General features: G+C 71.0%; 50 protein-coding genes and 1 pseudogene (1 of these 51 running past the window's edge). 27 read left to right on the top strand and 24 right to left on the bottom strand.

What is annotated here, in order from left to right:
* Window positions 1-125: 125 nt before the first annotated feature.
* The gene (locus ACIRR9_RS35600) at window positions 126-533 is read right to left on the bottom strand and encodes a hypothetical protein (protein WP_403760629.1); all 408 of its coding nucleotides are present in this window, start codon (window positions 531-533) and stop codon (window positions 126-128) included.
* Between the two features lie 161 nt (window positions 534-694).
* Complete coding sequence (locus tag ACIRR9_RS35605) at window positions 695-1,477, bottom strand: hypothetical protein (RefSeq protein ID WP_384561779.1); 783 nt, start codon at window positions 1,475-1,477, stop codon at window positions 695-697.
* A 541-nt stretch (window positions 1,478-2,018) separates the two neighbouring features.
* Here ACIRR9_RS35605 and ACIRR9_RS35610 point away from each other — a divergent pair.
* On the top strand, window positions 2,019-2,693 hold the full coding sequence (locus ACIRR9_RS35610; RefSeq protein ID WP_403760631.1) for a transglycosylase family protein: 675 nt from the start codon (window positions 2,019-2,021) through the stop codon (window positions 2,691-2,693).
* A gap of 435 nt (window positions 2,694-3,128) precedes the next feature.
* Complete coding sequence (locus ACIRR9_RS35615) at window positions 3,129-3,344, top strand: I78 family peptidase inhibitor (RefSeq protein ID WP_123978244.1); 216 nt, start codon at window positions 3,129-3,131, stop codon at window positions 3,342-3,344.
* A 107-nt stretch (window positions 3,345-3,451) separates the two neighbouring features.
* Here the strand turns inward: ACIRR9_RS35615 and ACIRR9_RS35620 are convergent, their stop codons facing one another.
* Both ACIRR9_RS35620 and ACIRR9_RS35625 read right to left on the bottom strand, forming a co-directional pair.
* The gene (locus ACIRR9_RS35620; RefSeq protein WP_123978245.1) at window positions 3,452-4,486 is read right to left on the bottom strand and encodes a phosphatase PAP2 family protein; all 1,035 of its coding nucleotides are present in this window, start codon (window positions 4,484-4,486) and stop codon (window positions 3,452-3,454) included.
* A 238-nt stretch (window positions 4,487-4,724) separates the two neighbouring features.
* Entirely contained in the window at window positions 4,725-5,984 is a 1,260-nt protein-coding gene (locus tag ACIRR9_RS35625) for a mannosyltransferase family protein (protein ID WP_403760635.1), read from the bottom strand.
* A 260-nt stretch (window positions 5,985-6,244) separates the two neighbouring features.
* On the opposite strand from ACIRR9_RS35625, the gene ACIRR9_RS35630 reads away from it, so the two are divergent.
* Both ACIRR9_RS35630 and ACIRR9_RS35635 read left to right on the top strand, forming a co-directional pair.
* Entirely contained in the window at window positions 6,245-7,852 is a 1,608-nt protein-coding gene (locus ACIRR9_RS35630) for an MFS transporter (protein ID WP_403760638.1), read from the top strand.
* Between the two features lie 680 nt (window positions 7,853-8,532).
* The gene (locus ACIRR9_RS35635; protein WP_403760641.1) at window positions 8,533-9,726 is read left to right on the top strand and encodes an acyl-CoA dehydrogenase family protein; all 1,194 of its coding nucleotides are present in this window, start codon (window positions 8,533-8,535) and stop codon (window positions 9,724-9,726) included.
* 37 nt (window positions 9,727-9,763) lie between these two features.
* On the opposite strand, the gene ACIRR9_RS35640 is transcribed toward ACIRR9_RS35635, so the two are convergent.
* Complete coding sequence (locus tag ACIRR9_RS35640) at window positions 9,764-10,207, bottom strand: cell division protein SepF (RefSeq protein WP_365342332.1); 444 nt, start codon at window positions 10,205-10,207, stop codon at window positions 9,764-9,766.
* A gap of 315 nt (window positions 10,208-10,522) precedes the next feature.
* On the opposite strand from ACIRR9_RS35640, the pseudogene ACIRR9_RS35645 reads away from it, so the two are divergent.
* The 13 genes and pseudogenes from ACIRR9_RS35645 (at window position 10,523) to ACIRR9_RS35705 (ending at window position 27,762) form a co-directional block, all read left to right on the top strand.
* Window positions 10,523-11,616: pseudogene (locus ACIRR9_RS35645) on the top strand (DUF5685 family protein).
* A gap of 244 nt (window positions 11,617-11,860) precedes the next feature.
* Window positions 11,861-14,173 carry a nitrate- and nitrite sensing domain-containing protein gene (locus ACIRR9_RS35650; RefSeq protein WP_403760645.1) on the top strand — a complete coding sequence of 771 codons (2,313 nt, stop codon included), beginning with the start codon at window positions 11,861-11,863 and terminating at the stop codon, window positions 14,171-14,173.
* Window positions 14,170-14,598 carry a roadblock/LC7 domain-containing protein gene (locus ACIRR9_RS35655; protein WP_352363571.1) on the top strand — a complete coding sequence of 143 codons (429 nt, stop codon included), beginning with the start codon at window positions 14,170-14,172 and terminating at the stop codon, window positions 14,596-14,598. Before ACIRR9_RS35650 ends, ACIRR9_RS35655 begins: the two co-directional genes overlap by 4 nt.
* Window positions 14,595-14,948 carry a DUF742 domain-containing protein gene (locus ACIRR9_RS35660; protein ID WP_403760649.1) on the top strand — a complete coding sequence of 118 codons (354 nt, stop codon included), beginning with the start codon at window positions 14,595-14,597 and terminating at the stop codon, window positions 14,946-14,948. Before ACIRR9_RS35655 ends, ACIRR9_RS35660 begins: the two co-directional genes overlap by 4 nt.
* The gene (locus tag ACIRR9_RS35665; RefSeq protein WP_403760652.1) at window positions 14,932-15,531 is read left to right on the top strand and encodes a GTP-binding protein; all 600 of its coding nucleotides are present in this window, start codon (window positions 14,932-14,934) and stop codon (window positions 15,529-15,531) included. Before ACIRR9_RS35660 ends, ACIRR9_RS35665 begins: the two co-directional genes overlap by 17 nt.
* Window positions 15,532-16,129: 598 nt before the next feature.
* A complete protein-coding gene (locus ACIRR9_RS35670) occupies window positions 16,130-17,887 on the top strand; it encodes an FAD/NAD(P)-binding protein (protein ID WP_403760655.1) in 1,758 nt (585 codons plus the stop codon).
* 87 nt (window positions 17,888-17,974) lie between these two features.
* Complete coding sequence (locus ACIRR9_RS35675; protein WP_403760658.1) at window positions 17,975-18,817, top strand: FMNH2-dependent monooxygenase; 843 nt, start codon at window positions 17,975-17,977, stop codon at window positions 18,815-18,817.
* Between the two features lie 94 nt (window positions 18,818-18,911).
* Window positions 18,912-19,688: a DUF1684 domain-containing protein gene (locus ACIRR9_RS35680; RefSeq protein WP_403760660.1), complete on the top strand. Its 777-nt coding sequence runs from the start codon at window positions 18,912-18,914 to the stop codon at window positions 19,686-19,688.
* Between the two features lie 229 nt (window positions 19,689-19,917).
* A complete protein-coding gene (locus ACIRR9_RS35685) occupies window positions 19,918-20,817 on the top strand; it encodes a S1 family peptidase (protein ID WP_384561823.1) in 900 nt (299 codons plus the stop codon).
* A gap of 122 nt (window positions 20,818-20,939) precedes the next feature.
* Window positions 20,940-21,767: a slipin family protein gene (locus ACIRR9_RS35690; protein WP_123982185.1), complete on the top strand. Its 828-nt coding sequence runs from the start codon at window positions 20,940-20,942 to the stop codon at window positions 21,765-21,767.
* A gap of 232 nt (window positions 21,768-21,999) precedes the next feature.
* Window positions 22,000-23,079 carry a S1 family peptidase gene (locus ACIRR9_RS35695; protein WP_403760663.1) on the top strand — a complete coding sequence of 360 codons (1,080 nt, stop codon included), beginning with the start codon at window positions 22,000-22,002 and terminating at the stop codon, window positions 23,077-23,079.
* A 259-nt stretch (window positions 23,080-23,338) separates the two neighbouring features.
* The gene (locus ACIRR9_RS35700; protein ID WP_403760666.1) at window positions 23,339-26,791 is read left to right on the top strand and encodes a DNA polymerase III subunit alpha; all 3,453 of its coding nucleotides are present in this window, start codon (window positions 23,339-23,341) and stop codon (window positions 26,789-26,791) included.
* The gene (locus tag ACIRR9_RS35705) at window positions 26,788-27,762 is read left to right on the top strand and encodes a DNA polymerase thumb domain-containing protein (RefSeq protein ID WP_403760669.1); all 975 of its coding nucleotides are present in this window, start codon (window positions 26,788-26,790) and stop codon (window positions 27,760-27,762) included. Before ACIRR9_RS35700 ends, ACIRR9_RS35705 begins: the two co-directional genes overlap by 4 nt.
* 17 nt (window positions 27,763-27,779) lie before the next feature.
* Here ACIRR9_RS35705 and ACIRR9_RS35710 read toward each other — a convergent pair whose 3' ends face one another.
* Window positions 27,780-28,154 carry a cupin domain-containing protein gene (locus ACIRR9_RS35710; protein ID WP_403760673.1) on the bottom strand — a complete coding sequence of 125 codons (375 nt, stop codon included), beginning with the start codon at window positions 28,152-28,154 and terminating at the stop codon, window positions 27,780-27,782.
* 95 nt (window positions 28,155-28,249) lie between these two features.
* Here ACIRR9_RS35710 and ACIRR9_RS35715 point away from each other — a divergent pair, with 95 nt between their 5' ends.
* From ACIRR9_RS35715 to ACIRR9_RS35725, 3 genes are all read left to right on the top strand, one after another.
* The gene (locus tag ACIRR9_RS35715; RefSeq protein WP_403760675.1) at window positions 28,250-28,696 is read left to right on the top strand and encodes a MarR family winged helix-turn-helix transcriptional regulator; all 447 of its coding nucleotides are present in this window, start codon (window positions 28,250-28,252) and stop codon (window positions 28,694-28,696) included.
* 173 nt (window positions 28,697-28,869) lie between these two features.
* Window positions 28,870-29,730, top strand: a complete 861-nt coding sequence (locus ACIRR9_RS35720; protein ID WP_403760678.1) for an esterase/lipase family protein — start codon at window positions 28,870-28,872, stop codon at window positions 29,728-29,730.
* A 200-nt stretch (window positions 29,731-29,930) separates the two neighbouring features.
* Window positions 29,931-30,380, top strand: a complete 450-nt coding sequence (locus ACIRR9_RS35725; RefSeq protein ID WP_403760681.1) for a GNAT family N-acetyltransferase — start codon at window positions 29,931-29,933, stop codon at window positions 30,378-30,380.
* Window positions 30,381-30,404: 24 nt separating this feature from the next.
* Here the strand turns inward: ACIRR9_RS35725 and ACIRR9_RS35730 are convergent, their stop codons facing one another.
* A complete protein-coding gene (locus tag ACIRR9_RS35730; RefSeq protein ID WP_403760683.1) occupies window positions 30,405-30,539 on the bottom strand; it encodes a hypothetical protein in 135 nt (44 codons plus the stop codon).
* 140 nt (window positions 30,540-30,679) lie between these two features.
* On the opposite strand from ACIRR9_RS35730, the gene ACIRR9_RS35735 reads away from it, so the two are divergent.
* On the top strand, window positions 30,680-31,294 hold the full coding sequence (locus ACIRR9_RS35735; RefSeq protein ID WP_403760686.1) for a class I SAM-dependent methyltransferase: 615 nt from the start codon (window positions 30,680-30,682) through the stop codon (window positions 31,292-31,294).
* 8 nt (window positions 31,295-31,302) lie between these two features.
* Here the strand turns inward: ACIRR9_RS35735 and ACIRR9_RS35740 are convergent, their stop codons facing one another.
* Window positions 31,303-31,806 carry a DUF402 domain-containing protein gene (locus ACIRR9_RS35740; RefSeq protein ID WP_384561851.1) on the bottom strand — a complete coding sequence of 168 codons (504 nt, stop codon included), beginning with the start codon at window positions 31,804-31,806 and terminating at the stop codon, window positions 31,303-31,305.
* Entirely contained in the window at window positions 31,787-32,716 is a 930-nt protein-coding gene (locus ACIRR9_RS35745) for a GNAT family N-acetyltransferase (protein WP_403760689.1), read from the bottom strand. Before ACIRR9_RS35745 ends, ACIRR9_RS35740 begins: the two co-directional genes overlap by 20 nt.
* Window positions 32,717-32,785: 69 nt before the next feature.
* On the opposite strand from ACIRR9_RS35745, the gene ACIRR9_RS35750 reads away from it, so the two are divergent.
* Window positions 32,786-33,154 (top strand): GntR family transcriptional regulator, encoded by a 369-nt coding sequence (locus ACIRR9_RS35750; RefSeq protein WP_365342291.1) that lies wholly within the window; start codon window positions 32,786-32,788, stop codon window positions 33,152-33,154.
* A 103-nt stretch (window positions 33,155-33,257) separates the two neighbouring features.
* Here ACIRR9_RS35750 and ACIRR9_RS35755 read toward each other — a convergent pair whose 3' ends face one another.
* Entirely contained in the window at window positions 33,258-34,028 is a 771-nt protein-coding gene (locus tag ACIRR9_RS35755) for a DUF72 domain-containing protein (protein WP_403760692.1), read from the bottom strand.
* A 41-nt stretch (window positions 34,029-34,069) separates the two neighbouring features.
* Window positions 34,070-35,179 (bottom strand): DUF5925 domain-containing protein, encoded by a 1,110-nt coding sequence (locus ACIRR9_RS35760; RefSeq protein ID WP_403760695.1) that lies wholly within the window; start codon window positions 35,177-35,179, stop codon window positions 34,070-34,072.
* Between the two features lie 186 nt (window positions 35,180-35,365).
* Here ACIRR9_RS35760 and ACIRR9_RS35765 point away from each other — a divergent pair, with 186 nt between their 5' ends.
* Window positions 35,366-36,787, top strand: coding sequence for a xylan 1,4-beta-xylosidase (locus ACIRR9_RS35765; RefSeq protein ID WP_403760698.1), 1,422 nt, complete (start codon window positions 35,366-35,368; stop codon window positions 36,785-36,787).
* A 69-nt stretch (window positions 36,788-36,856) separates the two neighbouring features.
* Here ACIRR9_RS35765 and ACIRR9_RS35770 read toward each other — a convergent pair whose 3' ends face one another.
* The 7 genes from ACIRR9_RS35770 to ACIRR9_RS35800 all read right to left on the bottom strand — a co-directional run bounded on the left by ACIRR9_RS35770 (window position 36,857) and on the right by ACIRR9_RS35800 (window position 45,061).
* Complete coding sequence (locus ACIRR9_RS35770) at window positions 36,857-40,729, bottom strand: lipopolysaccharide biosynthesis protein (RefSeq protein WP_403760701.1); 3,873 nt, start codon at window positions 40,727-40,729, stop codon at window positions 36,857-36,859.
* Window positions 40,722-41,522, bottom strand: a complete 801-nt coding sequence (locus tag ACIRR9_RS35775; RefSeq protein WP_403760704.1) for a polysaccharide deacetylase family protein — start codon at window positions 41,520-41,522, stop codon at window positions 40,722-40,724. The genes ACIRR9_RS35770 and ACIRR9_RS35775 overlap by 8 nt, the downstream gene beginning before the upstream one ends.
* Window positions 41,515-42,513: a glycosyltransferase family 2 protein gene (locus ACIRR9_RS35780; RefSeq protein ID WP_403760707.1), complete on the bottom strand. Its 999-nt coding sequence runs from the start codon at window positions 42,511-42,513 to the stop codon at window positions 41,515-41,517. Before ACIRR9_RS35780 ends, ACIRR9_RS35775 begins: the two co-directional genes overlap by 8 nt.
* Window positions 42,510-43,331 carry a glycosyltransferase family 2 protein gene (locus ACIRR9_RS35785; RefSeq protein ID WP_365342276.1) on the bottom strand — a complete coding sequence of 274 codons (822 nt, stop codon included), beginning with the start codon at window positions 43,329-43,331 and terminating at the stop codon, window positions 42,510-42,512. The genes ACIRR9_RS35780 and ACIRR9_RS35785 overlap by 4 nt, the downstream gene beginning before the upstream one ends.
* A 427-nt stretch (window positions 43,332-43,758) precedes the next feature.
* Window positions 43,759-44,193, bottom strand: a complete 435-nt coding sequence (locus ACIRR9_RS35790) for a hypothetical protein (RefSeq protein WP_403760710.1) — start codon at window positions 44,191-44,193, stop codon at window positions 43,759-43,761.
* 182 nt (window positions 44,194-44,375) lie between these two features.
* A complete protein-coding gene (locus tag ACIRR9_RS35795; protein WP_403760713.1) occupies window positions 44,376-44,549 on the bottom strand; it encodes a hypothetical protein in 174 nt (57 codons plus the stop codon).
* A 47-nt stretch (window positions 44,550-44,596) separates the two neighbouring features.
* Window positions 44,597-45,061 (bottom strand): protease inhibitor I9 family protein, encoded by a 465-nt coding sequence (locus ACIRR9_RS35800; RefSeq protein ID WP_403760716.1) that lies wholly within the window; start codon window positions 45,059-45,061, stop codon window positions 44,597-44,599.
* Window positions 45,062-45,220: 159 nt separating this feature from the next.
* Here ACIRR9_RS35800 and ACIRR9_RS35805 point away from each other — a divergent pair, with 159 nt between their 5' ends.
* Window positions 45,221-46,021: an SGNH/GDSL hydrolase family protein gene (locus tag ACIRR9_RS35805; protein WP_403760719.1), complete on the top strand. Its 801-nt coding sequence runs from the start codon at window positions 45,221-45,223 to the stop codon at window positions 46,019-46,021.
* A 3-nt stretch (window positions 46,022-46,024) separates the two neighbouring features.
* On the opposite strand, the gene ACIRR9_RS35810 is transcribed toward ACIRR9_RS35805, so the two are convergent.
* The 4 genes from ACIRR9_RS35810 to ACIRR9_RS35825 all read right to left on the bottom strand — a co-directional run bounded on the left by ACIRR9_RS35810 (window position 46,025) and on the right by ACIRR9_RS35825 (window position 52,418).
* Window positions 46,025-47,644 carry a serine/threonine-protein kinase gene (locus ACIRR9_RS35810; protein ID WP_403760722.1) on the bottom strand — a complete coding sequence of 540 codons (1,620 nt, stop codon included), beginning with the start codon at window positions 47,642-47,644 and terminating at the stop codon, window positions 46,025-46,027.
* Window positions 47,645-47,670: 26 nt separating this feature from the next.
* On the bottom strand, window positions 47,671-49,347 hold the full coding sequence (locus ACIRR9_RS35815; RefSeq protein WP_403760725.1) for a nickel transporter: 1,677 nt from the start codon (window positions 49,345-49,347) through the stop codon (window positions 47,671-47,673).
* Window positions 49,344-50,753, bottom strand: coding sequence for a tetratricopeptide repeat protein (locus ACIRR9_RS35820; RefSeq protein WP_403760728.1), 1,410 nt, complete (start codon window positions 50,751-50,753; stop codon window positions 49,344-49,346). Before ACIRR9_RS35820 ends, ACIRR9_RS35815 begins: the two co-directional genes overlap by 4 nt.
* A gap of 135 nt (window positions 50,754-50,888) precedes the next feature.
* Complete coding sequence (locus ACIRR9_RS35825; RefSeq protein WP_403760731.1) at window positions 50,889-52,418, bottom strand: DUF4331 domain-containing protein; 1,530 nt, start codon at window positions 52,416-52,418, stop codon at window positions 50,889-50,891.
* A gap of 207 nt (window positions 52,419-52,625) precedes the next feature.
* On the opposite strand from ACIRR9_RS35825, the gene ACIRR9_RS35830 reads away from it, so the two are divergent.
* From ACIRR9_RS35830 to ACIRR9_RS35840, 3 genes are all read left to right on the top strand, one after another.
* Window positions 52,626-53,168 (top strand): sigma-70 family RNA polymerase sigma factor, encoded by a 543-nt coding sequence (locus ACIRR9_RS35830; RefSeq protein WP_403760734.1) that lies wholly within the window; start codon window positions 52,626-52,628, stop codon window positions 53,166-53,168.
* Window positions 53,165-53,968 (top strand): anti-sigma factor domain-containing protein, encoded by an 804-nt coding sequence (locus ACIRR9_RS35835; protein WP_403760736.1) that lies wholly within the window; start codon window positions 53,165-53,167, stop codon window positions 53,966-53,968. Before ACIRR9_RS35830 ends, ACIRR9_RS35835 begins: the two co-directional genes overlap by 4 nt.
* A gap of 126 nt (window positions 53,969-54,094) precedes the next feature.
* Window positions 54,095-54,364: a hypothetical protein gene (locus tag ACIRR9_RS35840; protein ID WP_365342260.1), complete on the top strand. Its 270-nt coding sequence runs from the start codon at window positions 54,095-54,097 to the stop codon at window positions 54,362-54,364.
* Window positions 54,365-54,387: 23 nt separating this feature from the next.
* On the opposite strand, the gene ACIRR9_RS35845 is transcribed toward ACIRR9_RS35840, so the two are convergent.
* Together ACIRR9_RS35845 and ACIRR9_RS35850 are read right to left on the bottom strand one after the other, a co-directional pair.
* Entirely contained in the window at window positions 54,388-55,584 is a 1,197-nt protein-coding gene (locus tag ACIRR9_RS35845) for a CaiB/BaiF CoA transferase family protein (RefSeq protein ID WP_403760739.1), read from the bottom strand.
* A 60-nt stretch (window positions 55,585-55,644) separates the two neighbouring features.
* Window positions 55,645-56,228, bottom strand: the 3' portion of a protein-coding gene (locus tag ACIRR9_RS35850) for an ABC transporter permease (RefSeq protein WP_123978284.1). Its footprint extends 193 nt past the window's final position; 584 of the gene's 777 nt are visible here — the last part of the coding sequence; its start codon lies beyond the right edge, outside the window; its stop codon occupies window positions 55,645-55,647.

The following is a 56,228-nucleotide window of genomic DNA, read 5'->3' on the forward strand; positions in this document are numbered from 1 at the left end:
GCCGTAGCAATATCTCGGGGGGGGCGCGGTCGTGGGGGGGCGCTATTAAGTTGTGGGGGCATGCATATGTGGCCGCCGCCCGGGGGGGGGCCCCCCGCCCCGGGGGCCCGCCCCTCGGGCATCTGTCACAGACCCCGGCGCGGGCCCGGCGGAAGCGCCGCGGGGACAGGGCTCATCCCGGCGTCCTGGGACCGCCCGAGCGTCCCGATCCGCTGCCACTGCGGCGGCTGCGGCTGATCGCCGCCGTGCCGGGCGCTGTAGGCACCCGCGCTGTACGCGCTGTACGAGCTCCCCCCGTACGACCCCAGGCCGTAGGTGCCGGTGCTGAACGGGGTGTTCCCGAAGGCGACGAACCCCAGTTCCTCCTCGCCGCTGCGGTCACCCGGCAGCGTACGGAAGCTCTTGACCCACTCCGTGTAGAGCGAGTCGTAGATCGGCGTGGCCGAGACCCCGCTCGAGGCGTCCTGAGCCGTCCGAGCGGGCGGAACGACGGAGAAGGACGGTCGGCGGGGCGGAAGGTCGTATGCGTGCACGTATGTCCAAACGACCGGGTTCGTGAAGAGATGCGGCTCGTTGACGCCCCTTTAGGGGCGCGGGACTGCATTTATTTGCGGCTACCGCCGCGTGGGCGCGATCAGCCACGAACCACCCGCAGCCGCCCATACGCAGCAGTCCCCACCCCCTTGGGCGACCCTCAGACTCCGGCAAGAGGCAACGCCGCCGCCACCAGCTTCCCATTCGCGGCCGCTTTGTCGATCGCATCCCGCAGCAGGTCCTCCCGCGGCTGCCGCCCGATCGACCCCACCGGCGCCGCGAACATCAGCACCTGCTGGTGCTTGTTCGCCGCCGCCCGCCACCCGTCGGTCACCTGCAACGGCTGGTGCGCCTGCCACCAGGCGACCGGCTGCCCGCCGTTCGCCCCGGGCTGCAGCACCGCGTGCAGCTGACCGACCGCCAGCAGCACCGACCACCCGTGCAGCACCGGCGGCACCGCGGCCAGCTGGGTCATCGGCATGAAGCCCTGCTCGATGAGGAGCGGCAGGAAGTCGTCGCCGACCCCGTCCGTGCCGGGCCGCGCGATCGGCGAGGTCGGCTCGACCACGAGCGCGGGGTGCAACTCACCGGCGATCAGCACCAGTCCGCTGGTCACCCCGAGTACCGCCTGCTCGGGCACGGACTTCTGCGGGCCGCCGGGCGCGCTGTCGCCGCTGATGGAGCGGACCGCGCCCTGCAGCTGCTCCTCGGTGACCTGGACGACCTGCGAGGGCAGGCAGCTGGCGTGGGCGAAGGCGAGGACGGCGGTCTCGTCCCCGATGAACAGGACGGTGCTGGTGCGCTCCTGTTCGGAGTCGCCCGGGGTACGGCAGGACGTGCAGTCGTAACTGCCGGGGGCGTTGTCTCCGGCGAGCAGCCGGTCGGCTTCTTCGTCGCCGATCTCGGCGCGTACCTCGTTGCTGACGTCGAGCATGCGCGGCACGGTGGCTCCCTCGGGATGCGGTGCGTGAAGGCCCGGGGGGCTCCCGGTCCGTGAGCCCCCGGGGTTGCGGGCTCATGAAGAAGACAACGGGTGATCTGTGGTGGGGGTCACGCACCGAGGGGATCGGGATCGAACCATCCGCTGCACAGGGTCACGCTCGGTGCGGAATCCCGCACTCATCGTCAACTCTTCGCAAGCCAAAGGGATTTGACGCGGTGAAGTGAATCACAGATCCGTCGAACCCATGGTCGACAAATCATGAAATCAGGGAATGAAGTGGGTGGCCGAAAATCGATGCTACCACGGGTAACGCAGAACTGGCCTGGCCTGACGGGCAGTTGGTTGATTTCGGGCGTTCCAGGTCCCTAGATTCCTCCGCCGTGTGCAACTAGCACCGCTCGGGTACGTCCGCCGGCCGGCACCAGGCAGAGCACCACCGCAGGCACCGGCCGCGGCGGACGGGGCGAGCGCGACCGACCGCGTCCATGCGCGGGGGCCGCGCCTCGCCCGGGGGAGCCTGGGTACGTGGAGAGGGAAATACATGTCCGAGTGTGCCGATACCACCCGTGAGACCGTCGCCAAGAACGGCTCCCGCAAGGGCCGTACGACCGCTGCTCTGGCCGGAGCGGCGCTGCTCGCCCCGCTGGGCCTGCTGGCCGCGACCGGCAACGCCGCGGCGGCGGACAACGGAGTGTGGGACCGCATCGCCCAGTGCGAGAGCGGCGGCAACTGGCACATCAACACCGGCAACGGCTACTACGGCGGACTCCAGTTCTCCGCCTCTACCTGGCGCGCGTACGGCGGCTCCGCCTATGCGGGGACGGCCGACCAGGCCTCCAGGGAAGCGCAGATAGCCGTCGCCACCAAGGTTCAGCACGCCCAGGGCTGGGGCGCGTGGCCGGTCTGCTCGGGGCGGGCCGGAGCGACCGGCTCGGCGCCCGAGAGCGCCTCGGTGACCACGAAGAGCAGCACGGAGTCGGCGACGAAGTCGACGCCGGCCAGGAAGTCGACCCCCGCGGCGAAGACGCCGCAGCGCTCGGCGCCGCACTCCGGCCGCAGCTCGTCCCGGGGTGACTACACCGTCATCGAGGGCGACACCCTGAGCCAGATCGCCGAGCGGCACGGCACCACCTGGCAGCGTCTCTACGCCGCCAACAAGGCCGTCATCGGCGACGACCCGAACCTCATCATGCCCGGGCAGCGCCTCGCGCTCTGACGCGCGCCCCTGCTCCGCACCGCCCCGCCCGGTCCGACCGGGCGGGGCGTGGTGTGTTGTGCGGGGGCGGGTGGATGCTCCAAAACGAGGCCGCGCGTCCCGATGTGATGCCGATTCACGCACGGCCGGCCCGCCGCCGCAGGGGGGTTCTGTGCCGAAGCGGTGAAACTCTTATGCGGTGTCAGCTGCCGCGACGGTCCGTGGATTCGGAATGAATTGGGCCCCGGCGGCGCCCTCGGCCCCCGCTTCCGGTCCTTGCTCCCGGTCCTTTCCGGCGGCTTTTCGGAAGACCCTACCGGCTTCAGGGAATTGCGTTCGAATGCGCCAGGAAGGCGTACGGAACCGCTCGTACGTGTGACTGGCTTCGGTACAAACGCGTGTCGTGATTCTGTGACAGAAGTGTGACCGGGACCGGACTCGGGATAGCGTGGCCGCATGGCACCGAATCCGACTCCGCCGACGGAGCCCCAGGACAGCCCGGAAGGGTACGTAGGCCTCGACGCGGGCGACGCGGAGCGGCTCGCCCGGGATCGCGGGTGGCCGACGGTGCGTGCGCTGCCGCCGGGCGCGATCATCACCATGGAGTACCGGGCGGGGCGGCTCAACTTCGAGGTACGGGACGGTGTCGTGGCGCGCGCCTGGAAGGGCTGACCGTACGACGGCGAAGGCCCCGGTTCCCGCAGGGGGAACCGGGGCCTTTCGCTGTGCGGGGCTGGTTGGTGCGTACCGGACCCCGTCGTGCTTCCGTGGGCCGCCCGTCAGCCGCCCGTCAGCGGGCGGGCCGCCGGGGTGGCGGTGCCGCGCGGCAGGCGGTCGGAGTGCGGTGGGCGGCGGCTGCCCGCCGGCGTCACCGGGGTGCGCTCCGAGCGGGCCGTGTGCGGGCCGGGCGCGAGATGGATCGGGGCCCGGGGCTGGCGGCCCGAGGGGACCGGTTCGAGCTCCGGGGCCGGCGAGTCCCCGGCGGGCGCCGGACGCGGCTTGAGCGCCACCGGCACCGGAACCGGCGCGGGCACCGTGCTGCCGCGGCGGGAACGCCGGCGGTCGCGCAGACGGTCGCGCAGGTCGAAGATCTGGGTCTCGGTGCGGTCGATGAACGGTTCGCACCACGGCAGCGCCAGCAGGATCAGCAGTCCCGCGGCCCAGCCCAGCAACACGTCGCTCAGCCAGTGCGTACCGAGGTAGACGGTGGACATGCCGACACCGAGGGAGGTGATCGCGGAGGCCGCGGACAGCCAGCGGCGGGCTCTCGGGGTGGAGGCCAGATACGCCAGAATTCCCCAGGTCAACACCGCGTTCGCGGTATGGCCGCTGGGAAATATATCGCCGCCCAGGCCCATCTCGTTCGAGCCGATCACGGTCGCGTAGTGCGGTCCGAGGCGCCCCATGCCGAGCTTGGCGGCGCCGACCGTGATGTTGAGCAGCAGCAGGGAGACACCGAGCGTCAGCAGCGGACGCAGGGTGTGCTGCCGCCACGAGCGCCAGCCCAGCCAGGACGCGACCATCACGGCCGTCGGGCCGCGCTGGCCGAGGACCACGTAGTAATCGACGAACCAGTGGATCCCCGCCCACTGCTGGTACGGCCGGAAGAACATGACCTGCCAGTCGAGCCGGACCAGCCACGACGTGATCACGACGGCCCACACGATCGCCAGGTAGAAGGCGAGGGTCGCGGTGAACAACACGACCCGGTGCCGGCTCATCTTCGGCACATCAATGTGGGCCGGCCGTTCCGGCTCACGGTCCAGCCTGGCGAACACCCGGTCCAGACGGGTCAGGTTTCGTTCGGTACGCACTCAATCGACGTTACAGCGAGTGAGCTCTGTTCCCGGTCGAAACAGCGGCTTTGTGATGACGATGTGATGTGGGAAACCTCTCAGGAGGTCACCGAATTCTAAGGATTCCGTAATCCTCGGCGTGTCTGCCCTTCAATTCCTTTGATCATGCCGGGTCGCCGTTTTATGCCGCTTATGAATTCGTTAACCAAGGCATGGGGCGGAATTCTCCGGCTGCTCATCGGCGCCACCGAAATGATCATGGAGGCCCGGACCCGTTCAGCCAGAACGCGCCATACACCGCCGCCACCACCGCGATCCCCGCGGTGACCAGCGCCGTTCTGCGGGTGCGCAACCGTGCGAGGGCCAGGGCGAGGGGCAGCAGCACCGGGAAGGCCGGCATCAGCAGCCGCGGCTTGGAGCCGAAGTAGCTCGACGCGCACAGTGCCAGTGCGAGGACGACACCGGTGTAGACCAGCAGGGGAAGCGGCTGCCGCCGGCGGACGCCGATCACGTAGAGCCACAGCAGGAGGCCGACGCCCACGATCAAACCCGCTCCGGCCAGAGCGGACGGAAATGACGTGAACTTGTCGCCGACGAAGCGTGCGAACGCATAGCCGCCGTCGAAGCCGTTGCGCCAGCCCGCCTGGACGTCCAGATAGCCGAGCGGGCCCTTGCCGGTGCGGTGGCCGACCCACAGGACATAGGCGGCGGTGCCGACGGGGGCGAGGAGCATGCCGAGGGCGCGCCGCCAGGGCGGTGCGCCGGTCGTCCGCACCACGCGCCGGGCGCGGGCGGCGCTGGGCAAGGCGGGGGCGTGTTCGTCCCCATGTGCGCCGCCCGCATCGTCCGTACCCCGGTCCCGCAAGCCCCCGCTCCGATCCCGCACGAACGAGACCGCCCCCGCCGTCCACACCGCCGCCACCACGGCAAGGCCCACCGGCCGGGTCAGCCCCGCCAGCGCGGCCAGCGCCCCGGCGGTCACCCAGCGACCGGTCAGCACGGCGTACAGCGACCATGCGGCCAGCGCCGTGAACAGCGACTCGCTGTACGCCATCGACTGCACGATCCCGACGGGCAGGACGGCCCACAGCAGCACCGTGCAGACCCCCACCCGCCGGCCGTACACGAGGTCCGCGACCGCGAAGATCCCCCAGGCCGCGGCGAGCGAGGCGAGCAGGCTGACGGTGAAGCCCGCGCCGGCGTACGTGAGGGGCGTGCAGGCGTGCAGCAGGCGCTCCAGCCAGGGCAGCAGCGGGAAGAAGGCCAGGTTGGAGTGGACGTCGCCGTTCGGCAGCCGCACCTCGTAGCCGTACCCGAGCTCGGCGACCCGCGTGTACCACAGCGAGTCCCAGCGAGCCGTCAACAAGTGGTACGCGCTCTTGCCGCGCGCCCCGCTCCACACGGCCAGCACGACCAGGCCCAGGGCGCGCACGGCCGCGTACCCGAGCAGGGCCGGCGCCGCCCGGCGCAGGGCCGGGGCGCGCGGTGGAGCCAGGGGCGTTCCAAGATCGGTCACGGGCTCGATTATCGACGGGCCGCGGAACCGGAGGCCCCGCCGGGGCGTGCTGCACAGCGGGGCCAGTGGCGTACGCCACATGAGTTCTGTGGAGAGTGTGAGAGGTCCGCCACGTGCCCCTGGAACGAACTCGCGTACGCTGACGTGTCACTCGCGTTCGTATGCGCGGGCCGGAGACCCCGCTCCTCTCCGGCCGTACGACGGGGAGTCCCCACCCCGCCGATCCGCCGCACGCGAGGGATCATCTGGGAGGTTCGTAGATGTCCGGGACGACCACGGCGGCCGCACGGCCGCACTGTCGGGCGCCCGTGGCCGGTGCCGGTGCCAACCGCTGGGTCGTCCTCGTCGTTCTCTGCGTCAGCCTGCTGCTGGTCGCCCTCGACGCGACCGTGCTGCATGTCGCGGTGCCCGCCGTCACCGCGGACCTCAAACCCGGCGCCATGGAGCTGCTCTGGATCGTCGACGTCTACCCGCTGGTCTGCGCCTCGCTGCTGATCCTCTTCGGCACGCTCGGCGACCGCGTGGGCCGGCGGCGCGTCCTGCTCCTCGGCTACACCCTGTTCGGCGTCGCCTCCGCGGCGGCCGCGGTCGCGCCGAGCGCGGCGATGCTGATCATGGCGCGGGCGCTACTCGGTGTGGGCGGTGCGATGATCATGCCCGCGACGCTGTCGATCCTCCGGCAGGTCTTCCCCGACCGCCGTGAGCGGGCCCTCGCCATCGGTATCTGGAGCGCTGTCGCCGCGGTCGGCGCGGCCGTCGGCCCCCTCCTCGGCGGCTTCCTCCTCGAACACTTCTGGTGGGGCTCCGTCTTCCTGGTCAACATCCCGCTGATGCTGGTCAGCCTCCCGGTGGGCCGCTTTCTTCTCCCCGAGTCCCACGGCGACCGCGACGGCCCCTGGGACGTGGTCGGCGCGCTGATGGCGGCGGCCGGCCTGTTCGGCGTGGTCTTCGCCGTGAAGCGGCTGGGCGGCGGCGAACCGGCGGGCAGTGCGCTGACCGTGGCGCCGTTGGTGCTGGGGGCGCTGCTGCTGTTCCTCTTCGTACGACGGCAGCGACGCCGTGCGTTCCCGCTGGTGGACCTGAGGATGTTCGCGCGGCCGGCGTTCAGTACGGCGGTCGGCTGCATCGTGCTGGCGATGCTCGCGCTGGTGGGTCTTGAACTGATCGCCGCGCAGTACCTGCAGCTGGTCCTGGGCCTGTCCCCTCTGCAGACGGGTCTACGACTGCTGCCGCTGACGCTCGCCGCGATGGCGGCGGGGCTGGCCGGGGCGCGGCTGCTGCGGCGCTTCGGGCCGCGCCGGATGGTGTGCTTCGGCTTCTGCCTGACCGCGGCGGCGGTGCTGACGCTGACGGCGATGGGCGGGACCGACAACCCGGCCCTGCTGCTGGTCGGCTTCCTGCTGCTCGGGTTCGGGCTGGAGACCACGCTCTTCGGGGCGTACGAGTCGATGCTGAGCGAGGCACCGGCGGCGCAGGCCGGCGGGGCGGCGGCGATCGGCGAGACGTCGTACCAGCTGGGCGCGGGGATCGGGATCGCGTTGCTGGGCAGCGTGATGAACGCGGCGTACACGCCGGGGCTGTCCCGGGTACCGGGCGTACCGGCGTCGGCGTCGGCCGCGGCGGGACACTCGCTGGGGGAGGCGTACGAGGTCGCCGGGCGGCTGGGCGGAGTGGCGGGCGCGGCGCTGCGGCATGCGGCGCGGGACTCCTTCGTGCACGGGCTGCATGTGACGCTGCTGGTGAGCGCGGGGCTGCTGCTCCTGGGGGCGGTGATGGCGCTGCGGTTGCCGCGGGCCATGCAGTGCGAGGAGACCCCGGTGGAGGTCCCCGCACCCCGGGAACCTTCCCGCTCCCGCGTCTCGGCCTGACCCCACCTCCGCCCACCCACGCACCACCCGTGCGGCTTGGCAGAGGGGCGGACCGACCTGCGGGGGTGCTTCGCCGTCGGCGGCCTCCCCACCCACGCACGGCCTGTGCGGGTTGGGGGAGGGGCGGACCGACCTGCGGGGGTACTTCGCCGTCGGCGGCCTCCCCACCCATGCGCCGCCTGTGCGGGTTGGTGGAGGGGTGATCCGACCTGTGGGGGTGTTGCGCCGTCGGCGGGTGCGGGCCAGGGCTTTCCCCGCCCACGCGCCGCCCGTGCGAGTCACCAACAAGGTGGACCTCTCCCGCGGGGGCAGTTCGCCGTTGGCGGCTGGCGGCTGGCGGCTGGCGGCTGGCGGCTGGCGGCTGGCGGCTGTGGGCTGTGGGCTGTGGGCTGTGGGCTGTGGGCTGCGGGAGGCGGGAGGCGGGAGGCGGGAGGCGGGGGTGTGGGGGGTGTGGCGTGTGGTTGGGGGAGAGGGCGTGGGTGGGGACCGATGGGGATTCGTGGGTGGGGGCCGATGGGGATTCGTGGGTTGCGTCGGGGACCGGTGGGCGTCGGCGGTGGATGTGTCCCACGGGCGGCGTCCACCTTGTTGGTGGCTCGCACGGGTGGTGCGGGGGTGGGAGAACAGGGAGACTGCACATAGCCGATGTAACTAGCGGTGCTAGTTTTTGGGAGGGTTCCATGTCCGCGTCCGTGAAGTTGCCTCCGTTCGATCCCGGTGACCCGCTCGGTATCGACGATCTCCTGGAGCCGGAGGATCTCGCCGTGCGGGACACCGTGCGGAGCTGGGCGGCGGACCGTGTGCTGCCGTACGTCGCCGAGTGGTACGAGAGCGGTGAGCTGCCCGGCATCAGGGAGCTCGCCAAGGAACTCGGGTCGATCGGGGCCCTCGGGATGTCACTCGACGGGTATGGGTGTGCGGGCGCGTCCGCCGTGCAGTACGGGCTCGCCTGTCTGGAGCTGGAGGCCGCCGACTCGGGCATCCGGTCGCTCGTCTCCGTACAGGGGTCCCTCGCCATGTACGCCATCCACCGCTTCGGCAGCGAAGCGCAGAAGCAGCGGTGGCTGCCGGGCATGGCCGCCGGTGACACCATCGGGTGCTTCGGGCTCACCGAGCCCGACCACGGTTCCGACCCGGCCGCCATGCGGACGCACGCCAGGCGTGAGCCCGGCGGCGACTGGGTGCTCAACGGGCGGAAGATGTGGATCACCAACGGCTCGGTCGCGGGCGTCGCCGTCGTATGGGCGCAGAGCGACAACGGGATCCGCGGGTTCGTCGTACCCACCGACACACCCGGGTTCTCGGCGCCCGAGATCAAGCACAAGTGGTCGCTGCGGGCGAGTGTCACCAGTGAGCTGGTGCTGGACGACGTACGGCTGCCCGCCGATGCCGTACTGCCCGAGGTCACCGGGCTCAAGGGGCCGCTCAGCTGTCTGTCGCACGCTCGCTACGGGATCGTGTGGGGCGCCATGGGCGCGGCCCGCACCTGCTTCGAGACCGCCGTCGACTACGCGAAGTCGCGGGAGCAGTTCGGTCGGCCCATCGGCGGCTTCCAGCTCACCCAGGCCAAACTCGCCGACATGGCGGTCGAACTGCACAAGGGGATCCTGCTCGCCCATCATCTGGGGCGGCGGATGGATGCCGGCCGCCTGCGTCCCGAGCAGGTCAGCTTCGGCAAGCTCAACAACGTACGGGAGGCGATCGAGATCTGCCGTACGGCGCGGACGATTCTCGGGGCGAACGGGATCTCGCTGGAGTACCCCGTGATGCGGCACGCGACCAACCTCGAGTCGGTGCTCACCTACGAGGGCACCGTCGAGATGCACCAGCTGGTGCTGGGCAAGGCGCTCACCGGACTCGACGCCTTCCGGTGAACCCTGCGCGGGGGCAGGGCCGGTGAGCGGCCCTGCCTCAGCTCTGGTTGAAGAAGCCGTCCTCCCGGCGCCTGGCCGGCTCACCGTTGACGATCTCGGTGTTCGAGGGGGTCAGCAGGAAGACCCGGGTGGCGACCCGCTCGATGGTGCCGCGCAGACCGAAGGTCAGCCCGGCCGCGAAGTCGACGACACGCTTGGCGTCGCCCGGCTCCATGGCCGTGAGGTTCACGATGACCGGCACACCCTCGCGGAACAGCTCACCGATCGCACGGGCGTCCCGGAAGCTGTCCGGGGTGACCGTGCCGATCCGGCGGCCCTTCTCCTCGGCGGTGTCCGAGGCCACCCTGACCCTAGGGTCGGTGACCCAGGCATCCCCGTGGGGCTGCTCGGTCCCTTCGGAGTAGTCGTCGTCGTAGTAGCGCTCGTCATCGTTGTCGTCGACGAGGCCAAGCCAGGCACTCGCCTTGCGTACCGATCCCATGGACGCCTCCTCTCACAGCGGTCTTTCATGCTTCCGCATCCCTATGGTCGTCCATGATGCGGATGGCGCGCCAAGTGGATAGACGCCGCGCGGGGGGTTTGTGACGGTACTGGTGCAGAGCGAATACGTCGAGAGCCCAGTTGTGCCAAGGGCCTTAGCTCACACGGCTGCTGACTGTGAGTGAAATATGATTGTTCCGGGCGTATGGGTGACGAACCGTACGTCCGGGTGAACCGGTTGAGGGGGATTTCGGACGGGTTCGGGATGGTCAGACCGTGTGGTCATCGGCTCGGTAAGAGATTCAGGGACCAGTGGATGGCGCACCTGTGCGGGCTGTGTCTTGCGCTGCGCGGCGACCACGGACAGTTCGCACGGCTCGTGACGAACTACGACGGGCTGCTGATATCCGTCTTGACGGAGGCTCAGGCACCGCGGACGGACGACTGGCGGCGTACGGCCGGGCCGTGCCCCCTGCGCGGGATGCGCACCGCCTCCGTCGCGCGGGGCGAGGGCGCGTGGCTCGCCGCCGCCGTCTCACTGGTGCTCGCCTCGGCCAAGGTGCGTGACCATGTCGCCGACGGGGACGGTCTGCTGGCGCGCCGTCCGGTCGCGGCCGCCGCCCGCCGGGTCGCCGCCGGCTGGGGGTGGGCGGGGGCCCGCGGGGGGACGGCGGTCGGGTTCGACACCGGGATCCTCGTCGACGCCGTCGACCGCCAACTCGGCATCGAGGCGCTCGCGGGACCGGGGACACCCCTGCTGACGGTGACCGAACCGACCGAGACGGCCACCGCCGCCGCCTTCGCGCACACCGCCGTCCCGGCCGGCCGGCCGGGCAACGCCGGACCGCTCGCCGAGGCCGGGCGCTACTTCGGCCGGCTCGCGCATCTGCTGGACGCCGTGGAGGACCGGGCCGCCGACGCGGCCTCGGGCGCCTGGAACCCTCCCCCACTCTCGGCTTCGCTCGCGCGGGGGGACCCCCATCCGCCACCGGGACCCCGGTGGCCGAGGCCCGGCGGCTCGCCGACGACGCGCTGCGCGGGATCCGCCTTGTGCTGCGGGACGCGGAGTTCGCGGACGGCGGGCTGGCCCATCTGCTGCTCGTGCACGAACTGGGGCGCTCGGTGGACCGGGCGTTCGGGACCGCGCCGGGCTGCTCGGCCCATGCGGCCCATGGGCCGGGACCGGAGGCCCCACCCGAGAAGCGGGACTTCCTGGCGGGATGCGGGATGTTCGCGCTGCTGTGCTGCAGCTGCCGGATGTGCTGCGCGGAGGAGTACGAGGGGCCCTGGTCGAGGAGGAAACGCGAGGGCTGCTGTCAGAACTGCGACTGCGACTGCCCGTGCGACGGATGTGACGGTTGTGATGGATGCGACGGCTGCGATTGCTGCTGTCCGTGCGACGGCTGCTGAGCGAACGGCGGACCGGGCTGCGGGCGCCTCCCGGCCGTCAACGCACGGGCGTGCCGGTCACCGTATACGGGAGGGGCGGGCGCGACGCTTCACCTCGGGATTCTCCGCGATCCTGTTTCCGGGACGTAAAACAAAAACTTGATCGGGTGACCGCTGCCCCGAGAGGTTCGTTGGCCGGAGCGCAGAACCATTTCTGCCTCGGTTCTGCGTATCCACCGACTCGCCTCCTGATTAAGGCACTTCCGTGCAAGCAGCCACCATTCGAACAAGGCTTCTGAGGATTCTGGTCCTCGCCCTCGCCGTCCTGCTGACGCTGCTGGGCGTCGCCGCCGCAGAGCAGGTCTCCGCCTACCGCAACGCCTCCGCCACCGCGGACAACGCCCGCCTGGAGATCACCCTCCAGGGCCTCATCCACGAACTCCAGAAGGAGCGCGGTCTCACCACCGGATACGTCGGCGGCGTCAAGGAGTTCGGCGGCAAGCTGCCCGCACAGCGCAAGGCCACCGACTCCGCCCGCGACCGGCTGGACAAGGCGCTCCAGGGCCGCGACGACGCGGCCGCCGGCTCGGTACGGGAGTCCCTCGGGCGGCTCGACGGACTCGCCGGGATCCGCAAGCACGCGGACGACCGCACCGGCGTGGTGAAGGACACCTTCGACTACTTCACCACCACCATCACCGTCCTCGACCGGCTCGACCTCGGTCTGAGCGACGTCCACGACGCCACCCTGCGCGACGCCTACCAGACGCTGCAGATCCTCGGCAACGCCAAGGAGTTCACCGGGGAGGAGCGCGCCATCGTGCTCGGCTCGGTGCGCGCCGGGCAGTTCAAGGGCGACGACTACAGCCGGTTCATGGAGATCCGGGCCGGCCGCCTCGCCGCCCTCGACGCCTTCCCCCGCTCGGCCTCCGACGCCCAGCAGCGGCGCCTGGACGCGGCCATGAGCACCCCGGACGCGGAGCGCATGCTGGCGTACGAGAGCACGGCCGTGCACGGCGGCGGCAGGCTGAAGTGGAGCGACATCCCGCCCATGCAGTGGTGGGACGCGACGACCGCCACCATCAACGGGCTGCGGGACGTCCAGGTCTCCCTGGGCGCCGACGTCGAGAACCGGGCCGCCGCCCTGGAGGGCACCGCCCAGCGCGATCTGCTCCTCTTCCTGCTGCTCGCCCTCGGCACCGTCGCCGCGCTCGGCGCGCTCGCCCTGGACTGTGTACGGTCCGTCTCCGCGCCGCTGGCCGAACTCGCCCAGCAGGCCCGGGAGACCGCAGGGCAGCGGCTGCCCGAGGCCGTCGCCGCCGTCCAGGACGGCTCCTCGGGCGAGAGCCCCGAACCGCCCGCCCCGCTCGCCGTCTCCGTCCGGGCGGGCGCCGAGGTCAAGGAGGTCGCCGAGGCCTTCGACCGGGTACAGCGCGCCGCCTACGACCTCGCCACCGAACAGGCCGTGCTGCGCCGCAACGCCACCGACTCGCTGGTCAGCCTCGGCCGCCGCAACCAGAACCTGGTGCGCCGCCAGATCGGCTTCATCAACAAGCTGGAGCACGAGGACGCCGACCCCGCGACCCTCGCCAACCTCTTCGAACTGGACCACCTCGCCACCCGTATGCGCCGCAACGCCGAGAGCCTCCTCGTCCTCGCCGGGGAGTCCAGCCCCCGCCCCTGGTCCACCCCGCTGACCATCACGGACGTGCTGCGGGCCTCGCTCGCCGAGGTCGAGGAGTACCGCCGGGTCACCCTGCGCCGGGTCGAACCGGCCCACCTCGCCGGCTCGGTCGTCGCCGAGGTCGCGCACCTCCTCGCCGAGCTGATCGAGAACGCGCTGAGCTTCTCGCCGCCGGACTCGGACGTGGAGATCGAGGGCCGCCGCACCAGCGCCGGCTACCTGGTCGCCATCGTCGACCACGGACTGGGCATGGACGCGCAGGCGATCGCCGAGGCCAACGTACGGCTCTCCGGCACCGCCAGCTTCATGGCCGAACCGACCCGGTTCCTCGGCCACTTCGTGGTCGGCGCGCTCGCCCGCAAGCGCGGGATCGAGGTGCGGCTGGGCGAGGCACCGGCCGCCGGTGTGGTCGCCCGGGTGCTCATCCCGGTCAACCTGCTCACGGAAGCCACGGCGGCCACGGCGGCCGTGGCCGCCCCCCAGCAGGCCGCGACCGCCGGGCAGCGGGCCGTACCGGCCTCGCGCAAGGAGCCCGACGAGGTGCAGCTCGTCGCCGTCGCCGCCGAGGCCGGGCCCGAGCAGCAGCAGAAGAAGGGGACCTCGGCCGCCCGCACCCGCAACGGGCTCGTCAAGCGGCCCCAGCGCAGCGCGATCGCGGACGCCGTCAGCGAGACCGACCGGACCGACCGGCCGGCGCCCGCCGGACCCACGCCCCAGCGCAGCCCCGAGGAGATCTCCGGGATGCTCTCCACGCTGCGCAGCGCGCACATGCGGGGCGGGATCAGTGTGGAGAAGGAGAAACGGGAGAAGGAAGCGGCCCACGGGAGTGACGTGAAGAGCCAGGGCGACGTGAAGAGCGAGGGCGATGTGAAGGGCGAGGGTGAAGCCAAGTGACCACCGTCGACACCCCCAACGACTCGCGGACCTTCAACTGGCTGCTCGCGAACTTCGTCAAGTCCACCGACGGGGTACGGGACGCCGTCGCCGTCTCCTCCGACGGGCTGCTCATCGCCGTCTCGGACGGGCTCGGACGTACCGAGGCCGACCATCTCGCGGCGATCGTGTCCGGCCTGTCGTCGCTCGCGCGCAGCGCGTCCAAGCGGTACAGCTTCGACGGGGTCAAACTCATCATGATCGAGATGGGGCGCGGCTTCCTGCTGGTCTCCGCGATCCGGGACGGCAGCTGTCTCGGTGTCCTCGCCGACTCCAGCGGTGAACTCGGCCTGGTCGGCTACGAGATGGCGGTGCTCGCGGAACGGGCCGGGGACCTGCTGACGCCGACGCTCATCGCCGATCTGCGGCAGGCGCTGCCCCGGTGAACGGGGAGCAGCCCAGGGACGTAGAACCCGAGGACACGTCCTTCGTACGGCCGTTCATCATCACCGGCGGGCGGGCCGAGCCGCTCCAGTCCGATCTGCGGCTGGAGACGCTGGTGGTGGCCGTCGGTACACCGGACGAGTCGCTCGCGTTCGAACGGCGGCACATCGTGGCGGTGTGCGCACAGCCGACGACGGTCGCCGAGGTGGCGCACCGGGTCGGCGTTCCCCTCGGAGTCGCCAAGGTGCTGATCTCCGACCTCGTCGTCGCCGGACAGCTCGCCTGCCGGCAACCCGCGGAGCTGCCGCTCCAGATGCTCGAAAGGATCAGGGACCATGTCCGGGCGCTCTGACAGGGTCGTGCCGCTCGCCGTGAAGATCGTGGTGAGCGGAGGACTCGGGGTCGGCAAGACGACGTTCATCGGCGCGATCTCGGAGATCGAACCGCTGGACACGGAGGCGGCGATCACCCAGGTGTCGGTGGGCATCGACTCCCTCGCCGGGGTCGAGTCCAAGACGACGACCACCGTGGCCCTCGACTTCGGCCGGATCACGCTGGATCCGTCCATCGCGCTGTATCTGTTCGGGACTCCCGGGCAGGACCGGTTCTCGTTCCTGTGGGACGACCTGGTGGAGGGCGCGCTGGGCACGGTGGTCCTCGCGGACACACGCCGGATCGAGGACTGCTTCCCCGCCGTCGACTACTTCGAGGCCCACGGGGCGCCCTTCGTCCTCGCCGTGAACCGCTTCGACGGCGCCGAGCGGTTCGAACTGGAGGAGGTCCGGGAGGCGTTGGGCCTGAGGGCCGATGTTCCGGTACTGGAGTGCGATGCGCGGGAGCGCGGGTCGGTTCGGGATGTGCTGGGCGCGCTGATGGACCGGGTGATCGGGGTGAGGTCCGGGTCGTCGAGGAAGAGGGCGATGGCTGTGCGCTAGTCGCCGTGGGGCGCGGGGTGTGTGGCGAGTGCGGGTTGTGTCTGGTTGCTCGCGCCCACGCGGCGGAGCCGCATATCTGTGCAGCCCCGCGCCCCTTCGGGGCGCGTGAATCCGGCGTCTGTTTTTGGGTGCGGGGCGCGAGGGGAGGGGTGCGCGTGTGAAGGCGGAGAGTGAAGCGCGAGGAAGAACGCGAAGAGTCCCCGCCGTCGGCGGGGCGCGCAGGGGGTCAGCTCAACAGGAACAGGACCACACTCGACCGAAGTCGATGTGGGAGCGGGTGACCAGCCACTGCTGCGGATGCATGGGCCAAGTGGAACAGGTCTCCGGTTTTCCGTCAACTGACATGAGACGCACCGCTCACACTCTGGACAACCTTGACAGTGAGGGGAAACGGCACCGTAGAGTCGACGGACGGCCCTGCTGAGGGGCTCGGCCGTAAGAGCGCCGCGCGACGGCGCTCCGTGTGAAGGCATCCACCGCACCCACCGTGCTCGATTGAGCTGTCACGGAGCCTTCGTATGTCATCCGGCACCCTCGCCTCAGCCCCCGCCGTCCCCCGTATACCCGAGCACGCCGTCTCCTCGATGGAGACGGCCCGATGAAGCCCCAGCTGGTGATCGTGGGGGCCGGGCCGCGGGGGACCGGTCTCCTGGAGCGCATCGCCGCCAACGCGCCCGAGCTGTACGCCGGTTCGGGCCTCGACATCCATCTGGTCGACCCGCATCCACCGGGCGCGGGACGCATCTGGCGGGCCGCCCAGTCGCCGCTGCTGTGGATGAACTCGCATGCCGAGGACGTCACCATGTTCACCGACGAGACGGTGACCATGGCGGGGCCGGTACGCGAGGGCCCCACCCTGCACGAGTGGGCCGGCCTGGCCGGCACCACCTTCGCCGACCGGCAGATCCAGGGCCACTACCTGCGCCACGTCTACGACCGGGCCGTCGCCGATCTGCCGGACGGCATCACCGTCCACCACCACCCGCGCCGCGCCCTGCGGGTGAGCGGGCCGCGCGAGGGACGCCAGCAGGTCTGGCTGGAGGGCCGCCCGCGCCCGCTCCTCGCCGACCTGGTCGTCCTCGCCCTCGGTCACCTGGACGCCGAACTCGACCCGGAACAGGCCGCGTTGGCCGCGTACGCCGACGCACACGGCCTGGTCCACCTGCCGCCCGACTTCACCGCCGACAGCGACCTGTCCGCACTGCGGCCCGGCGAACCGGTGCTCGTCCGGGGGTTCGGTCTCGCCTTCGTCGACCTGATGGTCCTGCTCACCGAGGGCCGGGGCGGGCGGTACGACGGTGACACCTATGTGCCGTCCGGGCGGGAACCGGTGCTGTACGTCGGGTCGCGGCGCGGGGTGCCGTACCACTCGAAGATCGGTTACGACTGGACCGGCGAACGTCCGCCGCTGCCCCGCTTCTTCGGGCCCGACGAGGTCGCCGAGCTGCTGGCCAGGCCGGGCGGCTTCGACTTCCGGCGGGACGTGTGGCCGCTGGTGGCCAAGGAGTTGGGGTTCGCCCACTACCACCGGCTGTTCACCGTCCATCCCGAGCGGACGGCGGTCGCCTGGCGCGACTTCGAGGAGAAGTACGCCGCCGCCGAGGGGGACGCCGAGCTGCGGGCGCTGGCCGCAGCCGCCGTACCCGACCCGGCCGACCGGCTCGATCTCACGGCGCTGGACCAGCCGCTGGACGGGGTGCGGTACGGCTCGCACGAGGAGTTCCAGGAAGGGCTGCGTGAGTACGTCGAGGCCGATCTGGGGCGCCGGCACGACCCCGGGTACAGCCCCGACCTGGCGGTGTTCCTCGGACTGCTCTCCGTCTACGGGCAGTTGGTCCGGCTCGGGAACATCGGGCCCTGGTGGCACGGGTTCTTCAGCTATCTCGCCTCCGGGCCGCCCGGCCCCCGGCTGCGGCAGCTGCTCGCGCTGTCCCGGGCGGGGGTGCTGAAGTTCGTCGGCGCCGGGATGACCGTGGCGGCGCAGGACGGCGTGTTCCGGGCGTCCGCCGACACCGTGCCCGGGTTCGTCGTGGAGGCGCGGGCCCTTGTCGAGGCCCGGCTGCCCGAACCGACCGTGGGACGGGCCCGGGACGCGCTGCTGCGCGAGTTGCAGGGCGACGGGGCCGCCGAGACGCCCGACGGGCTGCTCCGGGTGGACCCCGCCGACGGGCGGATCCTCGACGGGGGCGGGCGTCCGCATCCCCGGCGGTTCGCGCTCGGGCCGTTCACCGACGGCCGTACGCCCGGCGCGTTCACCCGGCCGCGCACCGGAGGGCCCGCGTTCCGGCAGAACGACGCCACGGCGCGCACCGCACTGGTCTTCCTGCGCGAGCTGGCGGACCGGGCCGCCGCGTAGTCCGTCGCCGTCCGGTCCCGGTGTTTCTGTCCAAGGTGCTGTGAGGAGGAGGGGTTTGCGGATGTCTTTCGGAGAGGTTGGTGCCTTATGACCGGCTCGTACGGCCGGGGGCTGTTGCATCTGGCCGCCGCCGTGGACCAGGTCGGCGCGTTCGACGAGGAGCGTCACATCGAACTGGTACGGCTCGCCGAGAGCGGGAGGCTGGACTTCGTGACGCTCGACGGACGGTTCGGATGGGCGGAGACCGACGCGCTCGCCGTGCTGGCTCAGGTGGCCCCGGCCACCCGGCGGATCGGGCTGGTGCCGGTGGGGACGTCCCCCCGGACCACCGTCGCCCACCTCGACCAGGCCGGTCTGGGCCGGGTCGGCTGGTGGAGCGACGGGAGTGACGAGAGCGACGGGAGCGACGCTCCGGGTCCCTCGCAGGGGTACGCGGTGCGGGTGGCCGACGCCACCGAGGGGACCGCCCGGCGGACCGTGGCCCGGTACGCCGATGTCGCCGTCGTGCGGGCCGCGAGCTCCGCGCAGGCCGCCGCCGTACGGGACGAACTGCGGGCGGGGGCCGCGGCGGCGGGCCGGGATCCGGACGCACTGCGGGTGCTGGTGAGCCTCATGGTGGATCTGGGCGACGGGGAGCGCGCGGCCGAGCCGGGGCACGGCGGCGGTGGGCCCCGGCAGACGGTCCAGGGCCCGGTGTACCGGGGCGGTCCCGTCGATCTGGCGGAACTCATCGCCACCTGGCACGGCGAGGGCGCCACCGACGGCTTCCACCTCGTCCCCGCCGAGCCGCGCCGGGACCTGGAACGGCTGGTCAACGGCACCGTGGCGCTGCTCCAGCACCGCGGCCTGTTCCGCACCTTCTACCCGGGCAGCACCCTGCGCGAGCACCTTGGTCTCTCCCGGCCCGCCGACCGGTTGGCGGCGCCGTGAAACACCGGGGGACGCCCGGCTGTTACGGACTGGGTGAGCGCAGGGGGAAAGACATGATGCGGATCATGAAGAGAACCGTGAAAGGACTGATCGTATGACCGCGGACGCGTTCGAGGACTGGAAGCGCTGGCACGAACACCGCGTGGAGACCGTCTCGGACCCCTACGGACCGCTCGCGCTGGTCGGCACCCACTGGATCGAGGACCATGCGGACGGCCGGCTTCCCGGCGTCCCCGGTGTCTGGGTGCTCGACGGCGATGCCGTCGTGCTCACCGCGGTGGCGGCCGACGGCCTGGCCGTGGACGGCGAGCCCTTCGCCGGTGAGATCCGGCTCGACGCCGACCGCGAACCGGCGGCCCGGGTCACGCTCGGCGAGCGCCGGCTGGTCGTGCTGATCCGCGAGGGCGTCTGGGGCGTACGGGACTACGACCCGGCCGCCGGGACGCGCCGCGCCTTCCGGGGCATCGACGCCGTCCCCTACGACCCGGACTGGTCGGTGCCGGGGCGCTTCACGCCGTACGACGAGCGGAGCACCGTCCGCGTCCCCACCGCGGACGGAGTGGAGCGCGGGCTCGCGCTCGCCGGGGAGCTCACGTTCACGGTGGCGGGCGAGGAGCGGACACTCCGGGTCGCCGAGCAGGCCGACGGGCGGCTGTGGGCGGTGTTCGCCGATGCCACCAGCGGCCACAGCAGTTTCCGGTTCAGGTTCCTCTATTCGGCCGCCCCGGCCGCCGACGGTTCCACCACCATCGACTTCAACCGCGCGCAGCTGCCGCCGTGCGCCTTCGCGGACCACTTCATCTGCCCCTTCCCGCCGCCGGGCAACACGCTCGGTATCGCGGTCGAGGCAGGGGAACGCCGGCTGGGCTGAGGGACACGACGGGAGACACCCGGAACGAGATCGCACAAATTCACCACAGTTCACTCACAGTCGCACGGCCGAAAGGCACTCTTGCGGCCACCTGCCGTTCGCCCGAATACTCCCCCACAGCGCTTGTCAGGGGCATTGCGTGTTCGGAATCCGGGCGTTCACCCCTGGCTGCGCCTCACGGGCCCCGACCCCACGCGGGCCCCCGACTTCCCCTGGGAGGGAACGACAAGTGAGGATCAAGCGCACGACCCCCCGCAGCGGTATCACGAGACGGACCCGGCTGATCGCCGTGGGCACCGGTTTCCTGGCCGCGGCAGCGTTCGCCGTCCCCACCGCGAACGCGAGTGACGCTCACACCTTCAGCGCGACCCAGTTGAAGGCCGTGAACAGCTCCGTTCTGAAGGCGGACATCCCCGGCACCGCCTGGTCCGTCGACAGCAAGACCGACCGTGTCGTCGTCACCGCCGACTCCACGGTCTCCAACGCCGAGATCGCCAAGATCAAGCGGCAGGCGGGCGCGAACTCCGGCGCGCTCACCATCAAGCGCACCCCCGGCACCTTCAAGAAGCTGATCACCGGCGGCGACGCCATCTACGGCGGCGCCTACCGCTGTTCGCTCGGCTTCAACGTGCACAGCGGCAGCACGTACTACTTCCTGACCGCCGGGCACTGCGGTGAGGTCGCCTCGACCTGGTACAGCAACTCCGGCCACACCACGGTCCTGGGCACCAACGTCAGCTACAGCTTCCCGACGAACGACTTCGCGCTGGTGCAGTACACCAACTCCTCGATCGCACACCCGAGTGCGGTCGGCAGCCAGACCATCTCCAGCGCGGCCACGCCCAGCGTCGGGACGACGGTGTACCGCCGCGGTTCGACCACCGGCACCCACAGCGGCCGGGTCACCGCGCTCAACGCCACCGTCAACTACGGCAGCGGTGACATCGTCTACGGCATGATCCAGACCACGGTCTGCGCCGAGGGCGGCGACAGCGGCGGCCCGCTCTACGGCGGTTCCGTGGCCTACGGTCTGACCTCCGGCGGCAGCGGCGACTGCACCTCCGGCGGTACGACCTTCTTCCAGCCGGTCACCGAGGCGCTGAGCTACTACGGCGTGAGCGTCGGCTGACGATCCACACGGATCAGCTCCCGGCAGTGGCCCCCGTACGCAACCGGCGTACGGGGGCTCCCCTTTGACCGGGGGCGGGGTTACCGTCAAAGGATCCTGGAAGTCACCCCTTGGGGGACGGCATGGTCGAGGCGCTGGTGGCGGCGGGAGCCGCTCTCGTGTCCGTCGGAGCGGTCTACGCGCTGGCCGCGGCACGGGTCGTCAGACAGTACGAGCGGGGCGTGGTGTTCCGCCTCGGCCGGCTCCGGCCGGAGGTGCGCGGACCCGGGTTCACCATGGTGGTCCCGTTCGTGGACCGGCTCCAGAAGGTCAACATGCAGATCGTCACGATGCCCGTGCCCGCGCAGGAGGGCATCACCCGGGACAACGTGACCGTACGGGTCGACGCCGTCGTCTACTTCAGGGTGACCTCGCCCGCCGAGGCGGTCGTCCGGGTCGAGGACTACCGGTTCGCGGTCTCGCAGATGGCGCAGACCTCGCTCAGGTCCATCATCGGCAAGAGCGAGCTGGACGACCTGCTGTCGAACCGTGAAAAGCTCAACCAGGGCCTGGAGTTGATGATCGACAGCCCGGCCGTGGAGTGGGGTGTCACCATCGACCGCGTCGACATCAAGGACGTCTCGCTGCCCGAGACCATGAAGCGGTCCATGGCCCGGCAGGCCGAGGCCGACCGGGAGCGCCGGGCCCGGGTCATCAACGCCGACGCCGAACTGCAGGCCTCCAAGAAGCTCGCGGAGGCCGCCAAGGAGATGTCGGAACAGCCCGCCGCGCTGCAACTGCGGCTGCTGCAGACGGTGGTGGCGGTCGCCGCGGAGAAGAACTCGACCCTGGTGCTGCCGTTCCCGGTGGAGCTGCTGCGGTTCCTGGAGCGGGCGCAGCAGCAACTGCCCCCGGCGGCAGGGCCTGATGGTGCGGGCGGGTCGGCAGGGGCCAATTCCGGCCAGGGGTAGAGGTCACTGTTCGCCGATAGTTACTCGCACGTAGTGTTTGCAGTGCGAATCCTCCTGGAGTGACTGTGAACGGCTCGGGCACCGGGGGCGCACAACATCCGCGCACGCGCGTCCTGAAGTCGACCTTGTGTGCTCCCTGTGGGTCTCGGAATAGTAGGCGCCCGTCAACCAGCCTTCCGGTCCCAGAGGTCCCCACAACCTTACGGACCGACCCCCCACAGGAGGACGCGAGTTGAAGCACCGACGCATACCCGGGCGCCGGGCGGTCATGGCGGGCGCGGGCATAGCCGCGCTCGTCGCCGCCGGAGTGACCTTCCAGACTGCGAACGCGAGCGAGCCCGCCAAGGCCGCCCTGCCGCAGATCCTGTCCGCCCCGGCGGCCGGAAAACTCGCCTCGACGCTCGCCGCCGACCTCGGCACCGACGCGGCCGGCACGTACTACGACGCGCAGTCGAAGAACCTCGTCGTCAACGTGCTCGACGACACCGCCGCGAAGGCCGTCGAGACGGCCGGGGCCAAGGCGAGACTCGTCGCCAACTCCCTCGCCGAACTCGACGGCGCGCGCACCACGCTGAAGCAGGACGCCACCATCCCCGGCACCTCGTGGGCGACCGACCCGGTCGGCAACAAGGTCGTCGTCACCGCCGACAGGACGGTCACCGGGGCCGCGCTGACCAAGCTCGCCAAGGTCGTCGACCGGCTCGGCGAGAAGGTCGAACTGCGGCACTCGAAGGGGGAGTTCAAGCCCTTCATCGCCGGCGGCGACGCGATCAGCGGCTCGGGCGGGCGTTGCTCGCTCGGCTTCAACGTGGTCAAGGGCGGCCAGCCGTACTTCCTGACCGCCGGGCACTGCACCCAGGCGATCTCCACCTGGTCGGACTCCTCCGGCAACGTGATCGGCCAGAACGCCCAGTCCAGCTTCCCGGGCACCGACTTCGGCCTGGTCAAGTACACCTCCGGCGTGGACCACCCGAGCGAGGTCGACCTCTACAACGGCTCCACCCAGAAGATCACGGGTGCGGCCGAGGCGACCGTGGGCATGAAGGTGACCCGCAGCGGTTCCACGACCCAGGTCCACGACGGCACGGTCACCGGTCTCAACGCCACGGTGAACTACTCCGAGGGCACGGTGAGCGGGCTCATCCAGACCGATGTGTGCGCCGAGCCCGGCGACAGCGGCGGCTCGCTCTTCTCGGGCAGCAGCGCGATCGGCCTGACCTCCGGCGGCAGCGGCGACTGCACCTCCGGCGGGGAGACGTTCTTCCAGCCGGTGACGAAGGCGCTGTCGGCCACCGGGACCCAGATCGGCTGACGCACGCGGTAATCCCGCGCGGCCCCGCCCCTCCGAGGGGGGCGGGGCTTTCGCGTGCTCCGGGGCAGGGGCGGCATCGATGGCCCGGGTATGCCCCATGGCCCAGGTCGGCGGGCGTTTCCGCAGGCGAGGAGCGTTCGAACAGGTCTCGTACATACGTTCGAGAATAGAGGTATGGTGGGGGTGGGGAAGTTGGGAACTGATGTTCGATAGTTCTGTTCGGGCAGTCCTGCGGGGCTCATGAGTGCGGGAGGTGCGGATGCCGGGCTTCACCCATCTGCACACCGTCTCCGGGTACTCCCTGCGCTACGGCGCCTCGCACCCGGAACGGCTCGCCGAGCGTGCCTCCGAGCGGGGCATGGACGCCCTCGCCCTCACCGACCGAGACTCCCTCGCCGGTGCCGTCCGCTTCGCCAAGGCCGCCGCCAGGGCCGGTGTCCGCCCGCTCTTCGGGGTGAACCTCGCGACCGTTCCGGCGGAGGCGCTACGACAGGAGAAGCGCCGTGCCCCGGTCCGCGGTGGTGCCTTCATCGACGAGTCGACACCCCGGGTCACCTTCCTCGCCCGCGACGGCGCCCGGGGCTGGGCCGACCTGTGCCGCCTGGTCACGGCGGCGCACCGGAGCGAGGGCACCCCCCTGCTGTCCTGGCCCGACAACCACGGCGACGGTCTGACCGTGCTGCTCGGACCCGGGTCGGACGTGGGGCGTGCCCTGGCCGCCGGCCGCCCCGACCGCGCCGCGAGGCTCCTCGCCCCCTGGCGCGAGGTCTACGGCGACGCCCTCCGCCTGGAAGCCGTCTGGCACGGCCGCACGGGGACCGGACCCGGCTCCCTGCGGCTGGCCGCCCGTACCGTCGGTTTCGCCGCCGAGCAGCGGATCCGCCCGGTGCTCAGCAACGCCGTCCGCTACGCCGACCCCGGCCAGGGCCCGGTCGCCGACGTCCTGGACGCGGCCCGCCGCCTGGTGCCGATCGACCCGACGAAGGAGCTGGACTCCGGGGAGGCCTGGCTCAAGGACGCGTCCGCGATGTTCCGGGCGGCCGAGCGGATCGTGGAGGCCGCGGGCTACCGGCGCGACACCGCCCACCGGCTCCTCGAACAGACCCGGGCGGCGGCCGCGGAGTGTCTGGTCGACCCCGAGGACGACCTCGGCATCGGCACCGTCCACTTCCCCGAACCGCACCTCGTCGGCGCCGGCCGGCGCACCGCCCAGCGGGCGCTGGCCTCCCGGGCGGCGGCCGGGATGGTGCTGCGCGGCTACGCGGGCAACCATGCCTACTGGGAGCGGATGCACCACGAGCTGGACATCATCGCCCACCACGGCTTCGCCTCCTACTTCCTGACGGTCGCCCAGGTCGTGGACGACGTGAAGCGGATGGGCATCCGGGTCGCCGCACGCGGCTCCGGCGCGGGCTCCCTGGTCAACCACCTCCTCGGCATCGCCAACGCCGACCCGGTCGAGCACGGGCTGCTGATGGAGCGCTTCCTGTCCAGGGAACGGGTGGTGCTGCCCGACATCGACATCGACGTGGAGTCGGCGCGCCGCCTGGAGGTCTACCGGGCGATCATCGGCCGGTTCGGCGAGGAGCGGGTCGCGACCGTCTCCATGCCGGAGACCTACCGGGTCCGGCACGCCGTCCGGGACGTGGGCGCGGCCCTGTCCATGGACCCGGCCGACATCGACCGCATCGCCAAGTCCTTCCCGCACATCCGCGCCCGCGACGCCCGGGCCGCACTGGAGGAACTGCCCGAACTGCGGGAGCTGGCGGGGGAGAAGGAGAAGTACGGCCGGCTCTGGGAACTGGTCGAAGGTCTTGACGCCCTCCCGCGCGGAATCGCCATGCACCCCTGCGGAGTGCTGCTCTCCGACGCCTCCCTGCTCTCCCGTACGCCGGTCGTGCCGACCAGCGGCGAGGGGTTCCCCATGTCGCAGTTCGACAAGGAGGACGTGGAGGACCTCGGGCTGCTCAAGCTCGATGTGCTGGGCGTGCGGATGCAGTCGGCGATGGCGCACGCGGTCGCCGAGGTGGCACGGGCGACGGGCGCCAGGATCGACCTGGACTCCGTGCCGCCGGGCGACCCGTCGACGTATCGACTCATCCAGTCCGCCGAGACGCTGGGCTGCTTCCAGATCGAGTCGCCGGGCCAGCGGGACCTGGTGGGGCGGTTGCAGCCGGCCACCTTCCACGACCTGGTCGTCGACATATCGCTGTTCCGGCCGGGGCCGGTCGCCGCCGACATGGTGCGGCCGTTCATCGAGGCGCGGCACGGACGGGCCCCCGTCCGGTACCCGCACCCCGACCTGGAGGAGGCGCTGAAGGGGACGTACGGGGTCGTCGTCTTCCACGAGCAGATCATCGACATCGTCGCCGTCATGACCGGCTGCGGGCGGGGGGAGGCCGACCGCGTGCGGCGCGGGCTGTCCGACCCGGAGTCGCAGGGGCGGATCAAGGTGTGGTTCGCGCAGCACTCGACGGCCCGCGGCTATGACGCGGAAACGATTCAGCGGACCTGGGAGATCGTCGAGGCGTTCGGGTCGTACGGCTTCTGCAAGGCGCACGCGGTGGCGTTCGCCGTACCGACGTACCAGTCGGCGTGGCTGAAGGCGCACCACCCGGCTGCCTTCTACGCCGGGTTGCTCACGCACGACCCCGGGATGTACCCGAAGCGGCTGCTGCTGGCGGACGCGCGGCGGCGCGGGGTGCCGATCCTGCCGTTGGACGTGAACAGGTCGGCGGTCACACACCGGATCGAACTGGTGTCTGATTCTCCGTCGGTGTGGGGGCTGCGGCTGGCCCTCTCCGACGTGCACGGCATCAGCGAGGCCGAGGCGGCCCGGATCGCGGACGGGCAGCCGTACGCCTCGCTGGTGGACTTCTGGGAACGGGCGCGCCCGAGCCGGCCCCTCGCGCAACGACTCGCCCAGGTCGGTGCGTTGGACGCCTTCGGCGCCAACCGCCGTGACCTGCAACTGCACCTCACCGAGCTGCACCGGGGCGCCCGGGGCGCGGGTGGCGGCCAACTCCCTCTGGCGGGCGGCCGGAAGACGGCGCCGGCCGGACTCCCGGACCTGACCTCCGCCGAGAAGCTGAGCGCCGAACTCGGCGTGCTGTCGATGGACACCTCACGCAATCTGATGGACGACCACCGGGTCTTCCTCAAGGAGCTGGGCGTGGTGTCGGCACGGCAGCTGCGCGAGACCCGGCACGGGGAGACCGTGTTGGTGGCCGGGGCCAAGGCGGCCACCCAGACCCCGCCGATCCGGTCCGGCAAGCGGGTCATCTTCACCACCCTGGACGACGGCACCGGCCTGGTCGACCTGGCCTTCTTCGACGACTCGCACGACGCCTGCGCACACACCGTCTTCCACTCCTGGCTGCTGCTGGTGCGCGGGGTGGTGCAGCGGCGCGGCCCGCGCAGCCTCAGCGTGGTCGGCTCGGCCGCCTGGAACCTCGCCGAACTCGTCGAACTGCGCGCCGAGGGCGGCTTGGACGAGGTGGCGGCCCGGCTGGCGGAGTCGGCACCGGCTCCCGAGGGCCAGGCCGGTGACGGGGTGCCGGCCGGGGACCCGACGCACGGTCGCCGTATCCACCTGTCGACCGGATACGAACTGCACCCGTGGGCCGATCTGCGCCCCGCGGGTGGGGAGGCCTCACAAGGGCCTTCCAAGGCAAGGAAGTTGTGGCACCAGAGTCCGGGGAGTGCGGGATGACCATCCTCTGCGTACGTTTCCAGCTGCCGCCGATGTACGAGGCCGCCCTGCCTGGACTGCTCGGGCTGTTGGAGGAGTTCACCCCGGTCGTCGAGGCCCTGCCACCCGACGGGGCGCTGGCCGATCTGCGGGGCGCCGAGCGCTACTTCGGGCGCAGCGCGGTCGAGTTGGCGTCGGTGATCCGGGTCCGCGCCCTCGCGCTGCACGGCGTCGACTGTGTGATCGGCGCCGGCCCCGGCCCGATGCTGGCCCGGGTGGCGCTGGGCGCGGCCCGGCCCGGGGTGACCTGCGAGATCCCCGCCGACCCGGAGGGCATCGCCGAGTTCCTCGCGGACCGGCCGGTGACCGCGCTGCCCGGGGTCGGCACGGCGACGGCCCGCACCCTGTGCGAGTACGGCCTGGACACCCTCGGCCTGGTCGCCGCCGCACCGCTCTCCACGCTCCAGCGGCTGATCGGCGCGAAGGCGGGCCGCGAACTGCGCGAGAAGGCGAACGGCGTCGACCGCGGCCGGGTCGTCCCGAACGCGGTCAGCCGCTTCCTGGCCACGGAACGCCCCTTCGAGCTCGATGAGCTGGACCCGGACCGGCACCGCCGTGCCCTGCTCTCCGCAGCCGAGGAACTGGGCGCCCGGCTGCGCGCCCTGGAGAAGGTCTGCGGCACCCTGACCCTCACCGTCCGCTACGCCGACCGCTCGTCGACGACCCGCAGCCGCACCCTCAAGGAACCGACCGCGCATTCGTCGGCGCTGGCCAGGACGGCGTACGGCATGTACGACGCGCTCGGCCTGCAGCGCGCCCGGGTCCGTGCGCTCGTCCTGCGCGCCGAGGGGCTCACCCCCGCCGAACAGGCCTCCCACCAGCTCACCTTCGACCCCGTCGACGAGAAGGTCCGCCGTATCGAGGAGGTCGCGGACCGCGCGCGGGCCAAGTTCGGCCCGCGCGCGGTGATGCCGGGCACGCTGGCCGCGTAACCCCTCTTTCGTATACGTCAGTTGGCCCACGGCGGCACGATCCGGGTGCCGTCGGTCAGCTCTGCCTCCAGGCCGATGGAGGTGGTGACCCAGGAGAGCGCGGTGTGGTCGGTCGGGTTCTCGACGGCGAGGGTGGCGCCGGGGTTGATGATGACGGTGTCACCGGCCCGGATGCGGTCGGTGCGGCCGTCGAGGGTGATCAGCAGCTCGCCGACCAGCAGATGGAAGATCTCCTCCCGGGTGACGGTGTGCGCGGGGGCCCTGGTCCCGGCCGGTATCTCCCCGCGCCACGCGCACAGTTCCTTGCTGCCGGTGAGGGGAGTGGCGTACGAGACGAAGCGGGCGCCGTGGATCTCGTGGGTGGTGGCCTCGGCGGAGCGGATGACGGGCATGGGAGCCTCCGTTGGCGATTTGGTCAAGCTGCTTGACCATTCGAGGTCTATGGTCAAGCTGCTTGACCATCTGGTCAAGGGTGTTTCAATGCCTCGTGCAGAACTCCGAGGCCATGGCCCTGTCCGCAGCCCTGCTCGCCGCAGCCGGCGAGCTGACCCACCGCATCAACGAGGGTGTCGTCGCCCGTGGCTTCGAGGGGATGAGGCCCGCCCACGGCTTCGCCTTCACGCGGCTCGCTCCCGACGGGGCCACCGTCACCGAACTCGCCGCGCACCTCGGGGTGACCAAGCAGGCGGCGAGTCAGCTTGTCGACGAAGCCGTACGGAAGGGCTATGTGGAGCGGCGGCCGCATCCCGGGGACGCCCGGGCGCGGCTGATCGTGCTCACCGAGCGGGGCTGGGCCTGCACGCGGGCGGCGGAGGAGGCGGCCGCCGAGGTCGTGGGCGAGTGGGTCGAACTGCTGGGCGAGGGTGAAGTGCGCGTGTTGGGGCAGCGTTTGGCGCGGATCGCTCCCTATGGTCCGATCAGGCCTGCCTGGTGACGGTTCGTCAGGGGTTCGGTTGAGCCACTGGTTACCACTGGAAGTTTTTACTGACGCGTAACTTCACGCTTGCACTACTCGTCCGTAACTTGATGAGTGAACAGCATCCTCGTGATCCGGATCACAGGGCGTAAGGCCGTCGCATCCCCCTTGAGCCGCAAGGAGATCACACGATGCTGCCCTGGAAGCGAGTGCTCAGACCCCTGACCGCGCTGCTCGTAGCCGCCGCAGTCGCCACCGTTCCCGCCGCCACCGCCCATGCGTCCAGCGCCCCCAGCACCGGCTGGAACGACTACTCCTGCCGCCCCTCCGCCGCCCATCCCCGCCCCGTCGTCCTGGTCCACGGCACACTCGGCAACTCCGTCGACAACTGGCTGTCCCTCGCCCCGTATCTGGAGGACCGCGGCTACTGCGTCTTCTCCCTCGACTACGGCCAACTGGACGGCGTCCCCGTCTTCTACGGCCTCGGCCCCATCGACAAGTCGGCAGAGCAACTCTCCGCCTTCGTCGACAAGGTGCTCGCCGCGACCGGCGCCGCCAAGGCCGACCTCGTAGGCCACTCCCAGGGCGGCATGATGCCGCGCTACTACCTCAAGTTCCTCGGCGGTGCCGCCAAGGTGAACGCGCTCGTCGGCCTCGCCCCCGACAACCACGGCGCCACCCTCAGCGGCCTCACCAACCTGCTGCCGTACTTCCCCGGTGCCTCGGACCTGATCAAGGCCACCACCCCCGGCCTCGCCGACCAGATCCCCGGCTCCGCCTTCCTCACCAAGCTCAACGCGGGCGGCGACACCGTCTCCGGAGTGCACTACACGGTCATCGCCACCAAGTACGACGAGGTGGCCACGCCCTGGCAGAGCCAGTACCTGAGCGGTTCGGACGTCGACAACGTCCTGCTCCAGGACCTCTGCCCGCTCGACCTCTCCGAGCACGTGGCGATCGGGCTCTTCGACCGGATCGCCTTCCACGAGGTGGCCAACGCGCTCGACCCGGCCCACGCCACCGCCACCACCTGCGCGTCGGCGTTCAGCTGAGCCGCCGCCCGACTGAACGCCGCCGGGGCCTGTCCGACCTGAGCCGCCGGTCAGGCCCCGGAGTCCTGATCACCATGGGGGTGATCAGAAAGCTAGCCCCAAGAAACCGTGAAATCGCCTGCTGGGAGCGGGCGAAGGGGATCCTTATGGTCGCCTTAAGGGAGTGCTCAGGCTGCGCTGAGGTAACTAGCGTTCGCACTATGACGAACGACGAGATCCGGCCCGCCGGGGCCGCCGATGTGCCGGCCGTGAAGGCCGTGACCGATATGGCGTACCACCACTACATCGCGCGCATCGGGGTGGTGCCGCAGCCCATGGAGGCGGACCACATGGCGAATGTGGCCGCGGGCCGGGTGTTCGTCGTCGGGGACCCGGTGGTCGGGCTCGTCGTCATCGAGGCGCACGGGGACCATCTGTTCCTCGACAGCATCGCCGTCCACCCCGACGCACACGGCCAGGGGGTGGGACGGCGGCTGCTGGAGTTCGTGGACGCACGCGCGCGTGCGCTGGGCCTGTTCGAGGTCAGGCTCTACACCAACGCGCTGATGTGGGAGAACCGGGAGATCTACCAGAAGCTCGGTTACGAAGTCGTCGAGCGACGCGTGGACGGGCCGTACGACCGCGTCCACTATCGCAAGCGACTGGACTGAAGGGCGCGGGGGAAACCGGCGCGGTCAGCCGTCCGGCCACCAGGTGCGCGCGATGTCCTTTCGCACCTCGGGGCGTCCGCTGGGGCGCTCGTCCGCCTCTTCGCGGATCCGGCGGCTTTCGCTCTTCTTCAGGGGCCTCTGCACGGTTGTGCGGCGCATGGCTGCCTCCTTCAGCGCCTACCGAGTTCCGTGATGCCACGGAGATAGACGCTTTTGGTGAGAGTTCCTCATCGATGCCGGTCTGTCAGTGGCCGCAGTCACACGGACCCGCTGTCAGTGGCGGGTGTCACCCTTGGGGCATGACGAACGAAAGTGATCGGACGGTTGCGGTGAGTGTCGACTGGGATGCGGAGGCCGCCGGCTTCGACGAGGAGCCGGATCACGGGCTGCGCGCTCCCGAGGTGCGGCTGGCCTGGGCGGACCGGCTCCGGGCCTGGCTGCCCGAACGCCCCGCCGACGTGCTCGACCTGGGCTGCGGCACCGGCAGCCTGGCCCTCCTCGCCGCCGAGCAGGGCCACCGTGTCGCCGGGGTCGACAGCTCCCCGGCGATGGTGGAGCGGGCCCGGGCGAAGCTCGCCGGCCGTGACGCGGTGTTCCTGACCGGCGACGCGGCGGCACCGCCGGTGGGCGAGCGGCTCTTCGACGTCGTGCTGGTACGGCATGTGCTGTGGGCGCTGCCCGACCCCGCACGCGTGCTGCGGCACTGGCGCGGGCTGCTGCGGCCCGGAGGGCGGTTCGTGCTGGTGGAGGGCGTGTGGGGGACCGTCACCCCGGTCGGCATACCGGCCGAGCGGCTCACCGCCCTCCTGGCACCTCTCGCTGCGGACGTGCGCGTGGAGCGGCTGTCGGCACAGACGGTGCTGTGGGGGAAGGAGGTGAGCGACGAGCGGTACGCGGTGGTGGCGACGGTGTGACGACGCCGTCAGGACAGCAGAGCCGCGAAACCGCGGCCCTCGCGGGCCAGGGCCTCCAGGGTGTCCAGCGCGGCCGCGGCCGCAGCCGCGGCCGCCGGGTCCCGCTCCGCCAGCCCGCTCTCGGCGAACTCGTCCTCGTCCAGGCGCCGTACGTCCGTGCCGTCCGCGGAGCGCCACAGGTCGAGGTCGAGGTCCTCCACGACCAGTTCGCCGCCGGTGAGCGTCGCGGGGCGGGTGATGTCGCAGTACCAGCCCTTCAGCGTGCCGTCGGCGGCGCGGACCTCCTTCACCGCGTACCAGCGGTCCCGCCAGTAGAACTCGGTGAAGACATCGCCCTTCTCGAACCGGACGAAGCCGAAGTCGCGGGTCACGTCACCGGCCCAGGGCGCGCGTACGGCGATCCGGGTGCCGTCGTCGTGCAGCAGCCCGGCGGGATAACGGATCTTCGTGCGACCCGCCTTGACCAGGACGACGTCCACCGTGGCCGTCGGCTCAGCCGAGTTCGCGGACATACCTGACCTCCGTCGCGCAGATGTCGTACCCGAACCACTTGTTGATCGCCAGCATCGGGCCGTTGCCGCTGTCGTTGCCCGTGAACGCCTCCGTACAGCCGGCGGCGCGGGCGCGGTGCAGGGAGTCGTTCTTGGCGAGTTTGGCCAGGCCCCGGCCGCGGAAGGCACGGGCCGTACCCGTCATGACGGTGCCGTAGCGCGCGCCGCCGTCGGTGCGGGCCGCGCTGAACGCCGCGGGGCGGCCGTCCACCAGGACGACCGAGGTCAGCTCGTGGCTGAACAGCGGGTGCCGCCAGGTCTCCTCCAGCCACGCCTCGTAGTCGGAGAACTCGTAGCCGATGTCGCTCGGCTCGTCCGACATCGTCTCCGCGTCCAGAGCGAAGAACGGACGCGGATCGTCGGCGAAGTCGGCGCCGGTGCGGAGTTCGACGCCCGGGGGCGGGGTCCGGAGCGGCGGGAGCGTGCCCTGTGCGAGGTCCAGGCGGAGGAAGTGGGCGGAGCGGCTCGCGGTGTAGCCGCGCCGCTCGGCGAAGGCCCGGTTGGCCGGGGCGTCCAGCACCCAGGCGTACGACGTGGTCGCGCCCACCGCCGACAGGTGCTCCTCCGCCGTACGGACGAGGAGGGCGCCGGCGCCCCGGCCGGTGCGCTCCGGATGCACGTACACGTTGGCGAAGCCCTGGCCCGGCTCGGTGCTCTCGTGGGCCAGGCCGATCTGGGCCGTGCCGATGACCTCGCCGCCCTCCTCCGCGATCAGCTGGCGGAAGCGGGCGTCGGGGTGGGTGCGTGTCAGGTCGTGGACCAGGGATTCCGGGGTGAACAGCATGAAGGGGAGGGCGCGCTGCCGGACCCGTGCGAAGCCCTCGGCGTCGGACCGGACATCGGGGCGCAGGTCGCGCACGATCACTGTCATGGGGCGCACGCTATGCGGGACGGATGCGGGATGCCTCTCATTTTCCGGCAGGTGCGGGAGAATCGGGCCGTGACCTTGAAGATCCACATCGATGACAGCGCGCCGCCGTACGAGCAGGTACGGGCACAGATCTCCGAGCAGGCGCGGGGCGGGGTGCTGCCGGTGGGGTACCGGCTGCCGACGGTCAGGGGGCTGGCCGAGTCGCTGGGCCTGGCGGTGAACACGGTGGCCAAGGCGTACCGGGCGCTGGAGACGGACGGGGTGATCGAGACGCGGGGGCGCAACGGGACGTTCGTCGCGGCGGCGGGGTCGGCGGCGGAGCGGGAAGCTGCGGTCGCCGCGCAGGCCTATGCCGACCGGGTCCGGCGGCTGGGGTTGCCGGAGGAGGAGGCCCTGGCCGCGGTGCGGGACGCCCTGCGGGCGGCTTACGGGGGATAGGGAGTTGCCGGTCGGTTGCCGAGCAGGGCTCGGCACCGCCGGATCACGCCATGGCGGCTGATCGCCGTTGCGGCGGGAAGAGATCAAGCGACGGGGAAGCATCTCAGCCGATCGTGGTCGGCTCCGGCGTACGCGTCACCGTCAGTCCCGCGCGCTTCGCTGCCTGCCCGAATGCCACCGCGTCCCGTACCGCCGCTCCGGCCGGGTCGTTGTTGAAGTACGTGTAGATGTCGGCGCTCTCGGGGTATGCCGTGGCGATGCGGTCGATCCAGGTTTCCAGGGAGCGGCGGCCGTAGCGCGGCCAGGGTGTGGCCCGGCCCTCGTGGAAGCGGACGTAGGCCCAGTCGGTGGTGCGCCAGAGCGGGGTCATGGGGTGGGCCTGGATGTCGGCCCAGCACAGGGCCGCTCCCCGGGACTCCAGGACCTCGCGGGTCTGCCGTGTCCACCAGGAGTCATGGCGGGGTTCCACCGCGACGCGCGTGCCGCGCGGGAAGCACGCCAGGCACGCGTCCAGCAGGGCCGGGTCCGCCTTGAGCGTCGGCGGGAGCTGGACGAGGACCGGGCCCAGCCGGTCGCCCAGGCCCGCCGCGTGGGTCATCAGGCGGTCGACCGGCTCCCCGGGGTCCTTGAGGCGTTTGATGTGCGTGAGATAGCGGCTCGCCTTGACCGCGATCACGAAGTCCGCAGGGACCCGGTCCCGCCAGGACGCGAAGTTCTCCCTCGACGGGAGGCGGTAGAACGCGTTGTTCAGCTCCACCGTCGTGAAGTGCGCCGCGTACTCCTCCAGCCACAGCCGCACGGGCACATCGGCCGGGTACAGGACGCCCCGCCAGTCCTTGTACTGCCAGCCCGACGTTCCGATGAACAGGGGCATACCCCCATCAAAGCACTGCAGGTGCCGCCCTGCTCCAGGCGCTACAGGTACAGCCCCGCGTCCGCGCCCTCCCGGGCCCCCGGTACCGACGTCGGTGACGTGCCCCGGCGCAGTGCGTACAGCTCCGCCAGGGTCGCCCCGTCCCGGCCCACGGCATCCTCCCGGCCGACGGCCTCCCTGCCGAGCCAGTTCACCGCCTCGCGGTGGGTCAGCGGGCCCACCTCGATCCGGGCCAGGCAGCGGCCGGGGCGGACGACGGCCGGGTGCAGACGCTCCAGGTCCTCGTTGGTGGTGACGCCGACCAGGACGTTACGGCCCTGGCCGAGCAGGCCGTCCGTGAGGTTCAGCAGCCTCGACAGCGCCTGGCCCGCCGTGTGCTTGGCCTCGCCGCGGATCAGTTCGTCGCAGTCCTCGAGGAGGAGCAGCCGCCAGCGGCCCTTGCCGGCGCCGTCCTCCTCGCCGATCGCGATGTCCATCAGATAACCGACGTCGGAGAAGAGCCGTTCGGGGTCGAGGACGCAGTCCACCTGGCACCAGTCCCGCCAGGAGCGGGCGAGGGTGCGCAGCGCGGAGGTCTTGCCGGTGCCCGGCGGGCCGTGCAGGAGCAGCAGCCGGCCCGCGATGTCCTCCGGTGTCGTCTTCATCAGGCGGTCCATCGCGTCCGCCACCGGTGCCGTGTAGTTGGCGCGGACCTCGTCCCAGGTGCCGGCGGAGATCTGCCGGGTGGTGCGGTGCGGGCCGCGGCGCGGCGAGACGTACCAGAAGCCCATCGGCACGTTCTCCGGCTGCGGTTCCGGCTCGTCCGCCGCGCCGTCCGTCGCCTCGTTCAGCACCTTCGAGGCCAGCTCGGCGGTGGTCGCGGTGACGGTCACGTCCGCGCCCCGGTTCCAGCGGGAGACCAGCAACGTCCAGCCGTCGCCCTCCGCCAGGGTCGCGCTGCGGTCGTCGTCGCGGGCCACCCGCAGCACCCGCGCCTCCTTCGGCAGCAGGGTCGCCCCGGTGCGCACCCGGTCGATGTTGGCCGCGTGCGAGTACGGCTGCTCGCCCGTCGCGAAGCGGCCGAGGAACAGCGCGTCGACGACGTCGGACGGGGAGTCGGAGTCGTCGACGTTGAGCCGGATCGGCAGCGTCTCGTGCGGCTTGGCAGACATGCCGCCATGATCCGCCACCGGGGCCCGCAGCGCACCCGTTTTCCGAAGTGGGCGGGGAGTGTCGGGTGTGCACCGAGCTTCCGGAGTATCCGGAGTGCCCCCATCCCATACACCAGCACCTGTTACACAGCTGTCGATCCCCGATACCTGTCCCCGGGGCGATTTCCGCCATTAATGTTGTCCTTGATGGGACGTCATGGGTGGAATTCGGGGGCTCGGCGGTGGCGGCTCACCGCCCTGCTCGGTGTGGGCGTGGCCGCTCTCGCCCTGATCGTGGCACTGGTCAACACGCTTCCAGGGGGCGGCGGCACCGCGGGCACGACCCGCGACGGCGACAAGGTGCACGGCACCCCGGGCACCCCGCCGGACAGGACGGAGCCGTACGTGGGCTGGGGCTTCACCCACACCCAGTACAGCGCCGACGAGGGCAGCGGGACCGCCACCGAGCGGGTCGAGAGCCTGCTGGCCAAGGACGCCGGGATGCCGCAGGACCAGGCCATCATGGGCTGGGGCGCCGACAACCCCGAGCCGGTGAAGGGCCGTTACGACTTCGGCGCCCTGGACCGCCGGGTCGACTTCATGCGCAGGTCGGGCGGCACCCCGGTGATCACCCTGTGCTGCTCGCCGGACTGGATGAAGGGCGGCAGGGCCGGCGTCGACAACACGAACTGGAGCCAGGCCGCCCTGGAGACCGCGCCCACCCCCGACCACTACCAGGACTACGCGGACCTCGCCGCGACCGTCGCCAAGCGCTACCCGGACGTACGGCACTTCATCGTCTGGAACGAGTTCAAGGGCTTCTGGAACAACGCCAAGGGCCGCTGGGACTACGAGGGCTACACCGAGCTCTACAACCTCGTCTACAAGGCGTTGAAGGCCGTGAACAAGGACATCATGGTCGGCGGGCCGTACCTCGTCATGGACAGCTTCGACCCGCGCCAGACCGAGAACGCCTCCACCACCCTCAAGGGCGACTGGGGCGTCCTGGACCAGCGGGTCGTCGACGCCTTCGACTACTGGAACACCCACAAGGCGGGCGCCGACTTCGTGGTCGTCGACGGGTCCAGCTACACCAACGACGACGACCTGCTGCCCGACGAGTTCGCGGCCACGCGGAAACTGACGTACGTCAGCGAGTGGATACGGAAGCAGACGCACGACCTCCCGCTGTGGTGGGCCGAGTACTACGTCGAGCCGGCCGACGGCAACGACCGGCGCGACGGCTGGACCGAGGAGCACCGGGTCGCCGTCCAGGCCACCGGCATGATCGCCCTGGTCGAGGGCGGCGCCGACTCCGGCTTCTACTGGAACCCGGAGGACGAGAAGGGCGGCGACTGCCCCGGCTGTCTGTGGACGACGACCGACAGCGGGGACGGCGGGCGGGAACTGCCCATGTACGACCTGGTGTCGAGGTTCGGGAAGGCGTTCCCGCCGGGGACCACGTACGAGACGGTCTCCGTCGCCAAGGACGACGTACCCAACGTCCGCGTCCTCGCCAGTGACCGGACGATCCTGGTCGTCAACACCCTCGACCGGGCGATCAGCGCCCAGGTGGACGGCAAGCGGTTCGACATGCAGCCGTACGAGGTGAAGTGGCTCACCAGGTGAACCGGGAGAACCGGATGCACCGGGTGAGCCACTTCGGACCCCTCACCTGAGGTCAGTCACGCAGGCCAGTCACTTGAGGGTCAGGAACCGCTGCGCCAACGACGCCAGCAGCACCGCCAGCAGCGGCAGCGAGAACCAGAAACTGCCCTGCAGCAGACGGATCTGACGCACCCCGGGCCGTACCGCGACCCGGACCACCTCGCGTGCCGTCAGCAGCAGGATCAGTGCGACGGCGGCGAGACCGCCGATCACCGACCACGGCGTCCAGGTGATCCGCGGCCCGATCGGCCCCGGATCCGGCTTCGCGACCGCGCCCGCGGGCTGCTTGCGCAGCGCGTACATGGTCACGTCGTCGTTGACCAGGACCTTCGTCAGCCCCTGCCGGTTGTCCAGGTTCTCGACCAGCCGGCTCTCCCAGGTCGCCGAGTACCCGGCGTCCATCTGGAGATAGGTCACCTGACTCCTGTTGATCATCAGATAGGAGTTCGGGCCGGCGTCCTTGAGTGCCTTGACCAGGCTCGACACCAGGACCGGGTCGGTCGGCGCGAGCGTGGGCACGTAGTCGACCCGCTCCATGTCCTTCGCGCCCCACGGAATCGCCGGGGTGACGTCGTTGACCGTGTCGTTGCTCAGCCACAGCAGCCGTACCGTCGGCTTGTCGTGGGCGTAGACATAGTCCATGGCGGCGACCTCGCCGGGCCGTACCCGCTCGAAGGACTCGTTGCCCCAACGGGCCACCAGGAAGCCGCCCATGAGCAGCAGGCCCGCCAGCAGCGCGGCCACCGGGGCCAGACTGACCCGGTCCTTCTCGCGCTCCTTCTCGGTGGCACCGGTGCGCGGGAACAGGGCGAGCGCGGCGAGCAGGGCCGCGCCCGGCAGCGCGAACATGAAGACGCGCAGCGCCATCTCGCCGCCGTACGACTGCATGCCGAAGCCCAGGAACGGGACGAAGGTCAGGACCAGCAGGGAACGCTCGCGGTACCGGTGGAAGCGGCGGCGCCACCAGCCCCAGACCGCGAACGTCATCATGCTGCCGGCCAGCAGGACCCGGACGTACAGGACCAGTTTGTGGGTCGAACTGCCACCCTGGATACGGCCGGAGACGGACGTGGTGACATTGCTGCCGACCCCGCCGACGCCGCCGAACAGCTCGTTGAAGTGACCGGACCAGTACGGCTCGGCCATGAAGCCCAGCCAGACGGCCGCGACCACCCCGAACAGGATGGGCAGGCCGCGCAGTTCGGACCTGCCGATCAGGACCAGGGCGGCCAGTACGCCCAGCATCACGAACGGGGTGAGCTGGTGCGCCGGGACGGTCGCCGCGAACAGGCCGATCAGCACCATGAGGAGCACGGCCTGCTGGCGGCGGTCGGCGGGCTCGACCTCCGCCTCGCCCGGACGGTACTTCGTCCAGATCATGTGCGGGGCGCGGAACCAGACGAGCAGGATCGCCACGAACACCAGGTAGAGCAGATAGGTGAAGCCCTGCGGGGAGAAGTAGTCCTGGCCGACCCAGCCGCACAGCACGAAGATCCAGATGCCGGTCCACTTCGCCCGCCAGCTCGCCCGCATCGACCGTACGAGCAGGAACATCGGTGCCAGATAGGCCAGTTGGATGAAGGTCGGCCACCAGCGGATGACCTCGGTGAAGTCGGTGATCCCGCAGGCCTTGCCGATGAACGCGGCCGCCGCGAAGAACCCGGGCCAGCTCCAGCGGGCGTCCAGGTCGGGTACGGCCGAGCCGGTGCGGTCGATGTAGTCGATGAAGCCGAGATGCTGCCAGGCGGTCGGGAAGCGTGGCTCCGTCTCGATGACCGCCGGCAGCGCGTGCAGCGACACGACCGTCGCCAGCAGGGTGACCAGCAGCAGCGCCTTGTGCTCCCGGCGCAGCCACAGGAGCGCGGCGAACACCGTGATCAGCAGCGCCGCTCCGACCAGTGTCGGCAGGGGCAGCACCGAGATCAGCCCCAGCCCGCCCATCCGGTCCAGGTCGGCGTCGTCCAGCCGGGCCGCCGGCACCCAGTACAGCAACAGCGCGGCGACGAGGAGGCAGCCGAGGACGACCCCCGGGCGGGTGGGTGTCAGCCGCTCCCGCAGCGAGAGCGCGGGCGTGGACTCCTCGGGAGGCTCGGCCGGCGGCTCGCTCTTCCCCTCCGGTACGACCGCCTCCCCGAACGGCGCGTCGACCTCCGCCTCCTTCAGCAGTGAGGCCTCGGCAGGACCGAGCGAGGCCTCCGAGCCCGGTTCACGCTGTTCCACGGGCAACCCCAGGTTCCGCGGTGGGCGCAGTGCCCACGTGGGCCGGTCGGCAGGCCGGTCGGCAGGCCGGTCGGCAGGCCGGTCGTCGGGTCGTACAACGGGCGTACCCGTGGGCGGAGTTCCCGGACCCGGCCGGACGTCCGGCCGCCGTTCCACGTGGTCGAAGTCGACATGGATGCCGAGGGCGAGGGTGTCGGAGTCCAGCGCCCAGGCCGGGCCCCGCCTGCGTGGCGGCGCGGCGGGCGGGGCCATGGAGGTCCCCCCGCTCGAGCGAAGCCGAGAGTGGGGGAGCGCCCCCAGGTCGGCGAGGTCCCCGTCCGGTGCCGCGTCCTCCGGTACCTCGGCCGCGGCCGCCCGGAGGGTCCGCCAGAGCTTCGGCGCGGCGATCGTCACGATCACCGCGAGGCTGGAGATCTCGGCCACGCCCGCGCCGGTCAGCCCCATCCGGGGCAGCAGCAGCAGGGTCAGGCCGAGCACCAGCACGCACAACAGCCCCTGCAGCCAGGCCAGTCCGCCCGTGCGGCTCTGCGCCCGCAGTACCGCGAAGTACGTCTCCATCACGACCCGGAGCAGCGCGCCGACCGCGAACCAGCGCAGCAGCGGGGTCGCCGCGTCCGCGTAGCCGGGGCCGAACACGCCGAGGATCCAGGGCGCCCCGACGAACAGCACCGTGCAGATGGGGATCATGATGCGGGCCATCCGCTTCAGCGCGGCCCGGGTGTTGGCCGCGAGGCGGGCCGGGTCGTGCGAGCCCTCGACGGTCAGCGAGGCGCCCATGTTGATGGCGAGCAGGTTGGTGGTGCCGCCGATGGTGGTGGTGATGTAGAAGTACGCGTTGTCCTTGGAGCTGACCTGCGAGGCGATGATCACCGGGACCAGGTAGACCACGGCGAGGGAGAACAGCGAGCCGGTGTAGTCGCCGGCCAGGAACCTGCCGATCTCCTTCAGCGTGGGCGGTTTCGCGTGGTCCGCGGTGGCCTTGATGTGCCGGGGCACCAGCCGCCGGAACACCAGCCAGCCCAGCGGTACGAACGAGGTGGCGATCGCGGCGACCCAGGAGACGAAGACACCGGCCATCGGGATCGCGGCCGCGAAGGCGACAAGGAGCGCCAGCTTGACCGCGGAGAACACGGTGTTGCCGACCGGCACCCAGGGCGCGCTGCGCAGCCCGGTCAGCACCCCGTCCTGGAGCGTGAGCAGGTTCCAGGCGATCACCGCGCCCACGAATCCGAGCCCGGCCGGCGGCCCGTGCAGGAAGCGGTACGACGGCCCCCACACGCCCAGTGTCATCAGGAAGACGCCGGCGGCCAGTGCCACGATCAGCGAACTTCCCGCGTAGGTGCGGAAGATGAGTCGTCCGGTGGCTTTGCCAGCGACCGGTATGAAGCGGGCCAGGGCGCCGGTCAGGGTGACCGCGGTCAGGCCCGCGAGGAGCTTCATGGCGGCGATGGCGGCGGAGCCCTGGCCGACCGCGGACTCCGAGTAGTAGCGGGCCGCGGCCAGCCAGAAGCCGAGGCCCAGCACGGCGGAGATGCCGGTGTTGAGCATCAGCGCATAGGCGTTCCGGAAGAGCGGGCTGCCGCCGGACGAACCCCGTCCGGGCAGGCGAAGACGGCGCCCCGACTGCTCGGGCGCCGGCGTCTGGGGTGTTGCGGCCTCGGTTGTGGTGGTCGTGTCAGACACGGGAACGGCTGGCCTTCCGGCGGACCTGGCGGGCTCTGCGGAGAACGGCGTACCCCTTGGTGAGGGCACGGTCCCTGGCGAAGTTGCGGGCGATCGCTCGGCCTTCGAGCAGTCGCGTGAACTCCTCGACGTCGGTGCTGCGGCGCACGGTGACGCGTTGCAGCGCGTACGGACCCTGGTGGCGGCGGGCGAGACCGTTGCCGACCGCGAGCGCCTGGGCGAACCCGCACTCGCGCACGGCCCGCCGGACCCGGCGGCTGGAGTAGCCGTACGGGTAGGCGAACGAGACGGGTGCGGCGCCCAGTTCCTCGGTGAGGATCTCCCGGCATCCCACCAGCTCCGTGCGCAGCCGGTCGTCGTCCAGCTGGTCGAGCTGCGGATGGGTGTGGCTGTGACCACCGAGCTCGCAGCCGGCGCCCTCGAGTTCGCGCACCTGGTCCCAGTCGAGCATGGTGTCCAGGCCGCCTCCGGTGTCGTACGCGCCCCTGATCCAGCCCGTCGAGACGAACAGGGTGAACGCGAAACCGTGCTTGGCGAGGACCGGCAGGGCGTGGCGGTGCACGCCCTCGTAGCCGTCGTCGAAGGTGATCAGGACGGGGCGGTGGGGGAGCGGGCCTCCCGAGCGCCAGCTCGCCGCCAGGGCGGCCGTGGTGACCGGCGTCAGCCCCAGGTCGCCGATGAGTGCCATCTGCTCGGCGAACGCCTCCGGCGCCACCGAGAGCGCGCGGGTGGCGTCGTTCGGCGCGGTCGCGACCGAGTGGTACATGAGGATCGGCACCGGTGCCTCAGCCATGGGTTCCCCCCTCGATCCCGGCGACGGAGAAGGCCGCCCCGCCCCGCCGTGCCCGTACGCTGCCCACCACATAGCCGCCGGCCGCCGTCAGCACCCCGGCGACGATCGCGCCCGCGCGGCCCGCGCCGCCAGGCCGGGCCAGCAGTGCGTCCCGCAGGCCACGAGCGACCCCGGCGGGCAGCACACGCGTGGTGTACCGGCGTTCGGACTCCAGGCCCTTGTCGGCGCCCACGCTGCGGGCGACGAGAGCTTTGGAGAGGCCCTCGGCGAAGGCGCGGGTGCGGAAGTAACCGAAGTGTTCGCGGGCTTCCGGGACCCGGTGGTGGATCACCGCGCGGTCGTCGATGAGCAGTACGGCGTCCGGGCGGGCCCGGGTGAGGCGGATGCACAGCTCCGTCTCCTCGCAGCCCAGCGGGCGCTTGTCGCCGTCGCGGCCGATGCCGGTGGCGAAGCCGCCCGCCGCGTCGAAGGCCGTACGCCGGAAAGAAGCGTTTCCCCCGAGGACGTTGCGGACCCGGACCCGCCCGGCGGGCAGGCCCTTGTAGGTGCAGCCGACCACCCAGTCGAACTCCTCCGGGAACCAGTCCGGCCGGCGGCCCGAGGCCCAGATCGGCATGGTCCGGCCGCCGACGGCCATCACCTTCGGGTCGGCGTACCCCTCGGCGAAGCGGCGCAGCCAGTCCCGCTCGGCCACGGCGTCGTCGTCGAGGAAGGCGATCACCTCGCCGTAGGAGGCGGCGATGCCGGTGTTGCGGCCCGCGGACAGGCCGCGGGGGCCCGCGTTGGCGAGCACCCGCACCTCAGTGCCCTCCGTGGGCTCCTTGTACTCCTTCGTGAGCCGTTCCAGGAGCGCCGGGTTGTGGTCGACGACCAGCAGGGTCTCCAGCGCCGGATACGACTGTGCGCGCACCGAGGAGACCGCCGCGAGGATGTCCTCCCAGCGGTCCTCGGTGTAGACGCAGATCACGACGGAGATGTCGGGATCGCTCAAGACGACTCTCCCCGACCGGTGGTGAGCATCGGGGAGTGCCGCACCTGCCGGCGCAGGTCACGCCGGTTGGAGCGCTCCTTGAGGATCACCTTGAGCACCCGCAGTCCGTCGCGTACGGCGCGCAGGTTGCTGGTGCCGTGGATGCGGAGGTACTCGTAGCTGGGGATCTCCTGCACCTTCAGGCCCGCCTTGACCACCCGGATGTTGATCAGGGTCTCGATCTCGAAGCCGGTGCAGTCGAGGTCGATCTTGTCGAGGCAGTGCCGCCAGAACGCGTTGTATCCGTAGCAGAGGTCGGTGTAGCGGGCGCCGAACTTGCGGTTGACGACCGTGCACAGCGCCCAGTTGCCGAGCTTGCGGATGAAGGTCATGTCGTCCGTGCCGCCGCCGTTGGCGAAGCGGGAGCCCTTGGCGAAGTCGGCGCCCGAGACCAGGGCGGAGACATACGAGACGATCTCGTGGCCGTCGGCCGAGCCGTCCGCGTCCACCATGACGATGATGTCGCCGGTGCACGCCTCGAACCCGGTGATCAGGGCATCCCCCTTGCCCTTGCCACGCTGTTCGACGACTTTCACCTCGGGCCACAACTCCCGTGCGACTTCCACGGTGTTGTCGGTGGAATTGCCGTCGACAAGAACCACTTCGTGTATCCAGCCCGGAAGTGTCTTGAAGACGTAGGGGAGATTCTCCGCCTCATTCATGGCGGGGATCACCACGCTCACCGGCGGTGTGATCGCCAGGTGAGAGGAGATCGGCCGGTATTCGGCCGCCATTAAAGGATCTTGGCCCGAAGTCGGCGGGCGCAGAACAGAACTCATGAGTCTTGTCCCTCTCGTCCGGTGGACCGCCCGCCCCTGGGCGGCCCGGCTTGGTATCCGGTTCGAAAGGGGGGTTCTCACCCGTGGCGTGGAGAACGGATCTCCGTACCCGCAGGTGAGCTGGCAAAGCTGGCCGGGCAGCCGGAAAACGGCAGCCGGTCGCGCGGCACGACTCGGAAACGACAGTGGTCACACGCGAAACTGCTGTGGTCACACATATTGCGGTCACCGAGCACGGCACCCCCCTACCGCGCCCCGCTCCGGAACATCGCGGTCCTTGAGCCCTCCCCTAGAGCCGCTTGATGATGATCCGGTGCGGGTTGTGAGATGTACGACGATATTGACGATTGGACCAGTATGGCAAGTCCCGGAACTGGCCCTCACGCTTTTGTTGGTTCGGCCGTTACGCAACTTTGGCCGACCTTGTTCATTGCCTCGAACGGATTTTCCTGATCCGTTCGATCATTCGCTCCACTGGTCGCATTCGCACCAGCAGGAGCAGCAGAAGGCTGATCACGGACACCGCGACGATTCCGCCGCGCCACGACCAGCGGTGGGTGGCGAGCATGCCCTGTGCCACCAGCATGTCCAGGGCGACGGCGCCCGCGAGAGCGGTGAGGGCGCGCGCGAACGGATCGAGTCCGCGCAGAGCCAGTGCGATCGCCGCGGCCGGCGCGGCGAGCAGGAAGAACAGCGCCGACGGCCCGCGCAAGGTCGAGTCCGAGTCGGTCAGGGCGAGCAGTGCGCCGGCCGCACCGACGGCCGTCGCGGCGCCCGCGAGCAGCGGTCCCAGGTCCCTCCCCGGTCCTGGCCGTGCCCGTTCCTCCGCCGTTGATGATGTCTTGAGTCGTATGGACTGCATGGCCGACTTTGCCCCCCAAGGCGTCGGATGCCGGGCTTCAATGTCGCGCAGTCGAACGGGAGGCGTCAAGCGGGTCTCCGGACATGACCGTTCCCCGGAGACACCTGTTGTCTCCGGGGAACAAGTCGCTCGATTTCGGTCCGTACCGGTGATCGGTTACGACATGGACCTCAGGGGCTCGGTTACGAGACGAGCTTCAGGAGCTTGTTCGGTGAGCCGGTGCCCACGCTGGTGGGCACGTTGGACGTCGCTCCGCCGACCAGGGCCGTGGCGACCCGGGCCGGGGAGTACGAGGAGGCGTTGGCGCTGCTGTTGCCCGCCGCGATCGCGCAAGGTGACGCGTCGTCACATTGCAAGTGCCGAGGGTGACATGACCGTTCCGTCGGTTACAGCGGGACGTCTGCTATCGGCGAGGTGTGACTTGGTGCGACCGGAGGATCGTGCCGAGAGAGCTACCCGTCGGGGTGTCCGCAGCCGAGGATCGCAGGGGGGCGAAGGGCCCCGCCGAGGACTTCACGCCGCTGCGAGCTGAGCGTAAGACGTGGATCGCCGAGGTGGACCAGCCTGCCCTCTGACCCTGAAGACCGTTCGCGGGGCAGTCCGGGGCGGCTTCGGATGGCAGTGGTCGGCGTCGATTGGCGCCGTCAGGAACGGTCGCCACCGCGGGGTCGGCGGCGAGTCTCGCGGCCTCGCCCGCCGAGAGCTCGGCCGAGTAGCCGTTCAGCACCTTGCCGAACGTCTTCTTCACCGTGCCGCCGTACTCCTTGACGAGGCCCTTGCCCTCGGTCGAGGAGGCCTTGAAGCCGGCGCCGTCCTTCAGGGTTCGGTTTTCCCCTGGTAAAGGGCAAGGGAGTTGACGGCATGTCACAGGAGTGACATGGACACGTAATCAAGCGCGCCGGGAACGCACAGGATCGGTCCGGTTGGGGCCGGTTGAGACCCTGAAAAGTTTTGGCATGAACACTTCCCGTCAACACGCGTAGTTGCTACGACAGTTGTGGCAGAGATCCTGCTAAAGGGAGGTTCCATGAGACGTTCCCGAATTACGGCATACGTGACTTCACTCCTCCTCGCCGGCGGCCTCGCACTCGCCGGGGCCGCAACGGAAGCGCAGGCCGCAACCGGGGGCTATGTGGCGCTCGGCGACTCGTACTCCTCCGGTGTCGGCGCCGGCAGTTACATCGGTTCGAGCGGCAGCTGCGACCGCAGCACCAACGCCTACCCGTACCTGTGGAACGCTGCCCACAGCCCGTCCTCGTTCTCGTTCCTCGCCTGCTCGGGCGCCACCACCGACGACGTGCTCTCCGGCCAGCTCGGCACGCTCAGCTCGTCCACCGCCCTGGTCTCCATCACCATCGGCGGCAACGACGCGGGCTTCGCCGACGTCATGACGACCTGTGTGCTCAGCTCCGACAGCACCTGCCTGTCCCGGATCAGCACCGCCGAGGCCTACGTCGACTCCACACTCCCCGGCAAACTCGACACCGTGTACGACGCGATCAGCGCCAAGGCCCCCAACGCCAAGGTGGTCGTGCTCAGTTACCCCCGCTTCTACCTGCTGGGCACCACCTGCCTCGGCCTCTCTTCGACCAAGCGCTCCGCCATCAACGGCGCCGCCGACTACATCGACGCCGCGATCGCCAAGCGCGCCGCCGACCACGGCTTCACCTTCGGCGACGTCCGCAGCGCGTTCTCCAGCCACGAGATCTGCTCCAGCAGCTCCTGGCTGCACAGCGTCAACTGGCTGGACATCACCGAGTCGTACCACCCCACCGCGGCCGGCCAGTCCGGCGGCTATCTGCCGGCCCTGACCAGCAACGCGTCCTGAGCCTCACTGGGAGTTCGAGGGCGAAGGCGATCCGGAGGCCCCGTCGGTCGGGGTCTCCGTCGTCTTGGTGCAGGTCACCGAGAACGGCACCGAGTTGGACGTGGTCTTCACGGGACTGCGCACCTCGACGGCGATCGAGTCGTTCAGCGTCCCGCTGTCGGACCAGGTCGTCACGGTCACCCTGGTCTGCCGGGTCTTCCCGCCGCCGTCCGGGAAGGACAGCGTCTTCCAGCCCTGGTCGTCCAGCGACCCGTTCTTCAGCACCCACCGGTACTGCACATCCACCGGAACGCTCCCGACCGTGAACGTCGCGGTGAACGTGGGTGCGTGCGCGGTCGGCGGCGGACAGGTCCCCGAGTAGTCGGTGCGCGACCCGGCCACGCTGACCTGCACGCTCTGCGCGGGCGCACTGCTGCTCGCGGACGCCGACGGCGACGTGGATCTGGTGCTGCTGCTGTGGCTGGGCGCCGGGGAGCTGAGGTTGCTGGCCGACTGACTGGCGCCGGCACCGGCGTCGTTGCCGTTGCCCTTGTTGTGGTTGAGCAGGGCGTACGTCAGCCCGCCCAGCGCGAGGACGACCAGCACCAGGCCGATGAGCAGGACGGTACCGGCGCGGCGGTTGCCGTCACGCTCGGGAGCGGGTGGCCGGGTGTCCGTCGAAGTGGGGAAAGGGGTGGGCAGCGGGGGTGTGGGGGAGTTCGGCCGAGGCTGCGGGGCGACCAGGGTCGGGGTCTCGTACGGCGCCGGGACCGGGACCGTGACGGCCGTGCCGGGGGTGCCTCCGGCGGCGATCAACCGCAGGTCACGCTCGGCCTGTTCGGCCGACAGCCGCGCCGCCGGGTCCTTGCGGAGCAGCCCCTCGATGACGGGGGCGAGTGGTCCGGCCCGGTACGGCGGCGGCAACTCCTCGTCCACCACCGCCCGCAGGGTGCTCAGCGGGGTGTTCTGCCGGAACGGGGAGGTGCCCTCCACCGCCGCGTACAGCAGCACACCGAGCGACCACAGGTCGGACTCGGGGCCGAACGCCCGCCCCAATGCCCGCTCCGGAGCCAGGAACTCGGGCGAGCCGATCACCTCGCCGGTCATGGTCAGCGCCGAGCTGCCCTCGACCGTGGCGATCCCGAAGTCGGTGAGCACCACCCGGCCGTCGTTCGACAGCAGCACATTGCCGGGCTTCACGTCCCGGTGCAGCACCCCGGCGGCATGCGCGGCCCGCAGCGCGGACAGTACCTCGGCGCCGATGCCGGCGGCCCGCTGCGGGGACATCGGCCCTTCCGTGTCCAGGACGTCCGCGAGGGACACCCCCGGGATCAACTCCATGACGATCCAGGGCCGTCCGCCCTCCATCGCCACGTCGTACACCGTCACCACATTGCGGTTCGCGACCCGGGCCGCGGCCCAGGCCTCGCGCTCCAGACGGGCGTACATCCGCTCCACGTCGGAGCCGGGCAGCCCGGCGGGCGCCCGCACCTCCTTGACGGCGACGTCACGGCCCAGCACTTCGTCACGGGCCCGCCACACGGTGCCCATACCGCCCTCGCCGAGCGGGGACAGCAGTCGGTAGCGGCCCGCGATCACTCGCTCACGACCCGGCTCTTCGGTCACGGGTGCCCCCCACGGCATCTCGCGTTGTTCATCACAAACGTAGCTCAGAGCAGCGCGGACGCGGCCCCCTTGAGCACCAATCCGACGCCCAGGGCCACGACGACCAGCGCCGAAGTCAGCGGAATGGTCCGGCGGACCAGGGTGGCCATGGGGTGGGTGGTCAAGCGAGGGCGTTTGTCCAGCACCCGGGTCATTCCCGTACCCAGCTTGACGACGGCGAACCCGGCGGCGGTCAACGTCAGCGCGAGACCGATGCCGTAGGCGACGACGAGCAGGAGCCCGAACCAGGCCTGCCCGAGGGCTGCGGCGCCGACCAGCACGACGACGGCCGAGGGGCTGGGGACGAGGCCGCCGGCGAATCCGAGCAGGATCGTGCCGCGCAGGGTGGGGGCGGTGCTGTGCGTGTGCGTGAAGCCGCCGTGGGAGTGGGTGTGACCGTGCGCATCGTCGTGGTCGTGGTCGTGGTCGTGTGTGTGGCCATGGCCATGGCCGTGGTCGTGGCTGTGATCGTGCGTGTGCCCTTGGTCGTGCTCGTGGCCCTGCTCGTGCTCGTGGGTATGAGCGTGCCCGGTGCCATGGCCGTGGGAGTGTCCCTCCGCGTGGTCGTGGGCGTGTCCGTCGGTGTGTGCCGTGCCCACCAGGGCAAGTTGGCGTTGCTCGGTCTCCGCGGGGCCGTGCTCGTGGTGCTGGTGCTGATGCGCCCTGCTCCGCCAGGCCCGCCGCGTCAGGTTCACGCCCGCCGCCAGGACCATGAGGCCGCTCGCGATGCCCAGCCAGGCGATCACCGACGGCGTGGCCGCGGAGCCGGCCGTGACGAGGATGCCCAGGGCCACCACGCCCAGGGTGTGGGTGACCGTCACCGACGCGGCCAGCGGGAGGACGTCACGCAGGCGGGCGCGGCCGCCGCGGGCCGCTGCCGTCGCCGCCATCAGCGTCTTGCCGTGGCCCGGGGCGAGGGCGTGCATCGCGCCGAGGGCGATCGCGATGAACAGCGCGAGCGTGGCGAAGCCGAAGGTGAGGTGGTTGCGGGCGACCAGGTCGGTCAGGGCCTGGGTCCAGCGGTCGATGCCCCGGGGGAGGATCGCGGCGCCCGGGGTGGCCTGCCGTTCCTCGGCGAGGGCCGGGCCGCCGGGCCGTACACGGACGGCGGCGGTCGTGATGTCCGCCGGGGAGGACAGCAGGTCCTTCGGATAGCTGGTGAGTTCGTGGGAGAGGGACGTCTTCGGTACGTCCGTCTTCGTCAGCGTCATCCGGTCGCCGCGCGCCGTGATCTCCCGCCAGCCGGGGCCGGAGTCGGTGCCCGCGCTGTGGAAGCCGAGGGTGATGTCGGCGCCCTTCGGGAGCGGCGCGGTGAAGCGGCACTCGACGCGCAGGGTGTTCAGTCCGGCCTGTCCGGGACGCAGTTCGGCGTGGCTGGTCCGGACGGTCAGGGGCGTCGCCGTGCCGTCGACGGTGAGCTTGCTGCCGTCCGCCGCCGTCGTGCAGCGCTGCTCGGCCCACTTGGCCGTGCCGAGCCGCTTCAGGTCGGGCTTGGCCTGGGTCGCCGGGATCTCGGCGAGGTCCTCGAAGTGGTCGACGCGGAGCTGCCCGGGGGCGGCGACCAGACCGTCGTACTTGTTGACGGTGAAGTTGCCGAGCGGGTGGGCGCTCGCGGCGGCGGCCGGCAGGAGGGTCAGGGCACAGGCCGCGGTGAGGACGGCGGCGGCACGGCGGAGGTTCACTTCGAGTCCTCCAGCGCCTTGCGGGCCGTGCGGGCGCCCAGCGGGGAGAAGCCGGGGTTGAGCTTGAGGGCCTTGGTGAGGGAGGCCCGGCCGGCCGCCTTCTCGCCGTTGGCCAGCTCGATCATGCCCAGGTGGTAGGTGAAGGAGGCGTTGTGGTAGCCGGTGGCGGTGGCCTGCCGGGCGTAGGGCAGCGCTTCCTTGTCCTTGCCGTTGACGTGCAGGGCCCAGGCCAGTGCGTCGGCCGTGTGCACGGTGTGGCGGCGGGCCCACTCGGCGCGGGCGGCCTTCAGCGCCTCGGCCTTGTTGCCGTGGTCGGCGGCGGCGAGTGCGGTGTCCAGGTCGGCGTTGACGCCGTTGGCGCGGGCCAGCGCGATCCAGGCCTCGACGAGGGAGTACTGGTTCTCGGCCTTCTCCTTGTCGCCCTTGGCCCCCCGGTCCTCGTACAACTCACCGAGCTCGACGAGCGGTTGGGGCAGCGGATAGCGGGAGACGACCAGTTCCATGCCCTTGATGGCGTCGGCGCGGTCGCCCATCGCCGCCTGGGTGCGGGCCCGGCCCTCCAGCGCGGGAAGGTAGTTCTCGTCGGCGGTCAGGGCGCGGGCGTAGTAGTCGGCCGCGTTCTTGTAGTCGCCCTGGTTCCAGGCGAGCAGACCGAGCTGCGCGGACACATAGGCGATGTCGCCCTTCGCCGTGGCCGTGGACAGCGCCTGCTGGAGCACGCGCTGTGCCGTCTTCACATCGCCCCGCAGCTCCCGCACATACGCGTACCGGGTGAACACCGGGACGCCCGGCTTGCGCTGGTCGGCGAGGTCGGCCGCCTTGGCCGCGTCGTCGTACCGGCCGAGCTCGACCAGGGCGTCGATACGGGAGGACAGGGCGTCCGCGCTGTACGGGTTCTCTTTGAGGGCCTGGTCCGCGTAGGTGAGCGCCTGCGCGAACTCGTGCCGGGCGGCGGCCAGCGCGGCCTCGCCGGACAGCGCCTGGTCGTTGCCCGGGGTGATCTGCAGCGCGCGCTTCAGGGCCTTCTGGGCCTGCGGGTAGCGGGACGGGTCGCCCTTGGTGCGCGCCTGCTCGACGTAGGCGAGGGCGAGGGTGGCCCAGCTGTCGGAGTCCTTCGGCTGGGTGCGGAGATGGGCCTGGAGAGCGGCGATGCTCGCGTCGAGGCTGCCGCTGGCGAGCAGCGCCGGCGACACCGCACTGGACGTGGCCACCGGCGCCGTACCGCCGTCCCGGGACGCCCCGAAGGCGATCGCCCCGCCGGTCAGCGCCACCGCCAACAGCGCGGCGGAACCGGCGAGTCGAGCCCGCCGCCAGTTCCGCCCCGCGGCGGCGAACCGGCGCAGGGCGGTGACGCGCTCGTCGTCCTTCGTGTCGGCGGGCTGCTTCTCGTTCGTACCCGGGGCCATGCCCTCTCCTAGTAGATGTCGCATGGGGCGGCGCGGCCCGCTGCCGTGGGGGATTGGGTGGGAGCGGGCCGCGCCAGATTGTGAGGTGGGGGGATGTGGGGGGTGTGGGGGGATGGTTGGGGGGAATCCGCCGTTTTAGTACTGGCGCTGCATCCGGCGGCGCCACCGGCCGAACGCGGTGCCGATCAGCAGTACGCCCGCCGCACCGGCGGCCGCCGACCCGGCGATCAGCATCGTGTTGTTGCCGCTGGAGCCGGTCAGCGCATCACCCAGCGCGCTCTTCGTGGTGCTGCCGGAAGCCGTGCCCTTGGCGAGCGCGCCGCGCGAACCGGACGTCGGCTCGGCCACGTACGGGAAGGACTTCTCGAAGCTCTTGTCGTTCTTGTCGACCGCGTCGCCCAGGTCGTTCTTGGAACCGACCAGCTCGCCCTCCACGACCTGGAGCGCCTCGTCGATCACGTCGTCGGTGAGCCGACGGCCGTTCGGGAAGCCGGCGTTGTCGCCGTCCAGGACGCCGAGCCGCTTCGGCTTGGCGGTGGGCTTGATGGACGTGTTCAGGCGGAGCATCTCCGACGGCTGCGCGTAGGGCTGCAACGTGTTGAGGCCCTTGACGCCCGTGAGGAACACGCTGACGAGGTCGTTGCGCGGCTCGGAGGGCGCCTTGATGTGGTAGATCGCCTCGATGAGCTTCGGCAGTTCCGGGTTGGTGACGTTCTTCAGGAACTGCGCGTCGTCCTTGGGCTGGGACGCGTTGAACTTGTCCTTGTCCTTCTGCGGGTTGACGACCTCGTTGACCAGCGGGTTGCCAAGGCGCGAGACCTGCGTGAAGCGGCCCTGCGCGTTCTTGCGCTGGGTCGTCGCGTAGATGCCGACGGTCGGGCGCGACGCCGACTGCCGGATCAGGTCGTTCGGCACCTGGAGGGCCATCGTGTTGACGTTGTAGCCCTTGAGGGTGTCGTTGCCGACCTCGCTCAGGTTGCCGCCGTACAGCAGGTCGAAGACGCGCAGGTCGGCGAAGAACGGGTCGTCGGCCTGGCCGGCGAAGGTCGCACCGCCGTTGGTGGTCTTGTAGATGGCCTGCGAGCGCAGCTTCGCGTAGTCCGGCATCGACGCCTTGCCGACGTCCGACGGCGCCACCGGGATGTCGCTGGCGATCCTCGACGTGTACTGCTGCTTGCCGTTCTTGAACTTGATGAGGTCGAGGTTGTACGACTGCGTGACGTTCAGGTCCGGGTCGGTCAGGTTGTCGACCACACCCGTGTTGTAGAGGAACGTCTTCTTGTTCTTGATCTGGGTCTTGAAGGTGTAGCGGAAGATCAGGTCGTCCTTCGCGTCACCGTTGTTGTCGATGTGGATGTCGTACTGGGCGTCGTCCGCGAACTGGTAGAAGTTCGGCCCGCCGGCCGGCTCCTCGAAGGGGATGACGTTCGACACGATCGTCGTGGTGTCGGGCTTGTCCGGACTGACGAACGCGTACAGGTCGGTGTTGTCGTACTGCGGGGTCCCTGAGATGAGGGGGGCTTCCCGGTGGGAGGAGGCGGAGGCCACCCCCGGTGCCAGCGCGGCGACGCTGGCGGCTGTGATCCCGCCGGTGGCCAGTGCCCCACAGATGAGTGTGACAAGGCCCTTGCGCCCCATACCGCTCCTGGAGATTAGAGGTGTCATGCCGTCCGTCCCTCGGTCCCAACTTGCTTGACGGACGGGTATACGGAGCTGGAGGGCCGTTTGGATTGGTCCGAAGAAAAAAATCTTTTCTTCCTGCTCGACCCGCGTTTTTGCCTTCCGCATACGTACCCATGCCGGAGGTGCGTCCAGTTGCGAATGCCTGGTGTGGGAGGACGGGCCGGGTGCGGCCGGATAAGGAGGGACGGGATGGAGGCGGACGAACTGCTGGTGCTCGTCGCGGCCGGCGACCAGAAGGCGTTCGAGGATCTCTACGGTCTGGTGTCCGGGCCCGTGTTCGGACTCGTACGACGTGTGGTCCGCGATCCCGCCCAGTCCGAGGAGGTGTCCCAGGAGGTGCTTCTCGAACTCTGGCGCTCCGCACCGAAGTTCGACCCCGGCCGGGGCAGCGCCCTCTCCTGGATCCTCACCCTGGCCCATCGCCGCGCCGTCGACCGCGTGCGCAGCGCCCGTGCGGCCGGCGAACGCGAACAGCGTGAGGCCCTGCGCGCGGGCGAACCCGCCTTCGACCAGGTCGCCGAAACGGTGGAAGCCGGCCTGGAGCGCGAATGGGTGCGCCGCTGCCTGGACCGCCTCACCGCCCTGCAGCGTCAGTCCGTCACCCTCGCCTACTACGACGGCTACACGTACCGTGAGGTCGCCGAGCGGCTCAAGCTGCCGTTGGGTACGGTCAAGACACGGATGCGCGACGGCCTCACCCGGCTGCGTGACTGCCTGGGAGGTGTGGCATGAGCCTGGTCGGCCGGCTGCTGCACCGCGAGGACCTGCACTCGCTGGCCGCGCCCTACGCCCTGGACGCCCTGGAACCCGGTGAGCGGCGCCGCTTCGAGAAGCACCTCAAGGACTGCGAGCGGTGTGCCGCCGAGGTCCGGGCGCTGACCGAGGACGCGGTGCGGCTCGCCTGGTCCACGGCCGCTCCGCCGCCCCTGGCGATGCGTGACCGGGTGCTGGCCGCCGTGCGCGCCACCCCGCAGGAGTCGGCCCCCGGCCATGAGCACGTCCCCAATCTGCCGCCGCACGTCTGGGGCGTGCAGCCCCCGCCGCAGCGCCGACGGTCGCGCCCCCTGTTCGTGCCGTTCGCCACCGCCACCGCGGCCGCGGCGCTGGTCGTCGCCGGGCTCTTCGTAGTGCAGGCCGACCGGACGCAGAATCAGCTCGACGCCGAGCGCGCCCAGTCGCGTGAGATCGCCCACGTTCTGGCCGCGCCGGACGCGCTCGCGACCAACGGCAAGGACGCCCAGGGCGGAATTATCGGAGCGGTGGCCTCCGTTTCGGAGGGGCAGGCCGTCGTCACGCTCAGCGGATACGACGCGCTGCCGAACGGCCGGGTGCATCAGCTCTGGCTCATGCGCCCCCATGTGCAACCGCGCTCCCTCGGGCTTTTCGAGGCCGACACGCCCCTGGTCGCCACCGGTATGGCCAGATCCGCGACGTCACTCGCGGTGACCGTCGAACCTGCGGGCGGATCAGCACAGCCCACCAGCCAGCCAGTTGTCCAACTCGCCCTGAAATCGGTTGGATTCGGAGAGTGATCGAAGAGGGGTCGTCAACACCCTTGCGGGGAAGGTGAATCCTGTGACCGCGATACACGAGTGCCCCATCGGGGCGATAGGGTTACCCTGCCCGGGCCGGGTGGACTCGTACGGGTGGGGAGTGACATGGATCAGATAACACGCAGCAGGGCGAGGGTCCCTGCGATCACCTGCGGGAGCAACGCGACCAGTTCGCGTCTCGACCGCCATCTGTCGGTGCTGGCGGGACCCGCCATACCGCAGCAGCAGGCGGTCGAGGCGACGTCACTGATGCGTGAGCTGACCGCGCGTGAACCCGCACAGCGCAGCGACCGGGTCGCACGGGTCAGCCGTGTCTCCCTCTTCGCGCCGCTGCGCCGACTGCGCCGCTCACTGTTCGGCGGCAACAAGCACTGACCGTCTGACCGTCAGACCCGCGCTCAGGCGATCACACCGTCCCGGCGCAGCGCTGCTGTTTCGGCGTCCGTCATCCCCACGGCACGCAGCAGCGCCTCGGTGTGCTGTCCGAGTGCGGGCACATCCCCCATCCGTGCCTCGTCCCCGCCAGGCAGCGTGATGGGGGGCAGCAGTGCGCGCAGTGGCCCCACCGGCGATCCCACCTCCCGCCACCGCTCCCGGGCGGCCAGCTGCGGATGCCCGGCCAGCTCGTGCAGATCCCGCAGCCGCGCGCATGCGATGCCCGCGGCATCGAGCCGTGCCACCGCCTCGTCCGCGTCGAGCGCCCCGAGGGCCGTCCCGACCAGCTCATCGGTGCGCGCCCGGTTCGCCACCCGCGCCGCGTTCGTCGCGAACGCCGGATCCGAACCCAGTTCCGGCCGCCCGACGACCTGTTCGGCCAGCCGCCGCCACTCCCGGTCGTTCTGCACCGACAGCAGCACACGCCCGCCGTCCCCCGTCGGATAGGCGTCGTACGGCGCGATCACCGCGTGCGCCAGCCCGGTGCGCTCCGGAGGTTTACCGCCGTGGATCGTGTGGTGCAGCGGATGTCCCAGCCACTCCGCCAGCGCCTCCAGCATGGACACCTCCACCGGACCGCCCCGCCCGGTCGTCGCGCGCCGCAGCAGCGCCGCGAGGACGCCCGAGAAGGCGTACATGGCCGCCGCGATGTCCGCCGCCGGGATCCCGGCCTTCACGGGCTGCTCCGGCGTCCCGGTGACCGACACCAGGCCCGCCTCGCACTGCACGAGCATGTCGTACGCGCGTTTGCCGGCGTACGGCCCCGACGCCCCGTATCCGGAGATGTCCACGGCGACCAGCCGGGGGTGTGCGGCGCACAGCGTGGCCGCGTCGAGGCCCAGCCGGGCGGCGGCCCCGTGCGCGAGGTTCTGCACGAAGACGTCCGCGTCCGCGATCAGCCTCCTCACGATCTCCAGGCCGCGCGGGTCCTTCAGATCCAGCGCGATGGACTCCTTGCCCCGGTTGCACCACACGAAGTGCGAGGCGAGGCCGCCGGCGGCGGTGTCGTAACCGCGTGCGAAGTCGCCGCCGTCGATCCGCTCCACCTTGATGACCCGGGCGCCGAGATCGGCCAGCTGCCGGGTGGCGAAGGGCGCGGCCACAGCCTGTTCGACGGCGACGACGGTGATGCCCTCCAGGGGCGGCGGGAGACGGTCCATGACCGGGATCATGGACCGTGACCGGCGCGTTTGTCAGCAGTGCCGGTACGACGGGGTCCGTCAGCCGCGCCCGTACCGGTGGACGGCGAGGGGCAGGAAGACGGCGATCAGGAGCGCGCTCCAGGCGAGCGAGCCCGCCACCGGGTGGGCCACCGGCCAGGCCGCGCCCTCGGGGACGGGCGCGTTGCCGAAGAGCTCGCGCAGGGCCGTCGTCACCGCGCTGATCGGGTTCCACTCGGCGAGCGTGCGCAGCCAGCCCGGGAGATTGCCGGTGGGGATGTAGGCGTCGGAGAGCAGCGGCAGTACGAAGGAGGAGGCGCCGAGCTGACCGGCCGCGTCCTCGCTGCGGGTGAGCAGGCCGAGGAAGATGCCGACGGTCGTGCAGGCGAACCGGAAGAGGAGCAGCAGACCGACGGCGCCGAGGGCCCCGGCGGCCGACCCCTCGACGCGCCAGCCCACGGCCAGGCCCACCAGGAGCAGCGGCACGGTACCGAGCGCCGTGACGACGAGGTCGGCCACCGCCTGCCCCAGCGGTACCGCGGCCCGGCTCACCGGCATGGTCCGGAAGCGGTCCGTCACGCCCCGGTGGGTGTCGGCGGCGGCCTGGAACATCCCGGTCATGAGCCCGCCGGCCGCGGTCGCCA

This window comes from Streptomyces sp. NPDC101234, from assembly GCF_044767525.1.
Lineage (GTDB): Bacteria > Actinomycetota > Actinomycetes > Streptomycetales > Streptomycetaceae > Streptomyces > Streptomyces sasae.

What these genes read in the sequence shown, in the direction of transcription:
- ACIRR9_RS35805 (WP_403760719.1), top strand. Translation starts at nt 45,221, where the DNA reads ATGAGACGTTCCCGAATTACGGCATACGTGACTTCACTCCTCCTCGCC.
- ACIRR9_RS35730 (WP_403760683.1), bottom strand. Translation starts at nt 30,539, where the DNA reads ATGCGCCGCACAACCGTGCAGAGGCCCCTGAAGAAGAGCGAAAGCCGC.
- ACIRR9_RS35640 (WP_365342332.1), bottom strand. Translation starts at nt 10,207, where the DNA reads ATGGGATCGGTACGCAAGGCGAGTGCCTGGCTTGGCCTCGTCGACGAC.
- ACIRR9_RS35735 (WP_403760686.1), top strand. Translation starts at nt 30,680, where the DNA reads ATGACGAACGAAAGTGATCGGACGGTTGCGGTGAGTGTCGACTGGGAT.
- ACIRR9_RS35840 (WP_365342260.1), top strand. Translation starts at nt 54,095, where the DNA reads ATGGATCAGATAACACGCAGCAGGGCGAGGGTCCCTGCGATCACCTGC.
- ACIRR9_RS35785 (WP_365342276.1), bottom strand. Translation starts at nt 43,331, where the DNA reads ATGAGTTCTGTTCTGCGCCCGCCGACTTCGGGCCAAGATCCTTTAATG.
- ACIRR9_RS35610 (WP_403760631.1), top strand. Translation starts at nt 2,019, where the DNA reads ATGTCCGAGTGTGCCGATACCACCCGTGAGACCGTCGCCAAGAACGGC.
- ACIRR9_RS35725 (WP_403760681.1), top strand. Translation starts at nt 29,931, where the DNA reads ATGACGAACGACGAGATCCGGCCCGCCGGGGCCGCCGATGTGCCGGCC.
- ACIRR9_RS35760 (WP_403760695.1), bottom strand. Translation starts at nt 35,179, where the DNA reads ATGTCTGCCAAGCCGCACGAGACGCTGCCGATCCGGCTCAACGTCGAC.
- ACIRR9_RS35765 (WP_403760698.1), top strand. Translation starts at nt 35,366, where the DNA reads ATGGGACGTCATGGGTGGAATTCGGGGGCTCGGCGGTGGCGGCTCACC.
- ACIRR9_RS35775 (WP_403760704.1), bottom strand. Translation starts at nt 41,522, where the DNA reads ATGGCTGAGGCACCGGTGCCGATCCTCATGTACCACTCGGTCGCGACC.
- ACIRR9_RS35690 (WP_123982185.1), top strand. Translation starts at nt 20,940, where the DNA reads ATGGTCGAGGCGCTGGTGGCGGCGGGAGCCGCTCTCGTGTCCGTCGGA.
- ACIRR9_RS35700 (WP_403760666.1), top strand. Translation starts at nt 23,339, where the DNA reads ATGCCGGGCTTCACCCATCTGCACACCGTCTCCGGGTACTCCCTGCGC.
- ACIRR9_RS35705 (WP_403760669.1), top strand. Translation starts at nt 26,788, where the DNA reads ATGACCATCCTCTGCGTACGTTTCCAGCTGCCGCCGATGTACGAGGCC.
- ACIRR9_RS35810 (WP_403760722.1), bottom strand. Translation starts at nt 47,644, where the DNA reads ATGCCGTGGGGGGCACCCGTGACCGAAGAGCCGGGTCGTGAGCGAGTG.
- ACIRR9_RS35635 (WP_403760641.1), top strand. Translation starts at nt 8,533, where the DNA reads ATGTCCGCGTCCGTGAAGTTGCCTCCGTTCGATCCCGGTGACCCGCTC.
- ACIRR9_RS35670 (WP_403760655.1), top strand. Translation starts at nt 16,130, where the DNA reads ATGAAGCCCCAGCTGGTGATCGTGGGGGCCGGGCCGCGGGGGACCGGT.
- ACIRR9_RS35720 (WP_403760678.1), top strand. Translation starts at nt 28,870, where the DNA reads ATGCTGCCCTGGAAGCGAGTGCTCAGACCCCTGACCGCGCTGCTCGTA.
- ACIRR9_RS35820 (WP_403760728.1), bottom strand. Translation starts at nt 50,753, where the DNA reads ATGGCCCCGGGTACGAACGAGAAGCAGCCCGCCGACACGAAGGACGAC.
- ACIRR9_RS35740 (WP_384561851.1), bottom strand. Translation starts at nt 31,806, where the DNA reads ATGTCCGCGAACTCGGCTGAGCCGACGGCCACGGTGGACGTCGTCCTG.
- ACIRR9_RS35825 (WP_403760731.1), bottom strand. Translation starts at nt 52,418, where the DNA reads ATGACACCTCTAATCTCCAGGAGCGGTATGGGGCGCAAGGGCCTTGTC.
- ACIRR9_RS35745 (WP_403760689.1), bottom strand. Translation starts at nt 32,716, where the DNA reads ATGACAGTGATCGTGCGCGACCTGCGCCCCGATGTCCGGTCCGACGCC.
- ACIRR9_RS35710 (WP_403760673.1), bottom strand. Translation starts at nt 28,154, where the DNA reads ATGCCCGTCATCCGCTCCGCCGAGGCCACCACCCACGAGATCCACGGC.
- ACIRR9_RS35630 (WP_403760638.1), top strand. Translation starts at nt 6,245, where the DNA reads ATGTCCGGGACGACCACGGCGGCCGCACGGCCGCACTGTCGGGCGCCC.
- ACIRR9_RS35830 (WP_403760734.1), top strand. Translation starts at nt 52,626, where the DNA reads ATGGAGGCGGACGAACTGCTGGTGCTCGTCGCGGCCGGCGACCAGAAG.
- ACIRR9_RS35835 (WP_403760736.1), top strand. Translation starts at nt 53,165, where the DNA reads ATGAGCCTGGTCGGCCGGCTGCTGCACCGCGAGGACCTGCACTCGCTG.
- ACIRR9_RS35675 (WP_403760658.1), top strand. Translation starts at nt 17,975, where the DNA reads ATGACCGGCTCGTACGGCCGGGGGCTGTTGCATCTGGCCGCCGCCGTG.
- ACIRR9_RS35845 (WP_403760739.1), bottom strand. Translation starts at nt 55,584, where the DNA reads ATGGACCGTCTCCCGCCGCCCCTGGAGGGCATCACCGTCGTCGCCGTC.
- ACIRR9_RS35680 (WP_403760660.1), top strand. Translation starts at nt 18,912, where the DNA reads ATGACCGCGGACGCGTTCGAGGACTGGAAGCGCTGGCACGAACACCGC.
- ACIRR9_RS35615 (WP_123978244.1), top strand. Translation starts at nt 3,129, where the DNA reads ATGGCACCGAATCCGACTCCGCCGACGGAGCCCCAGGACAGCCCGGAA.
- ACIRR9_RS35755 (WP_403760692.1), bottom strand. Translation starts at nt 34,028, where the DNA reads ATGCCCCTGTTCATCGGAACGTCGGGCTGGCAGTACAAGGACTGGCGG.
- ACIRR9_RS35790 (WP_403760710.1), bottom strand. Translation starts at nt 44,193, where the DNA reads ATGCAGTCCATACGACTCAAGACATCATCAACGGCGGAGGAACGGGCA.
- ACIRR9_RS35665 (WP_403760652.1), top strand. Translation starts at nt 14,932, where the DNA reads ATGTCCGGGCGCTCTGACAGGGTCGTGCCGCTCGCCGTGAAGATCGTG.